This window comes from Acinetobacter sp. ANC_7635 (genome assembly GCF_056779945.1).
In genome coordinates, this window is sequence record NZ_JBWYIS010000011.1 from 1 (window position 1) to 57,671 (window position 57,671).

Annotated in this window: 54 protein-coding genes and 2 tRNA genes (1 of these 56 running past the window's edge); 14 read left to right on the plus strand and 42 right to left on the minus strand. The window is 38.9% G+C overall.

Going from position 1 to position 57,671, the window contains the following annotated elements; all coding sequences use genetic code 11:
* Both AC1M89_RS11540 and AC1M89_RS11545 read right to left on the minus strand, forming a co-directional pair.
* On the minus strand, nucleotides 1-568 hold a 568-nt coding region (locus tag AC1M89_RS11540; protein ID WP_481614242.1), incomplete at its 3' end, for a phage late control D family protein.
* A gap of 156 nt (nucleotides 569-724) precedes the next feature.
* Complete coding sequence (locus tag AC1M89_RS11545) at nucleotides 725-2,425, minus strand: NAD-dependent malic enzyme (RefSeq protein ID WP_481592185.1); 1,701 nt, start codon at nucleotides 2,423-2,425, stop codon at nucleotides 725-727.
* Nucleotides 2,426-2,722: 297 nt separating this feature from the next.
* On the opposite strand from AC1M89_RS11545, the gene AC1M89_RS11550 reads away from it, so the two are divergent.
* The 3 genes from AC1M89_RS11550 (at nucleotide 2,723) to AC1M89_RS11560 (ending at nucleotide 6,126) form a co-directional block, all read left to right on the plus strand.
* Entirely contained in the window at nucleotides 2,723-3,325 is a 603-nt protein-coding gene (locus AC1M89_RS11550; protein WP_481587717.1) for a hypothetical protein, read from the plus strand.
* Between the two features lie 269 nt (nucleotides 3,326-3,594).
* Nucleotides 3,595-5,385 carry an arginine--tRNA ligase gene (argS, locus tag AC1M89_RS11555; protein ID WP_481596435.1) on the plus strand — a complete coding sequence of 597 codons (1,791 nt, stop codon included), beginning with the start codon at nucleotides 3,595-3,597 and terminating at the stop codon, nucleotides 5,383-5,385.
* Between the two features lie 132 nt (nucleotides 5,386-5,517).
* Nucleotides 5,518-6,126, plus strand: coding sequence for an SPOR domain-containing protein (locus AC1M89_RS11560; RefSeq protein WP_035268975.1), 609 nt, complete (start codon nucleotides 5,518-5,520; stop codon nucleotides 6,124-6,126).
* Nucleotides 6,127-6,173: 47 nt separating this feature from the next.
* On the opposite strand, the gene AC1M89_RS11565 is transcribed toward AC1M89_RS11560, so the two are convergent.
* The 6 genes from AC1M89_RS11565 to AC1M89_RS11590 form a co-directional block, all read right to left on the minus strand.
* Nucleotides 6,174-6,785, minus strand: a complete 612-nt coding sequence (locus AC1M89_RS11565) for an alpha/beta fold hydrolase (RefSeq protein WP_481596436.1) — start codon at nucleotides 6,783-6,785, stop codon at nucleotides 6,174-6,176.
* Nucleotide 6,786: 1 nt separating this feature from the next.
* On the minus strand, nucleotides 6,787-7,428 hold the full coding sequence (locus tag AC1M89_RS11570; RefSeq protein WP_481592182.1) for a glutathione S-transferase family protein: 642 nt from the start codon (nucleotides 7,426-7,428) through the stop codon (nucleotides 6,787-6,789).
* A gap of 136 nt (nucleotides 7,429-7,564) precedes the next feature.
* The gene (locus AC1M89_RS11575) at nucleotides 7,565-7,963 is read right to left on the minus strand and encodes an OsmC family protein (protein WP_481592181.1); all 399 of its coding nucleotides are present in this window, start codon (nucleotides 7,961-7,963) and stop codon (nucleotides 7,565-7,567) included.
* Nucleotides 7,964-7,985: 22 nt separating this feature from the next.
* On the minus strand, nucleotides 7,986-8,936 hold the full coding sequence (locus AC1M89_RS11580; protein ID WP_481614243.1) for a pirin family protein: 951 nt from the start codon (nucleotides 8,934-8,936) through the stop codon (nucleotides 7,986-7,988).
* A gap of 670 nt (nucleotides 8,937-9,606) precedes the next feature.
* Complete coding sequence (guaA, locus tag AC1M89_RS11585; RefSeq protein WP_481589363.1) at nucleotides 9,607-11,175, minus strand: glutamine-hydrolyzing GMP synthase; 1,569 nt, start codon at nucleotides 11,173-11,175, stop codon at nucleotides 9,607-9,609.
* Nucleotides 11,176-11,408: 233 nt separating this feature from the next.
* Nucleotides 11,409-11,825: a DoxX family protein gene (locus AC1M89_RS11590; protein WP_481596438.1), complete on the minus strand. Its 417-nt coding sequence runs from the start codon at nucleotides 11,823-11,825 to the stop codon at nucleotides 11,409-11,411.
* A 198-nt stretch (nucleotides 11,826-12,023) separates the two neighbouring features.
* Here AC1M89_RS11590 and AC1M89_RS11595 point away from each other — a divergent pair, with 198 nt between their 5' ends.
* Nucleotides 12,024-12,671: a DedA family protein gene (locus tag AC1M89_RS11595; RefSeq protein ID WP_481596439.1), complete on the plus strand. Its 648-nt coding sequence runs from the start codon at nucleotides 12,024-12,026 to the stop codon at nucleotides 12,669-12,671.
* 75 nt (nucleotides 12,672-12,746) lie between these two features.
* Here AC1M89_RS11595 and AC1M89_RS11600 read toward each other — a convergent pair whose 3' ends face one another.
* The 5 genes from AC1M89_RS11600 to AC1M89_RS11620 all read right to left on the minus strand — a co-directional run bounded on the left by AC1M89_RS11600 (nucleotide 12,747) and on the right by AC1M89_RS11620 (nucleotide 15,605).
* A complete protein-coding gene (locus tag AC1M89_RS11600) occupies nucleotides 12,747-13,337 on the minus strand; it encodes a LysE family translocator (protein WP_481596440.1) in 591 nt (196 codons plus the stop codon).
* 199 nt (nucleotides 13,338-13,536) lie between these two features.
* Entirely contained in the window at nucleotides 13,537-13,926 is a 390-nt protein-coding gene (locus AC1M89_RS11605) for a hypothetical protein (protein ID WP_481590714.1), read from the minus strand.
* 35 nt (nucleotides 13,927-13,961) lie between these two features.
* Nucleotides 13,962-14,798: a ParA family protein gene (locus tag AC1M89_RS11610; RefSeq protein ID WP_481590713.1), complete on the minus strand. Its 837-nt coding sequence runs from the start codon at nucleotides 14,796-14,798 to the stop codon at nucleotides 13,962-13,964.
* Nucleotides 14,799-14,877: 79 nt separating this feature from the next.
* Nucleotides 14,878-15,270: a SirB2 family protein gene (locus AC1M89_RS11615; RefSeq protein WP_180028969.1), complete on the minus strand. Its 393-nt coding sequence runs from the start codon at nucleotides 15,268-15,270 to the stop codon at nucleotides 14,878-14,880.
* 26 nt (nucleotides 15,271-15,296) lie between these two features.
* Complete coding sequence (locus AC1M89_RS11620) at nucleotides 15,297-15,605, minus strand: BolA family protein (RefSeq protein ID WP_481590688.1); 309 nt, start codon at nucleotides 15,603-15,605, stop codon at nucleotides 15,297-15,299.
* Between the two features lie 227 nt (nucleotides 15,606-15,832).
* Between AC1M89_RS11620 and AC1M89_RS11625 the strand changes: the two genes are divergently transcribed.
* The 3 genes from AC1M89_RS11625 to AC1M89_RS11635 all read left to right on the plus strand — a co-directional run bounded on the left by AC1M89_RS11625 (nucleotide 15,833) and on the right by AC1M89_RS11635 (nucleotide 17,670).
* A tRNA-Gly gene (locus AC1M89_RS11625) sits at nucleotides 15,833-15,905 on the plus strand.
* Between the two features lie 47 nt (nucleotides 15,906-15,952).
* A tRNA-Gly gene (locus AC1M89_RS11630) sits at nucleotides 15,953-16,028 on the plus strand.
* Between the two features lie 271 nt (nucleotides 16,029-16,299).
* Entirely contained in the window at nucleotides 16,300-17,670 is a 1,371-nt protein-coding gene (locus AC1M89_RS11635; RefSeq protein WP_481596441.1) for a phosphohexomutase domain-containing protein, read from the plus strand.
* Nucleotides 17,671-17,709: 39 nt separating this feature from the next.
* On the opposite strand, the gene galE is transcribed toward AC1M89_RS11635, so the two are convergent.
* The 26 genes from galE to tviB all read right to left on the minus strand — a co-directional run bounded on the left by galE (nucleotide 17,710) and on the right by tviB (nucleotide 45,312).
* Nucleotides 17,710-18,729 (minus strand): UDP-glucose 4-epimerase GalE, encoded by a 1,020-nt coding sequence (gene galE, locus AC1M89_RS11640; protein WP_481596442.1) that lies wholly within the window; start codon nucleotides 18,727-18,729, stop codon nucleotides 17,710-17,712.
* The gene (pgi, locus tag AC1M89_RS11645) at nucleotides 18,722-20,395 is read right to left on the minus strand and encodes a glucose-6-phosphate isomerase (protein ID WP_481614244.1); all 1,674 of its coding nucleotides are present in this window, start codon (nucleotides 20,393-20,395) and stop codon (nucleotides 18,722-18,724) included. Before pgi ends, galE begins: the two co-directional genes overlap by 8 nt.
* Nucleotides 20,395-21,651 carry a nucleotide sugar dehydrogenase gene (locus AC1M89_RS11650; RefSeq protein ID WP_481614245.1) on the minus strand — a complete coding sequence of 419 codons (1,257 nt, stop codon included), beginning with the start codon at nucleotides 21,649-21,651 and terminating at the stop codon, nucleotides 20,395-20,397. The genes pgi and AC1M89_RS11650 overlap by 1 nt, the downstream gene beginning before the upstream one ends.
* A 13-nt stretch (nucleotides 21,652-21,664) precedes the next feature.
* Complete coding sequence (galU, locus tag AC1M89_RS11655) at nucleotides 21,665-22,540, minus strand: UTP--glucose-1-phosphate uridylyltransferase GalU (RefSeq protein WP_481596445.1); 876 nt, start codon at nucleotides 22,538-22,540, stop codon at nucleotides 21,665-21,667.
* A 29-nt stretch (nucleotides 22,541-22,569) separates the two neighbouring features.
* Nucleotides 22,570-23,187 carry a sugar transferase gene (locus AC1M89_RS11660; RefSeq protein ID WP_481596446.1) on the minus strand — a complete coding sequence of 206 codons (618 nt, stop codon included), beginning with the start codon at nucleotides 23,185-23,187 and terminating at the stop codon, nucleotides 22,570-22,572.
* Nucleotides 23,188-23,241: 54 nt separating this feature from the next.
* Nucleotides 23,242-24,021, minus strand: coding sequence for a glycosyltransferase family 2 protein (locus AC1M89_RS11665; protein WP_481596447.1), 780 nt, complete (start codon nucleotides 24,019-24,021; stop codon nucleotides 23,242-23,244).
* A 2-nt stretch (nucleotides 24,022-24,023) separates the two neighbouring features.
* Entirely contained in the window at nucleotides 24,024-25,112 is a 1,089-nt protein-coding gene (locus AC1M89_RS11670) for a glycosyltransferase (RefSeq protein ID WP_481596448.1), read from the minus strand.
* Complete coding sequence (locus AC1M89_RS11675; RefSeq protein ID WP_481596449.1) at nucleotides 25,105-26,289, minus strand: hypothetical protein; 1,185 nt, start codon at nucleotides 26,287-26,289, stop codon at nucleotides 25,105-25,107. The genes AC1M89_RS11670 and AC1M89_RS11675 overlap by 8 nt, the downstream gene beginning before the upstream one ends.
* Nucleotides 26,282-27,145, minus strand: coding sequence for a glycosyltransferase family 2 protein (locus tag AC1M89_RS11680; RefSeq protein ID WP_481596450.1), 864 nt, complete (start codon nucleotides 27,143-27,145; stop codon nucleotides 26,282-26,284). The genes AC1M89_RS11675 and AC1M89_RS11680 overlap by 8 nt, the downstream gene beginning before the upstream one ends.
* Before the next feature lie 24 nt (nucleotides 27,146-27,169).
* Entirely contained in the window at nucleotides 27,170-28,309 is a 1,140-nt protein-coding gene (locus AC1M89_RS11685) for a polysaccharide pyruvyl transferase family protein (protein WP_481596451.1), read from the minus strand.
* Nucleotides 28,309-29,385, minus strand: a complete 1,077-nt coding sequence (locus AC1M89_RS11690) for a nitroreductase family protein (protein ID WP_481596452.1) — start codon at nucleotides 29,383-29,385, stop codon at nucleotides 28,309-28,311. Before AC1M89_RS11690 ends, AC1M89_RS11685 begins: the two co-directional genes overlap by 1 nt.
* Entirely contained in the window at nucleotides 29,382-30,854 is a 1,473-nt protein-coding gene (locus AC1M89_RS11695) for a lipopolysaccharide biosynthesis protein (RefSeq protein ID WP_481596453.1), read from the minus strand. The genes AC1M89_RS11690 and AC1M89_RS11695 overlap by 4 nt, the downstream gene beginning before the upstream one ends.
* Before the next feature lie 5 nt (nucleotides 30,855-30,859).
* On the minus strand, nucleotides 30,860-32,029 hold the full coding sequence (locus AC1M89_RS11700; RefSeq protein ID WP_481596454.1) for a nucleotide sugar dehydrogenase: 1,170 nt from the start codon (nucleotides 32,027-32,029) through the stop codon (nucleotides 30,860-30,862).
* 220 nt (nucleotides 32,030-32,249) lie between these two features.
* Nucleotides 32,250-34,103, minus strand: a complete 1,854-nt coding sequence (locus tag AC1M89_RS11705) for a polysaccharide biosynthesis protein (protein WP_481596455.1) — start codon at nucleotides 34,101-34,103, stop codon at nucleotides 32,250-32,252.
* Between the two features lie 50 nt (nucleotides 34,104-34,153).
* A complete protein-coding gene (locus tag AC1M89_RS11710) occupies nucleotides 34,154-35,329 on the minus strand; it encodes a DegT/DnrJ/EryC1/StrS family aminotransferase (protein ID WP_481596456.1) in 1,176 nt (391 codons plus the stop codon).
* Nucleotides 35,310-36,008, minus strand: coding sequence for an acetyltransferase (locus AC1M89_RS11715; RefSeq protein ID WP_481596457.1), 699 nt, complete (start codon nucleotides 36,006-36,008; stop codon nucleotides 35,310-35,312). Before AC1M89_RS11715 ends, AC1M89_RS11710 begins: the two co-directional genes overlap by 20 nt.
* Nucleotides 36,008-36,610 carry a sugar transferase gene (locus tag AC1M89_RS11720; protein WP_481596458.1) on the minus strand — a complete coding sequence of 201 codons (603 nt, stop codon included), beginning with the start codon at nucleotides 36,608-36,610 and terminating at the stop codon, nucleotides 36,008-36,010. Before AC1M89_RS11720 ends, AC1M89_RS11715 begins: the two co-directional genes overlap by 1 nt.
* Nucleotides 36,611-36,626: 16 nt before the next feature.
* Entirely contained in the window at nucleotides 36,627-37,169 is a 543-nt protein-coding gene (locus AC1M89_RS11725) for a serine O-acetyltransferase (RefSeq protein WP_104498391.1), read from the minus strand.
* Nucleotides 37,163-38,329: a glycosyltransferase family 4 protein gene (locus AC1M89_RS11730; RefSeq protein ID WP_481614246.1), complete on the minus strand. Its 1,167-nt coding sequence runs from the start codon at nucleotides 38,327-38,329 to the stop codon at nucleotides 37,163-37,165. Before AC1M89_RS11730 ends, AC1M89_RS11725 begins: the two co-directional genes overlap by 7 nt.
* Entirely contained in the window at nucleotides 38,326-39,420 is a 1,095-nt protein-coding gene (locus AC1M89_RS11735) for a glycosyltransferase (protein ID WP_481614247.1), read from the minus strand. The genes AC1M89_RS11730 and AC1M89_RS11735 overlap by 4 nt, the downstream gene beginning before the upstream one ends.
* Complete coding sequence (locus tag AC1M89_RS11740) at nucleotides 39,417-40,535, minus strand: glycosyltransferase (RefSeq protein ID WP_481596461.1); 1,119 nt, start codon at nucleotides 40,533-40,535, stop codon at nucleotides 39,417-39,419. The genes AC1M89_RS11735 and AC1M89_RS11740 overlap by 4 nt, the downstream gene beginning before the upstream one ends.
* 33 nt (nucleotides 40,536-40,568) lie before the next feature.
* Nucleotides 40,569-41,117: an acyltransferase gene (locus AC1M89_RS11745; RefSeq protein ID WP_481596462.1), complete on the minus strand. Its 549-nt coding sequence runs from the start codon at nucleotides 41,115-41,117 to the stop codon at nucleotides 40,569-40,571.
* Nucleotides 41,118-41,220: 103 nt separating this feature from the next.
* On the minus strand, nucleotides 41,221-41,814 hold the full coding sequence (locus tag AC1M89_RS11750; protein WP_481596463.1) for an acyltransferase: 594 nt from the start codon (nucleotides 41,812-41,814) through the stop codon (nucleotides 41,221-41,223).
* Entirely contained in the window at nucleotides 41,814-42,986 is a 1,173-nt protein-coding gene (locus AC1M89_RS11755; RefSeq protein WP_481596464.1) for a lipopolysaccharide biosynthesis protein, read from the minus strand. Before AC1M89_RS11755 ends, AC1M89_RS11750 begins: the two co-directional genes overlap by 1 nt.
* A gap of 10 nt (nucleotides 42,987-42,996) precedes the next feature.
* Nucleotides 42,997-44,019 carry an NAD-dependent epimerase/dehydratase family protein gene (locus AC1M89_RS11760; protein ID WP_481596465.1) on the minus strand — a complete coding sequence of 341 codons (1,023 nt, stop codon included), beginning with the start codon at nucleotides 44,017-44,019 and terminating at the stop codon, nucleotides 42,997-42,999.
* 15 nt (nucleotides 44,020-44,034) lie between these two features.
* Complete coding sequence (gene tviB / locus AC1M89_RS11765; protein ID WP_481596466.1) at nucleotides 44,035-45,312, minus strand: Vi polysaccharide biosynthesis UDP-N-acetylglucosamine C-6 dehydrogenase TviB; 1,278 nt, start codon at nucleotides 45,310-45,312, stop codon at nucleotides 44,035-44,037.
* A gap of 240 nt (nucleotides 45,313-45,552) precedes the next feature.
* Here tviB and AC1M89_RS11770 point away from each other — a divergent pair, with 240 nt between their 5' ends.
* The 5 genes from AC1M89_RS11770 (at nucleotide 45,553) to bamJ (AC1M89_RS11790) (ending at nucleotide 50,915) form a co-directional block, all read left to right on the plus strand.
* Nucleotides 45,553-46,656, plus strand: coding sequence for a polysaccharide biosynthesis/export family protein (locus AC1M89_RS11770; RefSeq protein WP_481590662.1), 1,104 nt, complete (start codon nucleotides 45,553-45,555; stop codon nucleotides 46,654-46,656).
* Nucleotides 46,656-47,084 (plus strand): low molecular weight protein-tyrosine-phosphatase, encoded by a 429-nt coding sequence (locus AC1M89_RS11775; protein WP_481596467.1) that lies wholly within the window; start codon nucleotides 46,656-46,658, stop codon nucleotides 47,082-47,084. The genes AC1M89_RS11770 and AC1M89_RS11775 overlap by 1 nt, the downstream gene beginning before the upstream one ends.
* 17 nt (nucleotides 47,085-47,101) lie before the next feature.
* Nucleotides 47,102-49,288 carry a polysaccharide biosynthesis tyrosine autokinase gene (locus AC1M89_RS11780; protein ID WP_481596468.1) on the plus strand — a complete coding sequence of 729 codons (2,187 nt, stop codon included), beginning with the start codon at nucleotides 47,102-47,104 and terminating at the stop codon, nucleotides 49,286-49,288.
* A gap of 182 nt (nucleotides 49,289-49,470) precedes the next feature.
* On the plus strand, nucleotides 49,471-50,178 hold the full coding sequence (gene bamJ / locus AC1M89_RS11785) for a BamJ family beta-barrel-assembly machinery protein (RefSeq protein WP_035267750.1): 708 nt from the start codon (nucleotides 49,471-49,473) through the stop codon (nucleotides 50,176-50,178).
* Between the two features lie 47 nt (nucleotides 50,179-50,225).
* Nucleotides 50,226-50,915 carry a BamJ family beta-barrel-assembly machinery protein gene (gene bamJ, locus AC1M89_RS11790; protein WP_481596469.1) on the plus strand — a complete coding sequence of 230 codons (690 nt, stop codon included), beginning with the start codon at nucleotides 50,226-50,228 and terminating at the stop codon, nucleotides 50,913-50,915.
* Nucleotides 50,916-50,986: 71 nt separating this feature from the next.
* Here bamJ (AC1M89_RS11790) and murJ read toward each other — a convergent pair whose 3' ends face one another.
* Both murJ and ampD read right to left on the minus strand, forming a co-directional pair.
* Complete coding sequence (gene murJ, locus AC1M89_RS11795) at nucleotides 50,987-52,540, minus strand: murein biosynthesis integral membrane protein MurJ (protein WP_481614254.1); 1,554 nt, start codon at nucleotides 52,538-52,540, stop codon at nucleotides 50,987-50,989.
* Between the two features lie 68 nt (nucleotides 52,541-52,608).
* Nucleotides 52,609-53,178: a 1,6-anhydro-N-acetylmuramyl-L-alanine amidase AmpD gene (gene ampD, locus AC1M89_RS11800; protein ID WP_481596470.1), complete on the minus strand. Its 570-nt coding sequence runs from the start codon at nucleotides 53,176-53,178 to the stop codon at nucleotides 52,609-52,611.
* A 145-nt stretch (nucleotides 53,179-53,323) separates the two neighbouring features.
* On the opposite strand from ampD, the gene nadC reads away from it, so the two are divergent.
* Nucleotides 53,324-54,169, plus strand: coding sequence for a carboxylating nicotinate-nucleotide diphosphorylase (gene nadC, locus AC1M89_RS11805; protein ID WP_481592142.1), 846 nt, complete (start codon nucleotides 53,324-53,326; stop codon nucleotides 54,167-54,169).
* 433 nt (nucleotides 54,170-54,602) lie between these two features.
* A complete protein-coding gene (locus AC1M89_RS11810; RefSeq protein WP_481613477.1) occupies nucleotides 54,603-56,933 on the plus strand; it encodes a DUF6351 family protein in 2,331 nt (776 codons plus the stop codon).
* A 60-nt stretch (nucleotides 56,934-56,993) separates the two neighbouring features.
* Here AC1M89_RS11810 and AC1M89_RS11815 read toward each other — a convergent pair whose 3' ends face one another.
* Nucleotides 56,994-57,671: the 3' end of a phosphocholine-specific phospholipase C gene (locus AC1M89_RS11815; protein WP_481614248.1), read on the minus strand. Its footprint extends 1,554 nt past the window's final position; the window shows 678 of its 2,232 coding nt (coding positions 1,555-2,232); the start codon falls outside the window, past its right edge — the gene reads right to left on this strand; the stop codon is at nucleotides 56,994-56,996.

Sequence of the window (57,671 nt, forward strand, 5' to 3'; positions counted from 1 at the left end):
TAATGCCTTCACTGCGTAGTAAGCGAGTCAGAAAGTCGTAGTCGCTTTCGTTGCTTTGCATGATGAAGGGTCGGATGTCGTATTGTTGTTGTAATCCACTGTGGTCTAGGCTGAGGCTAGAGGCAAAGAGTGGGCTTTTGTTTTGCCATTCTTCAAAGAGGATTTCCATCACTTCGACCACGGATTTATTCATAAATACGCGGCTGTTGCGGCGTTTGTGCCAAAGTGAGGTTGCATCCTCAACGGTCAGCTTATATAAGGTCAACGCTCCATCACTTTGACCTTGGCTCACCCCTGTCACGATCCCAGTAGTCCGAGCTAATTTTCCAAGATCCGTAACTTGATCGACAGCCACCAAACAACCAATGAATTGCTTAAGTTGTAAATGCGCATTCGTCGATAAGCATAATACTTCAGCTTTTAAGCCTTGATTAATAAAGTGTTGACCCTGAATTCGTTGAATGAAAACTTGGCTATCTAATATAGGATTAGAAAATTTAATATGTAACGCGCGCTTTTGCGGGCTAAGACCCAAGCCTTCTATAATTGAATTGATATTATTGAGCATAGAATGATTAAAGCTATTATTATGATTTTTGAAAATTGTAGCGTATTCCGCTCAATCTTGCTTTTAAATATTGTAATTATTCTAAACAAAAAATAGGAACCAACGCATTGATTCCTATTTATTTCCAATGAATTTATATTGAAAATTCAAGTTTTTTTAAAATGGAATTCGCTTATAACGGCGATATTCAGGCTTCCAGAAATTATCTTCAATACTTTTTTCGATCAGCTCATCACTCAATGGCAAAGCAACACCATCCTCAATTGCCGCTTTTGCAACCTTAAACGCGATGATTCGGGAGACTTTCTGCAAATCATTAAGATCAGGAAGTAAGTCGTCGTCAGGGTTTTGCAATTTTGGAGAGCAATCTGCTAACGCCATACTTGATGCCATCAGCATATTGTCTGTAACACGCGTTGCCTGCACAGCAATCACCCCTAAGCCAATCCCTGGGAAAATATAAGAGTTATTACACTGAGAAATATTGTGTAGCTTATCTTGATAATTAACAGGCATAAATGGACTACCAGTTGCAATCAAAGCGCGACCGTCCGTCCACTGAATAATATCTGCTGGTACAGCTTCTACACGCGACGTTGGATTCGACAATGGTAATACAATAGGATGCTCGCAATTGGATGCCATAGTTCGAATAATTTCTTCAGTGAATAAACCCGGTTGTCCAGAGACACCAATTAACACAGTCGGGTGTGCATTTTTTACAACATCTAGCAATGAAATGATGCCTTCCGCATCAGCCCACGCGGATACATTTTCTGAACTTTGAACCAGTTTACGCTGAAAATCTAAAAGGTTTGGTTGATTATCGGTCAATAACCCAAAACGATCGACCATATAAATTCGTGATCTTGCCTCAGCATCACTCAAACCTTCAGCCACCATTTGCGCAATGATTTGCTCAGCGATACCACAGCCCGCTGAACCAGCACCCAAGAATGCCACTTTCTGGTCACGTAATTGTTTTCCTGCAGCTCGACTTGCTGCGATTAAGCTACCGACTGCAACAGCAGCAGTGCCTTGAATATCATCATTAAAACAACAATATTGATCACGATATTTTTCCAGCAATGGCATTGCATTTTTTTGAGCAAAATCTTCAAATTGAATCAAAGCTTTTGGCCAACGGCGTTTAATAGCACGAAGTACGTCATCCACAAAGTCATAGTATTCATCGCCACTAATACGAGGCTGATTCCAACCTAAATAAATTGGATCATTTAGCAACTGTGCATTATTAGTTCCTACATCCAATGTAATGGGTAATGTATAAGCTGGGCTAATACCACCACATGCGGTATAGAGAGATAATTTTCCGATTGGAATTCCCATCCCACCAATCCCTTGGTCACCTAAACCAAGAATGCGTTCACCATCTGTGATTACAATGACTTTGACGTTATTCTTATTCACATTTTGTAAAATATCGTCAATGTTGGCACGATCAGGATATGAAATAAATACACCACGATGACGGCGGTAAATATCAGAAAATCGTTGACAAGCCTCACCTACCGTTGGGGTATAAATAATCGGCATCATTTCTGATAAATGATTTTCTATGAGATGATAAAACAAAGTCTCATTGGTGTCTTGTATATTTCTCAGATAAATATGCTTATTAATGTCGTCATGAAATGACGTAAATTGTTGATATGAACGTTGGTGTTGCTCTTCAATCGTTTCAATCACATGAGGCAGCAAACCATTGAGATTAAAACTTGCTCGCTCCTCCTCAGTGAACGCAGAGCCTTTATTAAGAAGAGGTAGTTCAAGCAAAGTAAAGCCAGCATAAGGGGTATAAAGAGGGTGTTTTACTTCAGTGTGTTCAGTTGTCATCTCTAATCTCATGGATCAGGCCTAAATTCAGACCCTTTTCATTTCATTTTTACCATTTATTTAAGAAATAGCTTAAGCCGAAATGAAGACAAATGTATATTTATAAAATTGATAATAATATTGGCAGTATTTTTAAATTTTATAACTTCAATCCATCATTCTATTGATAGAAAAATAGATAAAACTGTCACATTTCAAATGTATTATTCATGTTTATTAACTTTTTTTTGCAAACTAATCTGAACGATTCAGCTAATATCGGATTCAATCGTATTTTTACTTCATTATTAGATCCACATGAAAATTACAGCTAAAATTGCCATTTTGCCATTAACTATTATTTCACTGCTAAATGTAACGGGTTGCCAAACTATCACTGAAACGACTTCAAAGGTCGGTGATAAAGCACTTTCAATGGTGGGTTTAGCACGCGCTGATAAAACCCCTGAAATTGATAAAAAAGGCATTGTCGATATTAGTAAAACCACACTCGAGCAAATTGAGAAACTTAAACAAAATATGCCGATTGGTCAGTGGGTATATATCGAAAATGACCTTCAAGGAATTTATGACTTACAAAACAAAGCTGTTGATGGTCACATGCTGTTCCTGCGTTTAAATTGTAAGAATAGTGTCCAAAAACCAAGTCTCAGCATACAAAATGCGGAAGGATCAGAAATTTTAAATAGTCTTCAGCCTGAAGTTGGAACGATCCAAGTACTACTCGACAATAAGAATTACGGAAATCCTTTTAGTTTGACGAATCAAAAAAAATTAGCGACATTTCAAACTGCTGCTCAAAAGGCCAAAACCATTAAAATCTTCCATGCATCTAAGTTATACACTTTCCAAAATGGTAAAGCAGAATTACTAAATAAGCCTGTCACGTGTATGGCTTAATTTCGAGTCATAAAATTGCCTGATTTCTATTTAAATTCACATTAAATGAGATAAAGACAATCAGGCTCAATTCAATCATCGATATGCATTAGATGTAAAAGATTAATTTCATCATCGTTAATTCTGCAAATAGCGCATAGTGATTAAAAAAACTTATTTTATTATTTTTTATGTCGGATAAGTTTTATTCAACGCAAATCTGCTTCGCTAATGAGCGCTAAATTTGCTATATTTGTCGTTTTTCTGCGACATTAATTTTTCGATAAATTATGAATACGGCAATACAAGCAGCTCTCGATCATGCAGTGCAATCTCTTCAAGCTGAAGGGGTCCTCCCATCTGACTTTAACAACAGCGGAAACTTAACGCGAACCAAAGACCGAAGCCATGGTGACTTCGCTTCCAATATCGCAATGATCGCGTCTAAAGCTGCAGGTATGAAGCCTCGTGATTTAGCAGAAAAAATTCTTGCTGCACTGCCAGAAGTTGCGGATATCAGTAAAGCGGAAATCGCTGGTCCTGGTTTTATCAACTTTTTCTTGAATGCAGACCAACGTTTTGCTGTTCTTGATGCTATTCAGGCACAAGCTAATGATTTTGGTCGTACGCAAGTTAATGCTACGAAAAAAATCCAAGTTGAGTTTGTCTCTGCGAACCCGACATCAAGCTTACATGTGGGTCACGGTCGTGGCGCAGCATATGGCATGACGGTTGCGAATTTACTTGAAGCAACTGGTGCTACAGTGGATCGTGAATACTATGTGAATGACGCTGGTCGTCAAATGGACATTTTAGCGACGTCTACTTATCTACGTTACCTTGAGTTAACTGGTCAAACATTAGTATTCCCTAAAAATGCTTACCAAGGCGATTACGTTAAAGAAATTGCACAAAGCATTATTGATCAAGACGGCGATGCATATGTTCGCCCTGTAGCTGATGTTTATAAAGATGTGCCAGAAGATGTGCAGTATGCTGAAGAACTTGATGCCGAAGGCAACAAGGTTGTAATTTCTGGCGATAAAGAAAAACACATTGATGGTCTAATTTTTAACTCGCAGACGTTAATAGGTGAAGGTTATCGCGTTTTTCATCAAGCTGCGTTAAAAGCAATTCTTGATGATATTAAAGATGATCTTGGTGAGTTTGGTGTGACTTTCAACCAATGGTTTAGTGAAGCATCATTGACTGAAAAAATTGAAGAAGCATTACAAACACTTGATCAACGCGGCTTCCTCTATGAGAAAAATGGCAACATTTGGTTCAAATCAACAGAATTTGGTGATGAAAAAGACCGTGTTGTAAAACGTCGTAATGGTCAAACCACTTACTTCGCTTCTGACATTGCTTACCATCTGAATAAACTTCAGCGTGGTTATACTGACATTATTGATATTTGGGGTTCAGACCACCACGGTTATATCGCACGTGTAAAAGCAGCGATTGATGCGATGGGATATGACTCAAAAAAACTGACTGTGTTATTAGTACAATTCGTCAGCCTATGGCGCGGTGGTGAGATGGTTCAAATGTCATCTCGTTCAGGTCAATTCGTCACATTGCGTGATCTACGTAAAGAAGTCGGCAACGACGCTGCTCGCTTCTACTATGTCATGCGTAAGTCTGAACAGCACATCGACTTTGATCTAGATCTCGCGGTTTCTCAAAGTAAAGACAATGCGGTGTATTACATTCAATATGCTCATGCACGTATTTGTCGTATGCTAGAAAAAGCAAGCAGCTTGAACATCAACTTCGATGCGACCACTGCGCGTGGTTTTGCCGCAAAGCTTGAATTAGAAGCTGAAACTGAAATCTTAGCAAAACTTGCAGCATACCCTGAAATTATTGCACGTGCTGCAAACAGCCATGAACCGCATCAAGTAGGTAACTACTTAAAAGAACTTGCAGCATTGTTCCATGGTTGGTACAACGAAAATAAAGTACTCGGTGATGATGCTGATCTGACCCAAGCACGTTTGTTGTTATCGGTAAATGTTCGTCAAGTCTTGAAAAATGGTTTAGAGCTTTTAGGCGTTTCTGCACCTGAAAGCATGTAAGTCATCGAAGGTGAATCTTTTTAAAAGATTCACCTCTTTAGACTTTTATTATTGAAAAAAATGAGATAAAAACTCCATGTGATGGTAATCCAATTTTCCATTGCATGATCTTAAAATAAGAGAGGTTTCCAAGTGTTTGGAAAAACGCAGCGTGGTGTATCAGAAAGACCTAACAAACCTAAACAACCATTAATACCAAAATGGTTAGGTATGCTTGTTCTGATTTTAATTGTACTGAGTTTTGCCGTAGCCTTAATGCTATGGAAACCGTGGGCGCCAGTCCAACCAAAAAGCAATGATATTCAATCTGAACATTATCAAGAAGATACGAATAAAGATTATCGCTTCTACGATTTATTGCCTCAACAACAAGTGACTCCAATCCCCGATCAAGCTGTACCTGAAAATCAGCAAGTGAACACCGCACCTGTCATCGTGGAAGCACCTGTGGTTGCTGATGCTACAACGACAGAGGGTGAGCTGATTGAAAATGCAGAACCTCAACCCGTAGCGAGTAGCTACCTTTTACAAGTCAGAAGTTATCCAGATCCAGATAGTGCTGATGCACGTCGTGCTGAAATTATTCTCAACGGCTTATCTGCAGATGTCATTAAAACCACGGAAGGCGGTCAAACCTGGTATCGGGTTGTCTCTGGACCTTATGACTCTCAAGAAGCAGCTGTTATCGCTCAGCAAACCCTACAACACAGCGGTATTGATTCAATCGTTGTAAAACGATAATCATAAAAAAGGATGCGATTAGCATCCTTTTTTAGTCTAGAGCAAACCTAAAATTTTGCTAAGTAGCGTTGGATAAAAGAAATACACTCTGACGCATAAACTTTAGCTAAATCATGTTGTCCGTTCGGGATCACATTCAGCTCTGAATACTTAAAAGCGTGATTTAAATACTCACCTACTGCGACAGGACTAATGTCATCATCTCCGCCCCAGATTAATAGTACAGGACATTCAATTTCAGCAAGCCGTTCATCTAATTTGGTTTCATCATCAATAAACCAGTGCGGCACTTCATATTCATTTTGATATTCTGCACGCCAATCTTTAACATGAAATGGTGTTAAATCTATGCCACCTGACGTAGCGACCAGCACTAAACCTTGAATCAATTTTGGATACTTCAATGCTGCTTGAACAGCAATGACCCCACCCATAGATTGAGCGATCAGAATACTTGGGTGTTGAAGATGATCAAATACATAATCTTGTAAATCTGACATTGAATTTACATGTGGATGATCAGGATATTCACCAAAACTGGGATAAGCAATGATATGCGTGTCGTACTCAGATTCAAAATGTGATTGAACAGGTTTCCAAAATGCAGTACTGCCAGATGCTCCGGGCAGGAAGATTAATTTCACTGCTTGATCCGCCATCTTAATCACCACCCTTGATAACCGCTCGCTGATAAGCAGGTCTTTGTTTTATGCGTTTTACATAGGCATGAATGTTCGGATATTTTCCATTTAAGCGTTCATCCATCGCGATCAAGGGAAAACTCATTTGGATATCTGCAAATGAAAACTGAGATGTAAAAAATTCATGTTGCGCCAAATGCTGTTCTAAAAATTCAATATGTTCAGCGAGACGCGGTTGTATAAATCCATCACTCACCCCATCAATAATTTTATTGGCAATTGGTCGAATCACAAAAGGTACTTTAGGAGGTACAAACGAGAGAACTAAGGTCATCACTAAAAGTGGCATTAATGAACCTTCAGCATAATGCATCCAATACTGATATTGTGTTAAATCAGGCTGTGACTGGGGTTTAAATTGATGCTGTGTATCATAGCGATCAGCCAGATAGTCTAAAATCACCGCAGATTCTGCGATCACTAAATTATCATCAGTAATCACTGGTGATTTCCCCAAAGGATGAACCTTCTTCAATTCTGGTGGAGCGGCGTAAGTTGGCAATCTTTTATAATGTTGAATTTGGTATTCAGTACCTAATTCTTCTAGCGCCCAAATAATTCTTGAAGAACGTGATTTTTCTAAATGATGTAATGTCAGCATAAGACCACCTAATTTTATTTCTCTCTATATAGCCATTTTGAATAAAAAAAAGACATCCTGCTTTACACAAAATGTCTTCTTTTTAGCTGTAAATTACAAAAATACAGAATGTTGATGCCTATTAAGTTGTCTATATTTAAACAATTGTTGTTTTAATTTCGACACTTCTGAGCAATGTTTTAGTGACGGGTGTTTTTTGGCACACATTTAAAATTTTTTCTTGTAGCGCTTCATCCAAGTTAGTTTTAAAACTTAAACGACGCTCAATCCATTCCTGCCCTTCTTTATTGGCTTTAAAATCTGCCTCGACACTGAATTCGCCCAAATCCAGTCCTTTATGCTCTGCATACATTCGTAATGTAATCATTGTGCAGGAAATTAATCCTGAACAAATAAAATCATACGGTGCAGGCCCACGATCTAAACCTTGGAATGATTCAGGTTTATCGGTGAGAAATGTGTGCTGACCAGATTGAATTTCACCACCCCATTTTTCAGGTAGTGTGGTGACCTTTGCATTTGCGATCGTTGCCATTTTATTTTCCTTCTGTGTCTTATTATTTAGATGGACGCATGCTATCAGGCAATATCGGAGCTTTCAAACGCTCGCCTTGGTATGATGGAATTGACCCAAAACGTGGATCTTCTGCTATCCATTGATCACGTGCAATTTTGATTTCTTCTTGCGTACGTCCAACGAAATTCCACCATAATAAAATTGGTGACTCAAATGGCTCACCGCCCAAAAGCAGTACACGACTATTGTCATGGATCTCTACTTCCACATATTCTAGCCCTGGCTCTAAAATCACCATATTGTCTTCATCTAAATGATGACCATTAATAGTTGCTGTACCTTCAAGCGCCATGAATCCATATTCATACTTTGGATTTAAAGGTAAACGTGCCTTTGTGGCTGCTTGCGCAAATAAATCAACACCTAAAAGCTCAGTATGTACTTTGACTGGTGATACTGTATTTAGATACTCACCGACCAATACCGTAAATTCGATACCTGACTGATTGACGACGGGTAATTCTGGATAGTGATTAAAAGCTGGATCGATGGTAAGTTTGTCATCAGGCAATGCAATCCAAAGTTGGGCAGCATGCATTTTTGTTTCATTCGCTGGCGCGACTTCAGTATGTGAAATACCTCGACCTGCGGTCATGAGATTGACTTGCTTGGGCTGAATGAGCTGATCTGTTGTCCCTAAGCTGTCGCTATGCAACATAGTCCCTTCAATCATCCAAGTAAAGGTTTGTAGACCAATGTGTGGATGTGGACCAACATCTAGACCTTGTCCAGCTTCAAATGTTACAGGACCTGCATGATCTAAGAAGCACCATGCGCCAATCATACGCTTATGGCGACTTGGTAAAGCGCGTTTGATCACTGTCCCTTGACCAATTTCTGCACGGCGCAGTGGAAATTCCTGAATAAATTGGTTGGCGTGCTTTTCACAGTCTTCTGAATGAGACAATTCGGTATAAGTATTATTGGTCATGTTGTTATCCTAAAAGTTTGGCAAATGGCTATCTTTGTTATAGATATTAACAAGGTCATGCAAATTGAACCACCTTAGACTTAATACGCTGAATACTATAGGTAGGACAATTGGAGTTTTGTATGTATTAAAAATAGAATGCTTGCCCGCCCTTGATTTAATAGTTTTGGAAATAACTGTGATAAAGGATACTCATGCTCTAACGTATAAATAATTTTATCCAATCTAAATTGATCTGCTGTTAGATCAACTATATATATCTACTTCCTACATTTAAAAGCCAAGCAGACTTTCTGTTTCCTTTATATTTTTTCCTAAAATATATTGGAATTCACCATATCCTTTAGATTCTAAGTAAGTAGCAATCAAATTGCTTGAGTTTGGGAAATTTCTTAAAACAACGTTATTTGGGCTAATGACTTCCTATGCTTTACGTATTTTGACTAATTCTTCAAACATAGAATTCTTCTGAATTAAATTTTAGATAATAAATAGAAAGGACGCCTAAGCGTCCTTTTTTATTGGGGTATGTCTTGATTCAGATACTGCCGCTCACGCAGCGCTTGGGGTAATTCAAGCGGACAGCCATGCTGTCCGAAATCCCTCACTGCCGCGAGCATAGCTCTTGGCGTAATTTAGGCAAGAAACGTTGTTTCTTGAAAGCCCTAAATTACTCCCATTCAATCGTAGCTGGTGGTTTAGACGATACGTCATAAACAACACGTGAAACTTCTGCAATCTCGTTCATGATACGAGTAGAGATTTTATCAACAAGATCATAAGGGAGATGTGCGAAACGAGCCGTCATAAAGTCAACCGTTTCAACCGCACGAAGTGCAATCACCCATGCATAACGACGACCATCACCGACTACACCCACAGATTTTACTGGTTGGAATACAGCGAATGCTTGTGCAGTTTTGTCATACCAACCACTTGCACGAAGTTCTTGCATGAAGATGTCATCGGCTAAACGAAGAATGTCAGCATACTCTTTCTTCACTTCACCCAAGATACGAACACCAAGACCTGGCCCTGGGAATGGATGACGATAAAGCATCTCAAATGGAAGACCTAAAGTCGTACCCAAACGGCGTACTTCATCTTTAAATAAATCACGAATTGGCTCAACCAATTCAAAAGCGAGATCTTCCGGTAAACCACCCACATTATGGTGTGATTTAATCACATGTGCTTTACCTTGTTTGCTTGCAGCAGATTCAATCACATCAGGATAAATCGTACCTTGCGCAAGGAAGTTTACGCCATCAAGCTTACGTGCTTCTTCAGCAAATACTTCGATGAACTCACGACCAATGATTTTACGTTTTGCTTCAGGATCAACTTCACCTGCCAAAGCGTCAAGGAAACGTTGTTCAGCATCAGCACGAATCACACGGATACCCATGTTTTTCGCAAACATTTCCATCACTTGATCCCCTTCATTTAAACGAAGAAGACCATTATCAACGAATACACATGTCAACTGGTCGCCAATTGCTTTGTGAAGCAATGCAGCCACAACAGATGAATCTACACCGCCTGAAAGACCAAGAAGAACCTTCTGATCACCAATCTGTTCACGTAATTGTTCAACACGCAAATCAATGATGTTTTCAGAATTCCATAGGCTACGGCAACCACAGATCTTTTGTACAAAGTTCTCAAGTAACTCTTTACCTTTAGCAGTATGGGTTACTTCAGGGTGGAACTGGATACCGTAGAAACGACGAGCTTCGTCAGACACCATTGCCACTGGGCAGCTTGGTGTACTTGCAGTAATTTGGAAACCTTCTGGAATTTGAGTCACTTTATCGCCATGACTCATCCATACTTTCAATTTGTCTGCTGAATCTTCAAGATCGCCAATTAAAGCATCACGTACCTTAATATCGACTTCAGCATAGCCAAACTCATGAACTGTACCCGGTTCAACTTTACCGCCCAACTGAGCAGACATCGTTTGTAAACCGTAACAGATACCCAATACTGGTACGCCTAAGTTAAACACAACTTCTGGCGCACGTGGGCTGCCTTCAACGTGAACACTCTCAGGACCACCTGAAAGAATAATCCCTTTTGGATTAAATGCGCGGATGTCCTCTTCCGACATATCAAAAGCATACATTTCAGAATATACGCCTGATTCACGTACACGACGTGCGATCAATTGGCTATATTGAGAGCCGAAATCCAAAATCAGGATACGATCTTCGGTAATTTGAGTATTGGTAGTCATGATAACAACTATGAAAGGCTAACGAAGGATTAGCGCGCTATTCTATCATTTTTATTAAGCTTACGCACACTATTCAAATCTCTCTATATTTCAATACATTATTATTAAATATTGTCTTTTTATTCAACAATTTCAGTCGATTGCTCTGATCATATAAGCCTTGGAGTTACATTCAGATCACGATGCAGCAGGCGAATAATTCTGTCATTTCACCTGCATTGCCTATTTGTCATTTATTTTTCAAAAAGCTGATCAACACTCCATTGACCTGCACCATGCAATACGAGGAAGACTAGACCACCCGCCATAGCAAAGTTTTTCATGAAATGTATCGAATCTTCAGGCGTACCATGAAAAATAAATGCGGTAACTAAACTGAAACCAGCTAAAGCTGCTGCGAATAATCGTGCTTGCACCCCAAACAACAGTGCTAAGCCTCCACCCAGTTCAACCAAAATGGTTATTGGCAATAATGTACCTGGCACACCCATCGCTTCCATATATCCAACTGTCGCGCTATAACCTGCGAGTTTGCCCCATCCCGCCACAATAAAGATATATGCTAAAAGGACACGTGCGACGAGGGTTAAAGTTGCATGCACTGTGGGTTGAGCAACAATTTTTTGAATCACTTGATTTGGATTAAACATTGGGCTGACCTATCTATGTTTTGTTTTTGGTAATGACTCTAGATTAGTAGCTTTTATTTTTAGGATATATAATCAATATAAAGAATCAGCGTTGCATAATCAGAACAATCATTCACCTATAATTTAAATCAATTGACTACTGACATCAGCGCCGTTGGCTGTTAGCATTTGAACACATTTTTGCTCAGTTCACCCCTCATGGATTTAATCGATTTTATTCTGCATGTAGATGATCATCTACTTGAATTTATTACCAATTATGGCATTTGGATTTACGGAATTTTATTCCTGATTATTTTCGTAGAAACGGGCTTAGTGGTCATGCCTTTTCTACCCGGGGACAGTTTACTGTTTGCAGCAGGTGCTTTAGCAGCCTCAACAGGTGTAATGGATCCGTGGCTTTTGGGCGTGTTGTTATTCACGGCAGCAGTATTGGGTGATACCTTAAATTATCATATTGGAAAATATATCGGACCACGTGTTTTTGAGATTGAATCTCGATTTATCAATAAAAAACATTTGGTTTATACGCAAAAATTCTTCGAAAAACACGGCGGTAAAACCATTATTTTTGCGCGTTTTGTCCCATTCGCGCGTACATTTGCACCCTTCGTCGCTGGTGCAGGAAGCATGAACTACAAATACTTCATTACTTACAATGTCGTTGGTGCTTTCTTGTGGATTTCTTCGTTTATCACCTTGGGTTACTTGTTCGGTAATATGCCGATCGTGAAAGACAATTTCACCCATTTAATTTTCGGAATCATTATTCTAAGCGTATTGCCGGGGATCATTGGCTTTATTCGCCACAAGTTTTTCCCAAAGAAAAATCCCGAAATGATGTAATCATCTTAGACGTCAAAAAAAGCAGATTCCCCACCAAGAATCTGCTTTTTTTATCACTACAAAATATTGAATGGCTTAGAAAAATCCAATAATGACAGGTAACATACTGAGCATAAGTAACATGGCAGAACCTTTGTATAAGCGATCTGCGCTGACCACCGTCTGATTCCCTGCCAAGACTTTACGACCAAAATACATCCAAAATAAAGCACATGGAATTAAACATAAGGTGAATACACCCAAAACTAAAAAATAGTTTTGAAAAGAATCCCAAGTCCATGCTGGAAAAATACCAACTGCAAACAAAATAGATTTTGGATTTTTCAGAGTCGATTTAAAAAGATGACTGCGACTCATTCGAATGTTTTTTTGGCTCAATTGCTTAAGGTGTGAAGCTTTCCATAAATGAAAAGCCATCCAAATCACATAAACTGCACTCACCAAATGTAAGATATGAATCAGCATTGGCCAAATTGGTAGGGTTAAATGCACCAACAGTGCCCAAATGCTAATGCCGTAGATATAACCCAGTAATTCAAGAGGTACGAAATAGAATGCTTTTAATACGCTATGGTGATGTGCTGCGCTAGCCAATAATGCATTGGTTGGACCGGGAATAAGTAATACCGCGAACACTGCAAAAATATAAAGCCAACTTTCTACCATAGATTAAAATCAGAGATTTAGAGGAGGCACACCTTAAACGAAAAACGAATTTAAAGACAAGTTTTTAAAGTGAAGGAATGATGAATGTCGCGTCTATTTTCAGTTAATAATTTTATAAAATATTGATTTTAATAAATTTACATTGAAACATTTTGCTAAAAAAAAGCTGCTCAAGCTCAGTTTGAACAGCCCTTTTAAATTACTGAGCTTGCTGTTGACGCTTAGGAACATAAGGACAATTTTTAAATGTTGCCGCTTGTGAGATCGCATCTTGCTCACCATATAATCGCGACAATTCAGTATTTTTGGTATTCGATGACTGTCCCATATTGACGGAAACTGAAGGACCAAAGCCCCAACCGCCACGGCCCCAGCCACCACCAACACCTAGACCAACGCCAACACCTGTACGTTTAGGCGGTTGTACACCATTATTGATATACTGCTGAATACGATTGAATTCAGCACCAAGTTGTACACAGTTCAATGCTTGATATTGCGTCGGAGAAACATAACTCGGTTTTACCGTCGTCGCACAAGCAGTCATCAATACAGCAACCGAACCGACTGCACTAAGTTGCATGACCATTTTCATCGCGCGTGAGTTCATACTCTTCTCAAATCTTATTTATTCTCGATTTCATTGAACAATGATTGGTAGGCCTGCGTCAATTTATGATCTGTATTTAAATAGATTAACGGCATATTTTTATGATGAGACTCTTTCATCAATACCGACGGTGGCAACATCGCATTGAGCACAGGTAGTTGTTCATCTCTGAGCTGCTGTACCACTTCACGAGGAAGTTTTGCTTGCGCTTGAAACTGGTTAACAATGATACCTTCAATTTCCAATCGATCATTATGATCATCTTGGGTTTCTATAATGTTTTCGATCAACGTGTTTAATGCCCGCTTAGAAAAGACATCACAATCGAATGGAATCAACACTCGGTCTGCTGCAATTAATGCCGACAAAGTAAAAAAATTAAATGCAGGCGGTGTATCGATATAGATCCGATCATAAGTCCCTGCTAGATGCTGAATCGCGTCACGTAGCTTATAGATTTTATGTTTGGATTCGAGGCTATGCTCTAAAGCACCAAGCGAGGGACTTGCAGGCAAAACATCGAGAGATGGGAATGGTGACTGATGTATATAGGCTTCTAAGCCTTTATTTTTATTTTTGAGTAAATTTCCAATGGCTTGACCAATCAAACCTTTGCTGGACTGATTCGCCAATACATCTTCGAAAAAATTTTCAATATTGGGTTCTAGTGCAGGTTTGTCGGCATTATAAGTCGCATCATCCCCCAATAGATACTGACTAGAATTGGCCTGAGGATCGAGGTCAATGACAAGCGTCTTAAAACCCTGATGTGCACTCAGTGCAGCCAAGTTTACTGTAATACTGGATTTACCAACGCCACCTTTTTGATTAAACACCACACGTGTACGCATCATTCCCTCTAGGCTCAATTCATTCTATGAATCAAGTTTAACCTAGAGGGGTGAGAGCCTAAGCGATTGTGTCTAACAATTAACCGAAAGTTGGCTTAATCATCACAATGCCGATAATGGCCATAAATGCGACACAACTAATCAATACCCCCGCACGACGTTGAATTAACAGTACAGACGCATCTTGGCGATATGCTTTAATTAATGAAGATAACATCACGATCACCAAGACCACTTTGGCATAGAACCAAGGTTGAACTTGAAAATTATTCAAAAACAATAAAATCAAGCCTGTCCCAATGACCAAAGTAAATGCCAAATGTTGAAGCGCAACATAAGCCTTACGTCCTTTCGGATTGGGTTGTTGATTTTCGACGCCAAAATATAAAGTTGTCGCACGTGCTAATACAGCAATGATCAACAAGAGCAAACTCGACATATGCACGATTTTAATGACTAAGTGTGTATCCATTGCAGCCACTCTCCTACTTTTAAAATTTAAGCTTTCGGTGCATGTGCACATTCAGGACTATTTGGCGCTTGACCAGTCCATTCAGTTGGCACATAAGCATGAATTGCCAAAGCATGAATCTTTCCTGGACTCAATAAGTCACCCGCCAGCGCATATACTTTTTGATGGCGTTGAACTAAACGTAAGCCTTGAAACACTTCACTCACAACAGTGACTTTAAAATGCGATTCTTTACCAGGGAAATAGCCACCATGACCTGATGACTCATTCACCACTTCTAAGTGCACAGGAGACAATTGCTGTAAACGCTCAATTAATTGTTGCTCTAAAGTCATGCTTAAATTCCACTCGCATTCATTGGTTGCCAGCAGTATACCGTGAAGTTATAGAATAAAAAGTAAATAAACCACACCGCCATTGGAGAGTTGCGCTTTAATCTTGAGCTTAAGACCTATCAAAAATTAAGCGAAATACATTGAAATGCTTTAATTTTATTCAATCACACAATATTTTTTTATAAAGTTGTTGACCCTGATTTTTCATGCTGTATTATACACGGCATGCGGGAATAGCTCAGTTGGTAGAGCATAACCTTGCCAAGGTTGGGGTCGGGAGTTCGAGTCTCCTTTCCCGCTCAAAATTTTTTCATTCAGTTTTTTCACTTAAAAAATTGATAGACTCCGCGGGAATAGCTCAGTTGGTAGAGCATAACCTTGCCAAGGTTGGGGTCGGGAGTTCGAGTCTCCTTTCCCGCTCCAGATTCAAAAAAGCCCTGATCAATATCAGGGCTTTTTTATTATTAAATTTTTGTAAATTCAATTTTTTACATCCAATAAAGTTTCACTACATTTTTTCCAAAAAAATTCATTCACTTATGAGCGCTGCTTGATTTACAACCAACAATAAGCATCATAACGTAAATTAATTTACTGAATTTAAATGTAATTTTTCATCTCAACCCATGCCGTACTTAGATCAAAATCGCTATAATTTTCGTATTCAATTTGCTCAATAGATTAGAACCTTAACATGGAAAAATTAACCTGTTTCAAAGCCTATGATATCCGCGGAAAATTGGGCACAGAACTCAATGAAGATATCGCATACCGTGTTGGACGTGCTTATGGCGAAATTTATCAACCTCAAAAAGTGGTAGTCGGTTGCGATGTTCGCTTAACCAGTGAAGCACTTAAACAAGCTACCATCAATGGCCTGAATGATGCAGGTGTTGATGTTTTAGATTTAGGCATGACTGGGACTGAGGAAGTTTATTTCGGTGCATTCAATCTTGATGTGCAAGGCGGGATCGAAATAACAGCCAGCCATAACCCGATGGACTATAACGGCATGAAGCTTGTACGTGAAAATGCTCGTCCGATTGGTGCAGACTCGGGTTTAAAAGATATCCAACTTCTTGCTGAAAAAAATCAGTTCAAAGCAGTCGAAATTAAAGGCACAACTCAGCATTATAATATCTTGCCTGAATTTATTGATCATTTGATGACCTATATTGACCCTGCTAAAATCAAACCACTAAAACTCGTAGTCAATGCGGGTAATGGTGCAGCAGGTCATGTGATCGATGCGATCGAAGAGAAATTTAAAACCTTGAATATTCCAGTCGAATTTATCAAAATTCATCATGAAGCGGATGGCAACTTCCCAAATGGTATTCCCAACCCTATCTTAGTTGAAAACCGTGCAAGCACCTCCGATGCTGTACTTCAACATCATGCTGACATGGGCATCGCTTGGGATGGTGACTTTGATCGTTGTTTCCTTTTTGATGAAAAAGGTCAATTTATTGAAGGGTATTACATCGTCGGTCTCTTGGCACAAGCCTTTTTACTGAAACAAAAAGGTGAAAAAATTGTGCATGATCCGCGCTTGGTGTGGAATACCTTCGATATCGTTGAACAATATCAAGGCGAAGCTGTGCAATCGAAATCAGGCCACTCTTTCATTAAAGATAAAATGCGTGAACACAATGCAGTGTATGGCGGTGAAATGTCAGCACACCACTACTTCCGTGATTTTGCCTATTGTGACAGTGGCATGATTCCATGGTTATTAGCAATCTCAGTTGTCTCTGAAACAGCAAAACCACTCTCTGCTCTAGTTGAGGAAATGATTGAAAAATTCCCATGTTCTGGCGAGATTAACTTTAAAGTTGCGGATACAAAAGAAACCATTCAGAAAATCTTTAATCATTTCGCAAATCAAAATCCAGCCATTGATGAAACGGATGGCGTCAGTTTGGATTTTGGTGCATGGCGTTTAAACGTTCGTGCATCGAATACTGAGCCTTTACTCCGTTTAAATATTGAAAGCCGTAAAGACAAAAATCCAAAGCCGATGCAAGCTTATATCGATGAGCTCACTCAACTCATTCAGGCTTAAAACCGCATAAAAAATGGAGCGTTGTAACGCTCCATTTTTTTATTCACGATAGCCATTTGGATTTTGTTTTTGCCAATTCCAACTATCTGCCAACATATCTTCCAAATTCAATTTTGGCGTCCAACCCAATTCAGCAACTGCACGCGCATTATCTGCAAATGATGTTGCGACATCCCCTGCACGACGCGGTGAAAATTCGAAAGGTATCTCAATACCATTGACTTTCTCAAAGGTATTTTTAATTTCTAGCACCGAACAGCCATTGCCTGTCCCAATATTCCAAGCGCGACAACCTTGTGCATTTAAACGATTTTCCAGTGCGCATAAATGGGCATTGGCCAAATCCACCACATGGATATAATCACGTACCCCCGTGCCATCAACTGTGTCGTAATCATTACCAAAAATCGACAATTTTTCACGACGACCCACAGCCACTTGGGTCACATAAGGCATTAAGTTGTTTGGAATCCCCTGAGGATCTTCACCAATTTGACCACTTTTGTGCGCACCAACAGGGTTAAAGTAACGCAGTAATGCAATTGACCAACGTACATCGGCTTGTGCAAGTTTTTGCAATAACTGTTCAACAATCAGCTTGGTATAGCCATAGTTATTGCTTGGCATCCCTGTCGGCATCTCTTCATTCAGTGGCGATACATTGGCTTCATCATAAACGGTTGCAGACGAGCTAAATACCAAATTAAAGACTTGGGCACGCTCCATCGCTTTAACTAAGCTAATCGAACCTGCAATGTTATTTTCAAAGTATTTCAGCGGGATTTGCTGACTTTCACCTACTGCTTTTAAGCCTGCGAAATGAATCACAGCATCAATCTGATGATCTTGAAAAATTTGATCCAAAATGGCTTGATCGAGAATATCACCTTCGACAAAGTCTAAAGATTTTGCAGTGAGTTGCTGTACTCGATTTAAGGATTCTTTTGAGCTATTGGATAAATTATCCAGTACGACAACTTCATGTCCTGCATCAAGGAGTTCCACACAGGTATGCGAACCGATATAACCTGCACCACCCGTCACTAAAACTTTAGACATTGTCTTTTCCCATTAATATCTGAATTAAACCTTGTGTCGACGCATCAAGCTTGGATAAATCTGTTTGTTCGCCACTTAAAATTGGCAACAGTTGATTGGCAATCTCTTTGCCTTTTTCAACGCCCCACTGATCAAATGGGTTGATATTCCAAAGCACCGATTGTACAAAGACTTTGTGCTCATACATCGCGATCAGCATGCCCAAACTATAGGGATTCAATTCTTGCATTAAAATGGTGGTACTCGGTTGATTGCCTGTATATTGTTTATATTCAGGTAAATCTGCAACTTCATGTTGATCCAATGCCTGATTACCAAATGCCAATAAACGTGATTGTGCTAAACAATTTGATAATGCCAAATGATGTTGTTCGATTAAAGCATCTGCATTGTCGATATAGGTAAATTGTTGCCCGTTATAACGTTTGACCGGTGCAATAAAATCACAACTGACGGACTGCGTACCTTGATGCAATAGCTGATAAAAAGCATGCTGTGCATTGGGTCCTACTTCCCCCCACACAATCGGACATGTATCTAAATCTACTTTCTTGCCATCGCGTTGAATCGACTTACCATTCGATTCCATTTCTAATTGCTGCAGATAAGAGGCAAAATATTTCAAACGGCCGTCATAAGGCAATACCGCATGGGTTTGAATATCTAGAAAATTCGTGTTCCAAGCACCCAGTAAACCCATCAGTACAGGAATATTTTTAGCAAAAGGGGCTGTTTGGAAATGCTGATCTATGGCATAAGCACCAGCTAGTAACTGTTTAAAGCCATCCACACCGACCGTTAAAGCAATCGGCAAACCAATACATGACCACAATGAATAACGACCGCCGACCCATTCCCAAAGGAGCAGTTGATTTTCAGGTGCAAGTCCCCAAGCGGTCATTTTTTCAGGTTTGGTTGACACCCCAATAAAATGGTGTTTTAAAATTTTCGCTTCCTGACCTAAAGCTTTTTCCAACCATAGACGCACGGTTTGTGCATTGGATAAGGTATCAATCGTCCCAAACGATTTCGATGAAATAATAAAAAGTGTCGTTTCAGGACGGAGCTTATGTAATAAATCTGAGAGCTGACTACCATCCATCGTGGATACAAAATGCACATTGAGTGGTTTTGCCGTGGAAGTTTTAAAATCAGACAGTGCATGACTAACCATAAGTGGCCCTAAGTCTGATCCACCTACACCAATGTTGACCACATCCTGAATTACTTCACCGGTGGCACCGCGGTATTGACCTGCATGAATTTTATTGACCAAGGCATACATCCGATCAAGCTGTGCATGCACTTGTTTGGCCAATTCAGGATGCGACTGATCATGCTTCGGTAAACGCAGTGCCCAATGCATGGCTGCTCGGTTTTCTGTATAGTTGATCTGTTCTGTGGAGAATAAACGTTTGATCCAAGGCGTGAGCTCTTGTGCATTTGCCCATGCGACCAAACGATTTAAAGCGTCTTGATTAATACGATGTTTACTAAAATCAAATACAATTGGTGAAACAGTCACAGAAAATTTTTCAAAACGTGTAGCATCTTTGGCAAATAACTCAGTTAGATGTAATTGCGCAAATTCAGCTTTCAATGTGTTTAATTGTTGTATGACTGTCGCACGATCTTCAACCGCATAAGGTTTTGCATGACTGCTCATTAGCGACCTACCCCCATATAAGCAAATCCTTGTGCTTTCACATAACTTGGATCGTAAATATTTCGCCCATCCAAAATCAGTGGATGGCGCATGGTTTTTAATAATTCAGGATAGTCAGGACTCCAATATTGCTTCCAAGCGGTCAGCAAACACAGCGCATGTGCGTCTTTGACTGCATCATATTGGTCTGTACAGTAGATTAAGTCGGGACGATGGCCATAAACTTTTTCAATTTCAGGCAAAGCTTGTGGATCATGTAACTTCACTCTGATCCCTTGCGCCCAAAGTGCGTTCAACATGGTGTGAATCGGAGATTGCTGAATACGTGATGTATTTTCTTTAAATGCAGCACCCCAAATCGCAACAGTTTTACCGTTTAAATCACCATGATAATAATTCCATAATTTACGGAATAGAATTTCTTTTTGTTGTTCGTTAATATCCCAAACTTGTGCCAATAGTTTGCTCTTTGCACCCGCACCTGACACCGTTTGAGTCAGTGTCAAAATATCATGTGAAAAGTTTTCCCCACCAAAACCTGCACCTGGATATAAATAAGATGAACCGATACGACTATCCGCTGCCATGCCTTGACGCACTTGTTCAATATCAATCCCCAATTTTTCAGCTACTACCGCCAAGTCATTAATATAACTAATACGTGTCGCCAACATGCCAGAAATACTCAGTTTGGTAAATTCCGCATCCAGTACAGGCATAAATAAATATTGCTGTGTACGTGGGAATAATGGTCTAAGTAACTCTTTAATTTTGGTTTGTGCGCGTTCAGATGAAGTGCCTACAATGAGCTGCTTGGTCTGTATCAAACTTGGTAAAGCATTACCTTCTTGGATGATGTCAGGCAAATATACCCAATCATCTTCTGATAAAATTTGTGCAAATTTTTCAGTACCATGCAGTCCTAAAGTAGATGCATTCATCATCAGTTTAGGATGGATGATGGTTCGATGCTTTAATTCTTTTAAAATCTCAATCGCTTCAGTTTCTTCCGTTGGACTAAAACTAAAGAAATAAGCATCAATATCTAAAGGAATATGGGAAAAGTTGCAGTATTTTAAAAAACCATTAGCTTTCTGTTGCTCAAGCAAACGCTTAACCGCTTCATCTTGGGTATAAGCTTGCTCCGATGTTGTTTTTTTTAAAACATCACACCAAAAGACCTGATGACCACTTTCAGCCATTAACCCTGCAAAAACACCTGCATACAGCGTCTGTCCAAATACTGCAACTTTCATATCTGTCTCTTTTTTATAATTTTAGATCTTTAATCAGCGCTTTAAATTCCTCACCTAATTTTGGATGATCTACTCCATAATGCAGCACAGCTTTTAAATAACCTAACTTGCTACCACAGTCAAAAGTTTGACCTTTCATACGATAGGCTTCAACTGTATCGGTTTGTTGTAACATCCCGATAGCATCAGTTAATTGGATTTCATTGCCCGCACCTTTTGGTGTTTGCTCAAGCAATTGCATGATTTTTGCAGGCAAAATATAACGACCCACCACAGACAAATTTGATGGTGCAGTACCAATCGCTGGTTTTTCTACAATACCTTGCATTTGGATGCTTTGACCTTCCGCAGGTGTAGATGCAACATCGACAATCCCATATTGATCGACCATATGATCAGGCACAGCTTCAACCATAATTTGAGATGTTTTGGTTTCATCAAAGCGTTGAATCATCAAACTTAAATCATTCGTTTCTGATGAATCTTTCACAAGTACATCAGGTAAAAGTACAGCAAAATCATCTTCACCCACGACAGCTTTTGCACAAAGTACTGCATGCCCTAAACCCAAAGGTTGTGGCTGACGTACACTAATCACACTGACATGAGATGGTAAGATTTGAGTAATTTCTTTAAGTAAATCATATTTTTTCTTAGATTCTAAAGTAGTTTCTAACTCAAAATTACGATCAAAATAATTTTCAATAGATGCTTTGGAAGAATGCGTCACTAAAATAATTTGTTCAATCCCAGCCGCTACCGCTTCTTTCACCACATATTCAATTGCAGGACGGTCAACGACAGTGACCATTTCTTTAGGAATAGACTTACTCGCAGGTAAAAAACGGGTACCTAAGCCTGCCACTGGGAGAATTGCTTTTTTGATCATGATAACTTTCACTGAGATGATGTAATAAATTAAGGATTTTTTGAGTTAGCTTCTTGAGAAGATCCTGAAAAACGTTCTGCACCTACTGTTTGATCAGGCGCATTAATACCCTCTTTATTGAGCATAACCTTTACAGTCTTTAACATAATTTTAAAATCTAGCAAAATGCTCTGCTGCTCCACATATTGTACATCTAGCGCAAATTTTTCTTCCCAAGATAAATTATTACGCCCGCTGACTTGTGCTAAACCTGTCATACCTGGTTTAACCTCATGTCGGCGCATTTGTTCAGGTGTATAATGATCTAAGAATTCTTTCATTTGTGGTCGTGGACCTACAATACTCATATCACCATTCAATACATTAATAAGTTGCGGCATTTCATCTAAACTAGTAGCACGTAATTTTTGACCAAATGGTGTAATGCGTTTTTCATCAGGTAAAGGATTTCCATTCTTGTCAAAAGCATCTTTCATTGAACGAAATTTAATCATTTTAAATATTTTGGCATCTTTACCTGGTCTTTCTTGAAGAAAGAAAATCGGAGAACCTAAATTCTGACGAACCTTGTAAGCAACGATTAAAAAGATAGGAGATAGAATAATTAATGCTATTAAAGCGATCACAATATCGACTAAACGTTTCATTTTATGTATCTCCCTTATTTAATCCTTAATCTAAAAATCAAATTACCTTATTCACTAAATATTAAGTAATTTAGCAATATTTTTAAATTTAGATCTTATAATACCTCTTAAAGCATAATGACTAAAATAATAAATGCTAGATATAAGATTTAATTTTTCAATTTCACGATAAAGCTTCCAGTTAAATTGTGCTGCTTTCCACTTGTTTGCAGAAATAGAATCTGATCGTACTGTATAACTTGCAAGGTCTTCAGGTAAACAGTACGCATAATCTACCTGCTTTAAAATTTTTAACCATAGAGCAAAATCTTGGCGTTTCCGTATTAGAGGAAAGTAAACTTTGCCTATTTTTTTTGTATCATACATTGCTGTTAAGCAACCAATAACACAAGTTTTCAAAAGATTATAATAATTAACTTTTATGGGAAAGCTTAGATCGCCAATTTTTTTTCCATTCTCATCTACCTGATGATAATGGGTAAATGTAAAATTATAATCATTTTTAAGCATAAAGTTAATTTGTTTTTCTAATTTTTCAGGGTGCCATGTATCATCACTATCTAAAAATGCAATAAAACGGCCATTTGCAGCTTCAATACCTATATTACGTGCTACGGCAGCACCAGAATTTTCTTCTAGTTTTATTAATTTTATCCGCGGATCTATCTGAACAAAATTATTAATAATCAAACAAGAATCATCAGTTGAACAATCATCAACAATAATTAGTTCCCAATTTTTATAGGATTGTTTAGTAATAGATTGAATAGTATTAAAAATATACTTTGATGAATTATAGGATGGAGTAATAATAGACACTAAAAATTGATTCATTATTAATCTCCTTTATAGATCATAAGCAACTGCTCAGATGAATTAATAACATTGAAATTTGTTTGTTGTAAAATTTTGTTATATTTCGGTCGATCATTCAATAAAACAGGTTGTGTAGCAATAATAGCATCAACCCAAGTCTGAACATTTAGGTCTAAATAAACTATTAAATCTGTTACATTTGTTTCTTGAGGGATATTAATAGATGCAAAACATTTGACACCTAAGGCTTGAGCTTCAATTAAACCGATACCTAAACCTTCAAATAAAGAAGGAAATAAAAAATAATCAAAAATATTTAATAATTTTTCAACGTCATTTCTTTGTCCTAAAAAGAGTACTTTTCCTTCTAGGCCATAGTCTTTCACTTTTGTTTCAATATTATGCCGAAGCTCTCCATCTCCAACAAGAATAAGATAATATCTGTCGTTCAATAAACATAATTTTCGAAATACTTCAACAATAAAGACATGATTCTTAATTGAAATAAATGCTCCCACATGACCTATGATAATTTTATCATTCAGATTTAAATTTGATTTAAAATCCATTCTTTCCTGCTCTGAAAACCTATATTTTTCCAAATCTATTCCATTTAATAAGATATCGAAACTATCTTGCCTTTTGAATTTAGCCAATCCAGCATTTTGACTGCAAGCTAATCTATTTGTAGAAAAAAAAATTAACAAATTATTTACAAACTTATTTAGCAATGAATTAAAATATTTTCGAGAAAACTTATCACTATGACTATGTAAAACCCTATTTTTAATTTTAAAAATTCTTGCAAAAATTAAATCAAACAAGCCAATATTAGGATTATGTACATGCACTACGTCTATATTTTTACAATTTTTTTTATAGAACATGTATAAGAAAATCATATAAGATAAAAAATTTCTAAAATTTGGCAATATAACAACTTCCCCACCATTCCTTTCTATTTCTGCAACAATATCTTTGTTTAAATTATCTTTCATTACCATATAAACAAAACAAACTTCTTTACCGAGTGGCTTATTGAAATTAAAAACCATGTTAAACACTCCACCTTGAAGTGTCCCACCTAATGCATGAACTACTTTAATCACGATATTTACTCTTTTTAAAAAACAACAAAAATAGAATTATAAAATAATAAATATTTGCAACACCCTTAAAGTTCAATACAAAAAAAAGTAGAATAAAAATCAAACATATTAATTTATTATTCTTAAAAATCCCTGATGATAAAATAAAATAAATATTGCTTAAAATATAAAAAAATAAACCCAGCATCCCAACTGAAAATATTATACGCATGAAACCAACATCAGTTCCCATATAATAGCTTCCAGTTCCTGTAATAGACCTATAATAAACATCCCCGAATATCCATGTTTTCAAATTATTTGGATATATCTCAAACATAGATTTTAAAGTGTCTAATGAGCGAGCAGCTTGAGAATTTTCTGGGTCATAAAAAATAGAAAAACCAAAATCCTTCAATACTAAAAATTTTTCATTATTAACCATATAACTATATAATGGGAATATTAATATTAACATCAATATTAAAAATGATGATGATTTAAAGACCAATTTCAGATCTTTTATAAAGAAGATACTACTCAAAAGTATACCAACAATTGTTGTTCGAGATGAAAACATCCCAAAAACAGCAACACCCAAATATAATAAAATATTTAAATAGCGATAATTTTTATTTCTGGAAATTTGAAATGCCAATAAAACTAATGTTAAACAGTTGAGCACACCAGAACCAAAGAAAGCTTTACCAACCCCAATCATCCTAGCATCATTAAAGTTTTCTAATCTAGACCACTCTAAATTATCAATAACAAATACAGAAAATATTAGATTAAAAAAAACAGGATTAATAAAAGCAATAAAAGATATAACTAATTGAAAAAATACAACTCCACCTACAAAGCTTATCATTGTATCAGTATTTATTTTACTAAAACCTACATATAAGCAGTAACTAGATAATAGATAAATTAAATTTAAAACAAAAATTTCTTTTATATAACTAAAATCCCAATACCCATTAACTATACAACTAATAGCCCATGACAATGGTATAAATGCTAAAATTAATAAATTCTTTGCATAAAAAAGGTTAATTTTATTCTTCTTTATTAAATCAATTAATAAAAAAGCCCCCCCCATGAAACCAATAACAAGAATTAAATTTTTTGGGAAAAAACCTACTTCTAGATTAAAAAGATAGATAAATAAATAAATAAATAAATAAATATTAATCACTTTTTTTTCCAATCAATGCTTTTGTAAGCATTTTAAAAAATAATGATAAATTACCTAAACTTTTAAAGTTTATAAATTTAAGAAAATATACAGATAATGATAAATCAAGTTCACAATAATTGGTCATATGAGTCTTTAAATGTTTTTTCTGTACATTATTAAGAGAATGCTTATGTACGAAATACTCAAAAGAACGTAATACTCTGTCTCCCTTTTTATTTGAGATTCTTTCATGAGGATGACTCATGTCCACAACATATAAATCTTTTTTAATTCTTTTTCCTGGACCTAAACTCAAAATACGGTACCAAAACTCTAAGTCCTGCCACACTTGCATTTGAGGATCAAAACCACCTAACTTTCTCATATATTCAGTTTTGGTGAAAATTTGATTACCAATATAATTTGCCTTGAGTAAATGTTCAGAATTTACAATATTTTTCATTGCAAATCGCTTATTTGATCTCATGCTATCTTTTTTTAAAATATTAAAGCTGAATAAACAAGAATATTGATTATCCCAATTTTTTACAAAGAGCTCTATTCTATCTTTTAAAAAATAATCATCATCATCTAATCCTGTAATAAATTCCCCATTTGCAATGTCAATTGCAATATTTCGACTTACACACGCACCACTATTTTTTTCTTTCAAGGAATATCTAACACGTTCATCATCTCTAGAAATTTGCTCTAAATACTCATGGGTACCATCAGTCGAACAATCATCTACAATGATGATTTCTAAATTTTGATATGTTTGATTTTGCACAGACTTAATAGCTCTTTGTAAAAGCTCAATACGATTATAAGTTGGTATATAGACTGTAACTAGTGGTTCAATATTAGCTTTCATTTCAATGTTTTGACCTAGACTATATTAATAAAAGTTATCTATTTGCTTAAAAACTAATTCCCACATTTGATTCACTTCAGTCTTAATTCTGTTTGCAGCACTATTGATGTCTCTTGATTTATCCTCTCTATATTTATTTTGAGATAACTTCTCTATCAGAAACTCTAATTTATCTATATCCTTAAGATCATCAATTAATCCTTCGCTATTATCAAAATCTTTAAATAATTCAGGATACTTATGGGACCAACCTGCACCAATACAAGGCACGCCTTGTGATAGTGAGCTCACTAAAGCATGAAATCTCGAACCAATAACAAATTTTGATTGCCCTAAAATCCACTTCAAAACTCGCGGATCTTGGTCTTGAATAATAGCGACATTTTCATATTTACTACCTAATAATTTTATTACTTCAATATCTTCATAACCATCATGTAATATAAAAACTGGTGTTATATTATTTAAATTTATCAAATCAATTGATTTTTTCAAAAAATCAATATACTCATTTTTATCTACTATTTTATCCAACATCCTTACATTAGGAACTATTGCCACAAAATTTTCTGGTAACTTAATATCAGGCTTAGCTATAGGTTTAACATTTATGGTGAAATCTGGGCATTGTTTAAGCTTATCTGTGTTATGAATTAACTCTTTAGTCAATTCATACGATCTATTATCGCGCGCGAACACTAAGGAAGCACGTTCAAATAGTTTTAGTGCCCATTTATTGACAGCTGGTTTCTCGTACGTACCTAATGCCTGTGGCAATAAGATTAATTTTTGGTGTAGTCTACTTTCACTATTCATCTTATTTGTAAGTTTTCTTGCCGCCCAATCACTCCATTGATCTGAAAATGCAAAGCCTGAAGCATCCAATACAATATCAATTTTTTTAGGTCCAATCGTATTACCACTTAAAATGGACATAATATATGAAATAATTGTCTTTTGTTTCTTAGACTCTAATACTGTAGTAGTTAAAAAACCATAACGCTTAATATCGGCTAGGCTACCAAAAGTTGATGCAACTGCAATTTTTGCTTCAGGATACTTCGATCGAACTTTTTCAGAAATTGCGATAGCCATTAACTCTGCGCCACGGTTATGGACTCCTGTACCATGAATTTCAAAAATCGGAGCTTTGACTTGTTTCATTACTTTTCACCTAAATTATTATATGTACGAATTTGATTTAATGGTTTTTTTGTGGAATTGGCTACCATACCATCTGGATCTGGATGACCAAAAGCAATCAGCATGACAGGACGCTCATCTGTAGCTAGATTCAATAAATTTGCCATTTTAGATTCTAGTTTAGGAACATCTGGCCAGTTTAGACAGCATGATCCTATTCCTTGCACTTCTAATGCATTTATAAATGACATAATTGCCAACGAACCATCAATATAAATTAAATGACGGTCACGCTCATGAGAATAATTACGTAATTTCCCAACTACTACTGCAATGCAAGGTATTTGCTTACCAAAGCCTGCTGTTCCCATTGGAAGTTTGGCTAATTCTGATACCAGTTGCTTATCATCAAATATACGGAACTCATAAGGTTGTCGATTACATGCAGTTGGTGAATAAGCGGCAACGTCAATAGCTTTATCTATGATTTCACGAGATACTGGCTTATCCTCAAACCAACGTACTGAACGGCGGTATTTGGCTAAAGTTAATAATTGATCGTAGCTAATATCTGGTTTGGTCGTCGTTGAGCGTAAATAAGGAATTTTTGAACATTCGTTATCATCTTGTGGCACAGATAATGATGCTTGGGCAACGGGTTCACGCAGAGGATCAACCACAGGATGACTTGGAGTGATTGCCATATATTCCTGCAACACATCCCGTGCCCATGCTAATTCACGAGCCTCAACCACATTAGATGCAACAGCTCGTATATATGCATCTACCGTTTCTTCTATATAGTTCAAACCAAATGGGACACGTCGCGGACGCATCAATAATCCTTTTTCAAGCCTGTGTGTATTACGGCGTAGTAAACTAGTATTAAAAATTGGATTTTTGAGCGATTGAGCATAAATTTTTTTGCCACTCAATACCGCACGATGCTCCCAGCCAAATCGCCATTGAAATGCATAATACAAATTGGACAAAAAGATACTATTTGCTGCAACATTTGTAGCAATATCATCAAGCTTTTCTAATATTGCTTTAATGATTTTTTTGAGAGATTGGAACAATTTTTTAGGTAGACTCATTTGACTATCGTCCCTATTATTTTCAAATATTGCCGTAAAATATTTCTGCCTTTTGGCAAAACTAAAACTGCTATAATAAATAAAATCAGATACATAAAACCACTAACAAGCAGATGTATTAACGGCTTGCTAATCTCTGCCATCCATTGCAATTGAACAAAATACATCATAATTGCAGATGCAAGCGAGGCAATCGCGGGAACAGCAATAGATGAAAAAAAGTCACGCGGCTTGATCGGAGTATCTTTAAAAAAGAAATACAGTGATGGATAAATTAATAAGTAATTAGCAATAGCATAAGCTGCTGCGACACCCTCAGCACTCCAACGCACACCAACAACAAAAGCAATGCTCACTATAATGGCATTGACCACACCCCATAGTACATATAATCGTGATTTCCCTAGGCTTAGAAGAACTAGACCGCGTAATGTACCAACAGGCTGTATAAAGCCACTGATTCCCAACAATACAAAAATAGGAATCAGTTTCTCCCAACCTTTGCCCATAGCAACAGCTACAACATTTGTAGCATTCACGACTAAAAATGCCATTAATGGCATAGATAAGAATGCCAACAAAGTTGCTATTTTTTGGTAGTATGCTTTAAAAGCGATAGGATCGTGCTGTAATTTACTAAGTACGGGATATGCCACAGAATTAATTGGCTGTTTAAGACTTGCTATTGGCAACATCATCATTTGGTAAGCGCGGCTATAAAACCCCAAGGTCACAGCCCCCCAGACCTTGCCAATGAGGATATTATCCAAGTTCCGATGAAAATAATTTACTAATTCAAAAATAGTAACATTCGCACCAAAGCCAACGAGCTCACGCATTCCTGCTGTTTTTTTAGGACGACTGGGGCGAAATTTAGAGCCAAGAAAATACATCACAGTAGTAATTATTGCCCCAATGACCGTACCCCAAGCCAATGCCCAAAAGCCGTAGCCATAGAAAGCCATGACAATTGATACCACTAAAGTAGCTACTGCCCCTGCAATGTCAGCGATGACTTTAGGCCTAAATCGCATTTCTCGTTGCATTAAAGCTGAATGCTGTGCCCCCGCACTGGAAATCAAAAAAGTGCTGGACAACACCATAAGTACAGCCTGCAATTCTGGGCGTTCATAGAACCAGCTGATCAATGGAGCGCATAACATCGTTAATACTGTTAATAGCGCACCAATAGCTATATTTAACCAAAATAATGCGTTGGTTTGATCATAGGTTAAATCACCTTTTTGAATAGATGCAGTTGATAATCCCATATCACGAAACAATTGCATAAATGAGGTGATCGCCACCACCATGGCGATCAGACCAAAATCATCTGGCGATAGCAAACGAGAAAGAATGATGATAGAAGCAAGTTGCAGCACAATTTTAATCAATTGCGCCATCATCGTTAAGGCACCACTCTTAACCGCTTTCTTTCCTAAGTCTGACTTAGAAATTTTTTCCGCCATAGAAATCAGTCTGCACCAAACAAATCACGAGTAAAGACTTTTTCAAGAACATCTTCTAGATCAGTAACCATACGGTTTGTGACAATGATATCTGCTTGCTGTTTAAATTCAGATAGATCATTGACAACTTGGGAATGAAAGAATGTACTTTCTTTTAAGTTTGGCTCATAAACAATAACCTGAATGCCTTTTGCTTTTAATCGCTTCATTACACCCTGAATCGCGGACTGTCTAAAATTATCGCTTCCAGCTTTCATCACCAACCGATAAATACCCACAGTTTTAGGCTGTCTAGTTATAATTTGTTCAGCAATAAAGTCCTTGCGTGTTGTATTTGACTGAATAATTGCAGAGATTAAACTTTGCGGCACATCTTGATAATTCGCCAACAACTGCTTGGTATCTTTAGGCAAGCAATAACCACCATAACCGAACGACGGATTATTATAATGCGTGCCAATACGAGGATCTAATCCAACTGCCTGAATAATATCTTTGGCATTTAAATTCCGAAGTGCGCAATAGCTATCTAATTCATTAAAATAAGCCACACGCATAGCCAAATATGTATTTGAAAATAGTTTAACAGCTTCAGCTTCTGTCGCATCCATAAGCAGAACAGCAACATCATCTTTCAGACAAGCTGACTGAAATAATTGACCTATTTTAGTACCAATTTCCGACTTATCACCAACCACAATGCGTGAAGGGTATAAGTTGTCAAATAAAGCTTTACCTTCACGTAAAAATTCAGGAGAGAATACAATTTTTAAATTTGGAAATAAGTTCTGCATTTTTGCAGTAAAACCAACAGGAATCGTCGATTTGATTATTACAATTGCATTACTATTAATTTCATTTAGATCATTTAAAACTTGTTCAATTGAACTTGTATCAAAATAATTGGTTTTTTCATCGTAATTGGTTGGTGTCGCAATAATAATATATTCAGCACCTAAATAAGCTTCAGCCTTATCCAATGTCACATTAAAGTGAATTTCTTTTTTTAATAGATATTGCTCAATTATTTCATCCTGAATAGGTGACTCTAATTTTCTCAATAATCTAACGCGGTTTTCATCTATATCCAGTGCCGTTACCTGATGCTTTACTGCAAAAAGCATCGCATTTGAAAGACCAACATAGCCAGTACCTACAACTGTTATTTTAGACATCTATTGTCACCGCTCTTATTCCAAAATAGATACACAATTAGAAATCAATCCATGTATAACTATTTATATAATGCTTTATACTGAAAATTAGTAAAATACCAATAATCATCAAAGAATGATTATTAAGTTTAGAGTTTAACGGACAAGATTATACATATTTTTTTATTAAAAATTCTAAGTTAATTTATATAAATATACAATTTAATATAAAAGTCACAATTTATTTCCTCTTATTTATGTATCCATCTACATGTTTTTCAAGAATACTACCAATATTATCAAAACTTTCAGCCATATATTCCAACTCAAAATTCTGATAAATATTACGCATTTCATTTATTCCATAAAACTTCTCAAAAGACTTTAAAATTCTTTCATGTCCAGTCTTTTCTACATTTTCAGCATCAATCAACAATTCTTCATAGAGTTTTTCACCCGGACGTAAACCTGTAAACTGAATCTCAATATCCCCTACCCCATTTTCATCGATAGGACGGAAACCACTTAAACGAATCATTTGTCGAGCTAGGTCAACAATCTTTACTGATTCACCCATATCTAATAAAAATATATCTCCGCCCATCCCCATTGCACCTGCTTGAATCACGAGCTGTGCAGCTTCAGGAATGGTCATAAAGTAGCGAGTGACCTCAGGATGAGTCACCGTCACAGGACCACCTTGTGCAATTTGCTTCTTAAACAGTGGTACAACTGAACCCGATGAACCCAACACATTACCAAAACGAACAATACTGATTTGTGTCTTTGGATTGGTCGATGCTAAACCTTGGCAATACAACTCCGCCATACGTTTTGAAGCACCCATCACATTGGTTGGACGTACCGCTTTATCCGTTGAAATCAGCACAAAAGTTTCTACACCTTGTGCCACTGCAGCCTCAACACTGCGCTGCGTGCCAATCGAAGTGTTATAAATTCCTTCAAATGGATTGGCTTCAACCAAAGGTACATGTTTATAAGCAGCTGCGTGGTAAACTGTTTGAATGCTATATTCCTTCAAAATACGCTCTAATTTTGCTTGATTAGTCACAGAACCTAGAACTGGAATGATTTGAATACCTGAAGTCTGTAATTCACGATCAATCGTATATAACGCAAACTCAGACATTTCAAAGAGCACGAGCATTTTAGGCTGATGCTTGACAATCTGACGACACAGCTCAGAACCGATCGACCCCCCCGCCCCAGTCACCATCACGACTTTATCTTTAATATTTTTTTCTAATAGCTCAGGCTTCGGTGGTACAGGATCACGACCGAGTAAATCAATAATATCCACTTCACGGATATCAGACACTTTGACATTACCATCAACAAGTTGTGTTACACCCGGCAATTCCATGATTTTGACGTCGGTGGATTCAAAGGATTCAATAATTTCCTTCTTACGCGCACGCCCAACTGATGGCATGGCCAGTAACACTTCTTCAATGCCAAATTTTCCGAGTTTTTTCTGTGCCTTTTTGGGTGAATAAATCTTTAAACCACTTAAAGACTGCCCTTTCAGTGATTTTTTATCATCAATAAAACACACTGGCAGATAGTCATCTGAACGGTTTAGGGCGGCCGCGATTTGTTGTCCTGCCAATCCTGCTCCATAAATTGCCACGCGTTTACGAGTCTGCTTTTTGGCAAAGGTTTTAAGCGTCGCATAACGAATCACCGCACGACTCCACCACATGTATGAAAACAGCATAAAGCCGTACATGAGTGGAATACTCATCGGAATAAAAGCAACATCTAATTTTTTAATAGCATACAACGCCACAATTTGAATAAATGTCCCAATTGAAATGCGCAGTAAATAATCTTCGTTAAATGACCGTACAATGGCACGGTAAATCCCGAGCAAAGCGAAAATCAGTACACCTGCAATCGCAACGTAAATATACCAAGCCTCAAGCCCTTGCATCACGGTGACATTTGGACGTGCTAAACGAATAGCATAAGCAAGCCACATCATCAGTGGCAACATGCACATGTCCATGGTCACCAAAACCACTTGTTTTTGGCGACGCGGTAAAGATGCAATGGAACGAATAAAATCTTTCATTGAAGCTCAGTTATCTTGGCTGAAAAAGCACGCTGTGATTATACGCTGTTTTAGGCGTGAATCTTGGCAATCACGCTTTGAATCGCATCTACCGTTTTTTGCAGACTTTGCTCAGACAAAGTTGGATGCACCAAGAACATCAGACTGTTTTCACCTAAAGCTTTTGCATTGGCTAAACGTGTTTCTGGACGCCACGGCGTTCCATCAAAGGCTTTTTCTAAATACACCTCTGAACATGAACCACTAAAACATGGCACAGCTTGCGCGCTGATTTCCGCCATAATGCGATCACGTGACCAGCCTTCAGGCAAAGCATCGATATTGACTTGGACGTAGCATTTATAACTTGCATGCACATAATCTGACGATGGTTTAGCGACTGTGAAATAAGGACTATGTTCAAATGCCGCTTGGATGCGTGCCATATGGGCATTACGTTTTTCTGTCCATGCCGGCATTTGTTGCAGTTGCAAACGACCAATCACCGCTTGCATTTCCATCATGCGCCAGTTGGTGCCAAAGGAGTCGTGCAACCAACGGAAACCCGGTGGATGTTGTTTGTTATACACGCTATCAAAATTTTTGCCGTGGTCTTTGTACGACCACATTGTTTTCCAAAGATGTTCATCATGGGTGGTGACCATACCACCTTCACCGCCAGTGGTCATAATCTTGTCTTGGCAAAACGACCACGCGCCAATATGACCGATTGAACCTGCGGATTTGCCTTTATACATCGCACCATGCGCTTGGGCACAGTCTTCAATCACGAAGATGCCTTTTTCCTCAGCGAGTTGCATGATCGGATCCATATCACACATCCAACCTGCCAAATGCACACAAATGATAGCTTTCGTGTTTGGGGTAATCACTGCTTCAATAGTACGACGTGAGATGTTTTGTGAATCGAGTTCCACATCAGCAAAAATCGGATTAGCACCTGCAGTGACAATCGAGCTTGCAGAAGCCAAGAAGGTACGTGAAGTGACAATCACATCATCCCCTGCACCGATGCCGAGTGCTTTTAGGGCTAAATCCAGTGCCACTGTACCATTGGCTACCGCAACGGCATGTTGGGTTCCGACAAACTGTGCAAATTCCTTTTCAAATTCACGGCATTCCTGCCCTGTCCAATAATTCACTTTATTGGACAAAAGAACCTTAGACACCGCATCGGCTTCTGCTTGGGTAAAGCTTGGCCAAGGCTCAAATGCACTGTTTAACATGGAATTTTCCTAAAACGTAGTACTGTGAAGTGGTGACAATCCGCGCAGGATTACCTACCACTGTTGCGCCCGCAGGGACACTTTTGGTGACTACGGCCCCCATACCGACAGTCGCACCTTTACCAATCACCAAAGGCTGATCGGGGGTACCCTGCTTAATCATGGCACCTGCGCCGATATAGGCATGGTCATGAATATGAATATTGCCGTTGCATTTTACGCCTGGCGCAAAGGTAACGAAATCCCCAATCACACAATCATGCTCCACATAGCTATATAAATTGGCATGGAAGCATTTGCCGATTTTAATATTGGAGGTAATGGTGACAAACGGGCTTAAGGCTGAACCTTCCGCGATTTGCACTTCATCCATGAAAATGACGTTATCGGCAGAGATTGACCAAAGCCCAATGCCATTAGCTTCTAAACGTTGGGCGATTTTTTCACGTACCCGACTATTGGCAATCGCGATTTGTACGTATTTTGTCGATGCTGATTCATTTAAAAAAGCTTGATAGTTCATGGCACGATGACCATTCACGACACCAATCTCTGTCAAAGCATCATCAATAAAGACAATTTCAGATTGATCTTGTTCACGCGCCAATTGCTGCCGAGCGACAGGCATTAAACTACGCCCACAACCTGAAGCGCCATAAATTGCATAGAGTGCTGTCATTATTTTTGTTCCGGTGTGCCGGTAAATTTCGTCATGGTCGCTTCTCCTTCGGCACTGATATCATCCTTGGCAATGACTTTTTTCACGGTTTTCAGCATGATTTTGAAATCGAGCCACAGTGACTGATGTTCAACATACCATGTATCGAGTTCGAATTTTTTTTCCCATGAAATCGCATTACGACCATTCACTTGCGCATAACCGGTGATGCCTGGACGCACGTTATGACGTTTGGCTTGTTCTTCATTATATAAAGGTAAATATTCCATGAGTAAGGGACGTGGACCCACGATACTCATGTCGCCTTTAATCACGTTCCACAGTTCAGGCATTTCATCGAGACTGGTTGCACGCAGCATTTTACCAAATGGGGTAAGACGCTCACTGTCGGGTAATGGATTGCCCTCCGTATCCAGTGCATCTTTCATGGTGCGGAACTTAATCATCTCGAACGGTTTACCATGTAAACCCGGACGCACCTGACGAAATAACACTGGTGAACCTAAATTCTTTTTCACCTTACGTGCCACAATAAAATACACCGGTGACAGCAGAATTAAAGCCGTGGAAGCAATGGTGATATCAATAATACGTTTTAACATTGAATTCCTCTGCCCCTTAGTCAAGATCTGTCCAACGTCTATTTACAGATTGACCTGCATTATTCATGTGAATCACTTTGGCATAATTTCCTACAGCCGTAGCATTTTCAGGAATATCTTTCGTCACCACACTACCCGCGCCAATCGTTGAATTATCACCAATCGTAATTGATTCCACGATACAAACATGAGGTCCAATATAAACATTATTACCAATTTTGGCTGCTCGACGACCACCATTGGCACCAATCGTTGTGAATTGAGATAAATTGACGTTATGCCCAAGCTCTGCAGTGGGATTAATAACTAAAGGTCCACCATGTCCAATATATAAGCCATAGCCAATTTTAGTCGTGGTATGAATATCGATCCCATATTGCTTTCTTTTATAATAATAAATGGGATAAGCAAGTTTTGCTAAAAACGTTTTTGAACTGGCAATACGTAACCAAAATGAAAAATTAAAGCCGCGATTAAATAGGTAGTTTTTAATAAACAATTTAAAACTGACTTTTCCCGTATAACGATATAAATCGCTTTTGATGTATTTAATCAACATGCGCCAGACTCTAAATTGATATCGATGATTCCCATTGCAGCAAGCATATGTTTATTCACCTGATGCACATCATATTTATTGACAGCAATTTCACGTGAACGTTGTCCCATAAACTCAATGAGTTTTGGATCTTCAATAAAATATTGCATGCTCTGCACCAAATCATCGACTGACTTTACCCCGACCAAATAACCGTTGATACCATGCGCTACCGTTTCACGGCAACCTGGGGCATCGGTGGTAATGATCGCTCGACCCATCGCCATCGCCTCCAAAACCGTACGTGGCGTACCTTCACGATACGATGGCAACACATAGACAGAGCTTTCCCCAATCGCAGGACGTACATCGCTGAGTTTACCCCAATATTTTAAGCGTCCATCGGCAATCCATTCATCGAGTTCAGTTTGCAAAATGGCTGAGGGATTATCATCAATCCAACCGACCAAATGAAACTCTGCTTCGGGATATTGCGCTTTGATGATGCGTGCCGATTCCGCATATTCACGTACACCTTTATCACCGAGCAGGCGTGCAATCAGCAAGAAAGATGCTTTGACCTGTCCTTGTGCATTTTTCGGTAAGGGCATCACATCAAAATCTTGTACATTCACCCCTGACCCATTCACCACCACATTCGGCTTGTTGGCATCGAGCAACTGCATGTCTTGAAACAGCTTTAAATCATCCGGATTTTGGAAAAAGACTTTATCGCTATGTTTTAAAGCTTGGGCATACAAACCATGCACCATTTTTTGGAAAAGACTGCGCTTGCCTGATTCGACATTTTGAAAGGCATAGCCCAAACCCGTAATGAGTGCAAAACGATGCGGTACTTTTGCCAACCATGATGCGAGCGTGCCGTAGATGACCGGTTTAATAGTATAAGACAACACATAATCCGGCTGAATTTGACGGATTTGTTGATACAAGTTTTTTAATAGTTTGAGATCAGCAAGCGGATTCGTACCCGTACGTTGCATTGGAATTTCATGCAAGTAATACCTCAAAGCCTGTAATTTTTGCTGTTCTTCCGGAAAGTTGGCAAACTCAGGTGCCATGATATGAATCTCATAGCCTTGGGCAGAAAGCGCTTCCAATAATTTGCCACGAAAATTCAGCACCGACGGCAAAAAACTACTGATCATTAAAAATTTCATGCCTGTTGGCTCCACACCTGCATATATTGACGGCTGACGGTCGCAATACTGAAATTCTGTTCAACACGTTCACGGGTTGCTTGTTTTAAAGCTTGTTTTTCTACTTCAGTTTTTTGTGCATATTGTAAAATCGCCTCTGCCAACGCTTGGGCATTACGTGGCGGAACAATACTGCCTAAATCCTGTACAATGTATTTAGCATCGCCGACATCTGTACTGATACACGGCAAACCTGATGCCATCGCTTCGACCAACACATTCGGGAAACCTTCAGTAATTGAGGTCATCAGGAATGCATCAATCGATTGATAAAAGGCAGGCATATCGGAGATTTGATCAAGCAGATGAACCTTTTTAGCATCTAACTGATATTGTTCAAATAAAGCTTTAACGTCAGGATTCTCTAAACTTGCCCCACCACCCGCAATTTTAAAGATGATGTTTTCATCTTTTAGCAAGCCCATAGTTTCAAACAAATACGGATAACCTTTGGCATGTCGATAATTACCAGCAAACCCAATCACCGTTGGCTGATTGAGCTGTAAATTCGGCTGAAATTTATCAAGAAATACGCCATTTGCAATCACATGCTGTTGAGCATTTTTAAAACCAAAACCAGTATGTTGCTGTTTCGATGAATGTGCACAGTAAATAATGGCACTTGGCTGTTTCGATAAAATTTGACTTAAACCGAGTGCAATTTTGGTGCTGATCGATTCATCTTTCGGTGATGCAAGCGAGTGATGAATACCCCACACGACATTCGGTTTGTGGGCTAAACCGATGACACTTAAACTCGTCAACGCATTGGCATGGTACATCCAACATTGTACGGTTTTAGGTTGTAGTTGTTTGAGTAGTCCACGCAGTTTTTTGATGATTCCAAGTGTATTTATGCCATTCCAACTGAGCGCATAATATGAATGGCAACGATCAAGGGTGCTTTGATACACCTCCGATGTTTTCATCAAAGCAATAATGACATGCTGATAATGATCTTCCGTATATTGAATCAAGCGTGCCAACATCATTTCAGCACCACCCACCCCTGCAAAGTTGGTAATCACATGCACCATTAAAGGTTTACTCATGATGCAGACTCCATCATGTGCATATACTGTTTCAGCACGGTTTGTTTATGGAACTGCTGAATATGCGTGCCAAAATCGGCATCTGAGTAATGTACATAGTCGGCAAAAATCGCTTTTTGCATCGCTTGGGTTAGACCTGTTTGATCATTACATTCGACCAATAAGCCAAACTTGGCGTGGTCTAAAATTTCCATCGGACCACTTGGACAATCCGTACTGACCACTTTGACTTTGGATGCCAAGGCTTGAATCAAAACGCCCGGCAAACCTTCCCAATTTGAACTCAAAACAAACAACGATGAATATTTAAAATAAGCATAGGGATTGGCATCAAAACCGGGTAAATCTACGACATCATTTAAGCCTAACTCAGCCACCAAGGCTTCAAACTCGCCACGTAGCCCACCTTCACCTAAAATAATCAGACGTGTATCGGCATGCTGATCATGTAAAGCTTTAAAGGAACGAATCAGGAAGCCAAAGTTCTTAGCTTCAGTCAAACGCCCAACGGCCAGAATGACTTGATTACTGTTATTAAAAAAATGATGTGTCACAGGTGCTTTGAGCTTTTCGAAATAAGCATCATCTAAAACAGGATTATAAATGGTGTTGATGTTATTTTTCTTATAGCTGTAATATTCACGAAAATCAGTTTCGACACCTTTAGAGACACAGACCACTTGCTGTGCCATCGGATACGTCCAATTCACCAAGGTTTTCAGTACAAATTTGGCGATGCCTTGCAACTTTATATTTTTTGACGGCGTCGACACTTCACGAAAGATCAACCGTGTCTTGACGCCTCCTAACTTCTTGGCAATGCCGGCGACAATATTGGTATGGGTTTGGGTGGCCACTAAGCAATCGTAATGCTCGGTTTTCATTTTGATTTTTAATGCAGTGATGCTATTTATCACCCGACCACAATTGAAATTCACCAATTCAATTTTAGGGCTCACTTCAGGCAACAGCTTCCCTTTTTCACCATTTAGATCACACACACCCAAATGGATCCTCAGCCCTTGTTCAGCAAAACTATTGGCGAGTTGAATGACTGTACGTTCTGCACCGCCACCACCTAAGCTTGGCAAAAAGAACATGACTTTATTCAACATAATATGACCTAAATAACATGAAATGGGAACGTATTAATCTGAGAGTTTTGAGGCTTGAATCACCATGGCACGTTCAACACGTGCGCGGTAATCAATAATGCCAACGAGTTCACTGTCACTGGCACAAGTGCTTTGAATTCTGGCTTGATAATCAGCAAAGCTCGACACCACTTTGGCCGGCACGCCAATGGCGACGCTATTGTCAGGAATATCTTTGGTCACCACCGAACCTGCGCCAATCACCACATTGGAGCCAATGCTCACGCCCGGCATAATAATACTATTCACGCCAATAAACACGTGTGAGCCGACCTGAATCGGAGCAAAACGTTGATAGCGTTTACCTTGAGCATCTTTGACCAAACAGGTACTGCCATCATGGGTAATAAACTTCACGCCTGAAGTGACCGTGACATGATCACCGATGGAGACTAAAAACGGTTCTGAGCCCCAATTTTTAATATAAATTCGGCAGTTTTCACCCACTTTGACCCCTTTTTTACGTGCATATGCCACACTGCCTTTGGCCATAAAATAAGCCAAATCAAACAGCTGTCGAAAAGCAGAAACAATGAATGCCATATACATGACCTATGTCAGGTTTCACAAGAGGGAAAAATCTCTGAATATTTTACGCTGAAAATGCACTTGAAGATATGCGTGTCAAAGACACATGAAGCTTGCCTTAAAGCGCTTTGATTTTCTTGACGGGGCTACCGACATAAACCCCAGCATCATCCAATGGTTTAGACACTAAACTACAGGCACCAATGACGCTGTTGCTTGGAATGGTGACACCATCTAAAACGGTCACGCGCGCGCCTAGCCAAATATTTTCACCAAGGCTGACACCGAGTTTGGTAATCGCATCTTTGACCAAAAGATCAGGCTCACCAAATTTATGATTACTGGCAATTATAATACTTTGCGTGCCAATACGGGTGTTATCGCCAATGGTCACACCGCCACAGCCATTGATATAGGACTTAGAATTGATGCTGACATCTTTGCCAATCATGACTTTGCCACCAAAGCATTTGATATAGCAGTTTTCACCAATAAAGCTATTGTCGGCAATCTCAAGCACTGCACCATTTTCAACAATGAGACTGACATGATCGCCAATATAAACATTGTTGCCGATCTTCACTGTTCCACTGATATCAACCGTACAGCCCTTGCCGAAATAGCGAAACTTCGTGCCAAACGCCACGTTATAAAATTGCTGACGACATTGTGCAGTGAACCAATTCATCAGTTTTAAGAATTTAAAAAACATCAGTTTTTGCTTCTCCACACCACATATAAAATGGCAAAGTTATAGATAATCAGTGCCACAGGCACCGCTAACAGCATATAAATTTTATCGTCAAATAAAACATATAAGCCTACAAATAATGCGAACTTGATAATCAGTTCAACGATTTGCAGTTTAAATAAAACTTGGCTGTTGCGCTTAGCAATTAAAAAAGCCGAGCTAGGTGGATTACAGAAAATCGCCCAATAGCCCAAGGCTAAAATTTGGAAATAGCTTGAGATCCCGACCCATGCACTGCCAAAAACCCATAAATATAGAGATTCAGGCAAGATAAAGAAAATGGCAAATAAAGGTAGTGAAACCAGACTGAGCAGTACACTCGCCTTTAAAGCACTTTGATTGGATTCTGTGGTTTTAAATTTGCGAATAAAGAACTGACGCAAGGTTTGCGAAATCAGATTGATCGGCACACGTAAAGTCCGCTCGACAATGGCATAAAAACCCATCGCCTGCACACCGACAAAATGCGACAACACATAGTAGGGTAAATTATGCGAGAAACTATTCAGCAAGGCATGTGGGGTATTGCTATAAATGAAATCTTTGTAATGTTTAAATGCCTGCCAACTGACTTGATACAGTTGATACTTCAGCAAATAAACCAACACCGCCACAATCATGAGAATCGAGCTGATGTTATAACTGTTCACCAAACTGATTTGCATGACAAGCGGTAAAGACAGTTGCACCGCCACCACAATCGCACTGCGGAAAATATTTAAACCTGCACAGAAATATTCTTTGTGTGCGGAAAATTGATAGTTATACATACTTTGAATCAGGGTATTGGCAAGCACACCAGTCGCGACAGCCCCGGCCATTTCAACATTTAAAATAAAACTAATGACAATGCCACTGATAATGGCAATGACCGTTGAGAACACCGCCCCTTCAAAAATCAGGCTTTTTTTATCCTGTTCCTCAGCGACCAATAAAGCTTGATCCAGACGTAAATTCGCCACCGTGGATAAAACACTAACAATCGCTAAAGCAATGCCGTATGCACCAAAGTCCGCAACAGAATATAGGCGCGTTAAAAGAGGAAGTGCGATAAATGTCATTATCGCACCTGCCAATAAACTTAAGGTGATCAGCCCAATCGACTGATACTTTGCGAATAGTTTCGCAATCATCTGCTCAAGATCATTTTAAGTTATTGACGTACCAACGCATCGCCAGTTGAATGCCTTCGGCAATTTTAAATTCAGGTGCATAGCCCAAATATTGCTGAATTTTGGCAATACTCGCTTGTGAATGACGGACATCACCAGCACGGAAATCACGGTACACCGGATCACGTTCAAAATGCACATCATTTTCCGCAAGTGCTAATTGAATCGCACGGTACAAGTCATTGAGCGTAGTACGATCACCCACAGCCACGTTATAGACCTGATTTTTCGCCTCATCGGATGCAGTTGCTGCCAAAATATTGGCTTGTACTGTATTGTCGATAAAACAGAAATCACGACTGGTTTCACCATCGCCATTGATGAAGACATCTTCACCATCAATCATCGATGCCGTCCATTTTGGAATCACTGCCGCATAAGCACCGTTTGGATCTTGGCGTTTACCAAACACGTTGAAGTAACGTAAACCAATGGCTTTAAAGCCGTAGCTCCGAGCAAATACATCGGCATACAGCTCATTCACATATTTAGTCACCGCATAAGGTGACAATGGATTGCCAATATTTTCTTCGACTTTTGGCAATGCAGGATGATCGCCATAGGTTGAGCTACTTGCCGCATAAGTAAAGCTTGCAACAGCGGCATCACGTGCCGCAGTCAGCATATTGAGGAAACCACTGATATTGGTTTCATTGGTGGTGATCGGGTCTGCAATTGAACGTGGTACTGAACCCAGAGCCGCTTGATGCAAAACATAATCCACACCGGCACAGGCTTTTTGACAATCGGCAAATTGACGGATGTCACCTTCAATAAAGCTGAATTTCGCCCACTGCTCTGTGGTCACAGATGCTTGCACTTCATCTAAATTATACTGATGACCTGTAGCAAAGTTATCTAAACCCACCACAGTTTGATCAAGCTTGAGTAAAGTTTCTAAAAGGTTTGAGCCGATAAAACCTGCAACGCCTGTCACCAGCCATGTTTTTGGCTGTACTTTCAGTTGCTCACATACCTGTTGATATTGATTCATGAAAAATATGTCCTCTTACAAACGCAAATCAGATTCGGCTTGAGATAACACATATTTCAAGTCATACAATACATGTTCAGATTTACCCAAAGCACGGATAGCATCTGCACCCATCGCTTTAAACTGATCATGTGCCACCGCTAAAATCACGGCATCATATTTGCCATTTTCTAAAGTCGAAATTGGCTGAATGCCATATTCATGCTTAGCTTCTTGAGCATCAATCCATGGGTCATAGACATCGGCATCAATATGATATTCTTTGAGTTCATTCACGATATCAATGATGCGGGTATTGCGAATATCGGGGCAGTTTTCTTTAAAGCTGAGACCCAAAATCAGGACTTTGGCATCTTCCACCTGAATGCGTTTTTTTAGCATGGCTTTCACAAGCTGAGTCACCACATACGCACCCATGCCATCATTGAGACGACGACCTGCCAAAATAATTTCAGGATGATAGCCAATCGCTTGGGCTTTATGGGTTAAATAGTACGGATCCACACCGATACAGTGACCACCCACTAGACCCGGACGGAAAGGTAAGAAATTCCATTTCGTGCCAGCCGCTTGCAGCACCGCTTCGGTATCAATGCCCATTTTATTAAAGATCACTGCAAGCTCATTGATCAGCGCGATGTTCACGTCACGTTGGGTGTTTTCAATCACTTTAGCTGCTTCAGCGACTTTGATACTCGCTGCTTTATGGGTACCAGCTTCAATAATCAAGTTATAAACTTCATCGACAAATTCAGCGACTTCTGGCGTTGAACCTGAAGTGATTTTTAAAATATTGGTGACACGGTGCAATTTATCACCTGGGTTAATACGCTCAGGACTATAACCTGCAAAGAAGTCTTGGTTAAATTTAAGACCTGATGCTTTTTCTAGTTCAGGAATACAGATTTCTTCTGTCGCACCTGGGTATACCGTAGATTCATAGACCACCACATCGCCTTTTTTCAGAACTTGCCCAATACTTTGCGATGCTTTAACAAGTGGGATAAGATCTGGCTGTTTATATTCATCAATTGGTGTGGGCACTGTGACAATATATAAATTACAGTCTTTTAGATCTTCTAAATTCGCACTATAAATCAACTGCGTAGACTGCGCTAACTCTTCTGATGAAACCTCTAATGTATAGTCATGCCCCTTACGCAACTCATCAATGCGTTTTTGATGGATATCAAAGCCCACGACAGGAACTTTTTTACCAAACTCAACAGCGAGCGGTAAACCGACGTAACCCAATCCGATAATGGCAATTTTTAGATTATAGAGATCATACATCTCTGAAGCCTTATATATGCTCTAAAATGGATATTCTACATCATTAATAGTTTGATAAAAATTACTCTTATTAAACTCCTTTAAGTCAGAGAAGTTATACTTTCTGCATTTAAAACATAAAGATAGCTTGGGTAAGATATATTTATTGTTTTAATTGGTATAAAATGTCGCTTAACTTTATATAGTTAAGTTAAGATTAATTTTTGAATAATCATAAATGTATACAATATAGGAATACGAGTGAGTCACTATCGTTATAGTTTGCTGTTGGCATTAAGTTTAAGCTTTACAGGATGTGCTGTTACCTCAGGTCTTCAAACCTATGACTTACCTGAAGAAGGTGTTTTTCAGACGGATTTGGGCACTCAAGTCAATGTCATCAAACTCACTCAAGAGTCCCTTTTTGCTGTTCAACCTGCACAAGTCAATGTTCACCAAGATTTGGGACATTTGTTTCTACAAAATCAAAAACAATATCTACTCAGTGCTGGTGACGTATTATCCATTTATCTATGGGCATATCCAGAAATTACACCGCCCACCAATACCATTAATAATGAAGAAGCCATTAAATCCAATGGCTATCAAATCGACTCTCGTGGGTATATTCAATTTCCGATTATTGGACGTTATAAAGCGGCTGGCAAAAGTTTAGATCAAGTGAATCAAGAACTTCGTCAGTTACTTGCCCGTTATTTAAAAACACCTGATGTCATCGCTCGAGTTTTGTCTTACCAAGGTCAACGTTATTCAGTACAGGGCAATGTCATGAAAGGTGGTCAATATACACTAAATGATCAACCCACCAGTATCTATACGGCGCTTGGCTTAGCTGGTGGCGTCAACACACAATTTGGTGCGAATACATCGATTAGCCTCGTTCGAAATGGTCAAACTTATAATTTAAATTCGATTGAACTTGAGAAAGCAGGGTTTTCGCTACACAATCTTTTGGTGCAAGCTAACGATACGATTTATGTCAACTCTCGCGAAAACCAAAAAATCTATGTCATGGGTGAGTCAGGTAAAAACCAGTCCCTGCCGATGCGTGATCAAGGCATGACTTTGAGTGATGTGATTGGGGAGAGCTTAGGCCTGAATCCATTGTCAGCAAGCAGCAGTAAAATTTACGTCGTTAGAAGTCAAAGTGACTCACCTATGACTGAAATCTTTCATATGGATCTGTCTAGCATTGCTAATTTTGGTCTCGCTAATCAGTTTAAAATGCAAAGTAATGATATTGTTTATGTCGATGCAACGGGTCTAACGCGCTGGCAACGTGTGGTCAACCAGGTTATTCCTTTCTCCAATGCTTTATATAATTTAGATCGTTTGGGGAATTGATGAATTTTCAAAATATTTTAGTGGTATGTATTGGAAATATCTGTCGAAGCCCCATGGCAGAATATTTCCTAAAAGATGTGTACCCTGATCGAAACATACACTCTGCTGGGATTTCTGGTCTAGTTGGTCATCCTGCAGATGATAAAGCATTACAATGTATGCAAAATTTCGGTATAAATATGCAAGATCATGTGGCGCGCAAACTGAATGCTGAATTGGTCAAAAATGCGGATTTGATTCTTGTCATGAGCCAGAACCAACAGAAGCATATCGAACAAACATGGCCATACGCAAAAGGAAAAACCTTTCGCTTGGGGCACTGGCGTGAAAAAAATATTGCGGATCCTTACCAACACGATCAAGCATTCTTTAATGACACCTGTCAGTTGATTCAGGATTGTATCGCTGATTGGAAAAAACACCTTTAATATTTTGAATAAAGATTATGAGTCAAACCGCGAATACCGAAGATACAATTGATTTAAAAGAATTATTTTTTTCATTAATCGCACAATGGAAACTGATTGCCTTGTGTGTGATTTTGAGTCTGGTCTGTGCCCTACTCTACTTGCGTACAACACCAGATACCTACTCTGTTGATGCTTTGGTCCAAGTTGAAGAAAGTAAAGGTACATCAGCTGCACTTTTGGGTGATCTCTCAAGTATGATTGAGCAGAAACAACCCGCTCAAGCAGAAATTGAAATCTTGAAATCTCGATTAGTCCTCGGTTCAGTAATCAATCAATTGAATCTTGATTTAAAAATTGAAGGTACTCAAAACTCATTTTTCGATCGGTTGTTTGCACCACATGACTATTCGACCAATTATTCACGTCAATCTGTGATTTTTAACGATGACGAACAATCTTTTGCGATTCCCCATTTCCATGTTCCTCAGAAATTTCGTGACCGTGCATTGGCACTTAATTTTACTGAGAAACAATTTACCCTGACGGATATAAAAACCGAAGAAGTGGTGCTAAAAGGTTCAGTAAACCAACTCAATCAAAGCTCTACCCGTGATGGCGTATGGAAAGTTGAGATTCGTACACAAGATCAATTGAATGACCGGTATCTCATCACCAAACAGTCTTTGCCTGCTGCGATGAAATCACTTTTGGCTAACTATTCAGTGGCTGAAAAAGGGAAAATGACTGGTGTTTTAGGATTAAACTATCAAGGTCAAGATAAAGAGCATATTACAAAAGTCCTGAATACGATTTTAAATGCGTATAGTCAGCAAAATGTAGAGCGACGTTCTGCCGAAACTGCGCAAACGCTCAAATTCTTGGATGAACAACTCCCAGAACTAAAACAACAACTGGATGTCGCCGAACGTGAATTTAACAAATTCCGTCAAGGCTTTAATACGGTTGATGTCACCAAAGAATCTGAATTGTATCTTACGCAAAGTGTTGCCTTAGAAACACAAAAAGCAGAACTTGAGCAAAAAGTCGCTGAAGCGGGTGCGAAATACACCAATGAACATCCAATCATGCAACAAATGAACGCTCAACTTGGCGCGATCAATAAAAAAATTAATGAATTGGATGGCACATTAAAACAACTCCCTGACTTGCAACGTCGCTATCTACAGTTATTCCGCGAAGTTGAAGTCAAACAACAGTTATATACAGCTTTACTTAATTCGTACCAACAACTTCGAATTGCGAAAGCGGGTGAAATTGGTAATGTTCGAATTGTTGATACTGCCGTAGAACCGATTGAACCGATTAAACCTAAGAAACTTATTGTTTTAGTTTTATCAATATTTGTCGGCGGTTTCCTCGGGACACTTCTGGCGCTGTTACGTAATATGATGCGTTCAGGCATCAAAGATTCTAGTCAAATTGAAAATGAATTAGATCTGCCGGTTTATGCAACGGTACCGCGTTCTCCAGTGCAAGAAAGCCGAATTAAGATGCTGAAAAAGCATAAGAAAATCCCAATTCTTGCCATTAAGAATAGCGATGATATTGCGATTGAAAGTTTACGCAGTATGCGCACGGCGATTCATTTTGCGCTGAGTTCAGCTCGAAATAATGTGATTATGATTTCTGGTCCTGCACCTGAAGTGGGTAAATCATTTATTTCAACCAATTTAGCAACAATATTAGCGCAAGCCGACAAACGTGTTTTGATTATTGATGCTGACTTACGTCGTGGTTATCTACACAAATATTTCAATATTGAAACACAGCCAGGTTTGACTGATTACATGACTGATCAGCACTCTCTACAAAATATTATTCGAGACACTGAAGTCGCTGGTTTAAGTGTGATCACTCGTGGTAAGAGTCCGACTAATCCGTCTGAAATGCTGAGTTCTGAAAAATTCAAACAGTTGCTTGAACAGCTTTCAACACAGTTTGATCATGTGATCATTGACACACCACCTATACTTGCGGTGACTGATGGTATTATCATTTCGCAATATGCAGGTGTGAATATTGTCATTGCTCGCTATGCGAAGACACAAATGAAAGAACTCGAAATCACAGTCAATCGTTTCGAACAAGCCGGTGTTAAAGTAAATGGCTTTATTCTAAATGACATTCAACGTAATGCAGCGGGTTATGGCTATGGTTATAACTATGCGTATGCATATAAAGCTTCAAAGGACAATGATTAATTATTGTTGAATAAAAGCCTGATCTATTCAGGCTTTTTTTATGCCGATCAAGCACTGTATATTTGTGAAATTTTGTTGATTTCATTGAAATTCTATATCGCTGAAAGTGAATTGACGCTATGCTGTTTTGGTTCCGCGATTTTAGAATGTCGCACATAGAATTGAAAATAATTGGAAATCTCATGAGTAAAGCTTTACCCATCGCTGTTGCTGTCGTTTTAGGCGGTGCTGCGCTCGTCCCTGTTTATTATGCAAGTCAACATCCAACATCTGCGACAGTTTCTAGCATGACTGCAGATGCAAAACCGATTGATAAAATCAGTTATGCACTCGGTTATGAAGTTGCCAGCCAAACTCCTCCTGAAGTTGCCATTGATCCGTTTATTGTCGGTGTCCGTGAAGCGCATGCTAAAAAAGAACGTGCCTATACCGATGAAGAACTGCAAACTGCCTATGTGGCTTTACAAAAAGAATTAGAAGAAAAGAAAGTCGAAGACTCTAAAGCTGCCAATGCACAAAGCAATAGCTTCCTTGCTGAAAATGCAAAAAAACCGAATGTTAAAACAACTGCTTCTGGTTTGCAGTATCTCGTCAGCAAAGAAGGTACAGGCAAACAACCTGCTGCAAACTCCGTGGTTAAAGTGCATTACACCGGTAAATTACTTGATGGCAAAGTCTTCGATAGCTCGGTTGAACGTGGTGAACCGATTGAATTTCCGTTGAATCAGGTCATCCCTGGTTGGACCGAAGGCCTACAATTGATGAAGGAAGGCGGTAAAGCAACCTTATACATTCCATCGAATCTGGCTTATGGTGAACAGGGCGTTCCTGGTACGATTCCACCAAACAGCACACTCATTTTTGATGTTGAATTAATCGAAGTCAAATAAATTAATCAAAAGGAGAGCCTTCAGCTCTCCTTTTTTGGATTTGAATGATGAAAAAAATCTCTATATTAAGCAGTCTGCTGATCCTCAGCTCTGGCTCATTTGCGGCAAACATTAGCAATAAAAGTACTGAAAAAGATCAGCTCGGATATAGCTATGGCTACGTAATGGGACGTACTAATGCGGATACATTAAAAGATATTAATTTGGATGCTTTTATTGAAGGATTGAAACAAGGCTCAACCGGTCAAAAATCGAGTTTAACCGATCAAGAAATGGCGCAGGCTTTAACCAAATACAAAAAGCAAAGCGAATCTAAACAGCTGATTGAATTTCAAAAATTAGCTGCAGAAAATTTAAAATCTGGGCAACAATTTTTACAAGAGAATGCCAAAAAAGCAGGTATCGTCACACGACCAACAGGTCTGCAATATCAAGTGATTCAGCAAGGTCAAGGCAAAACGCCTAAAGCGACGTCAAAAGTGAAAGTTCATTATGAAGGGCGTTTAATCGATGGCACGGTATTCGATAGTTCGATCGCGCGTAGTCAAGCGGTGGAATTCCAAGTGAGTCAAGTCATTCCGGGTTGGACTGAAGGCTTACAACTCATGAAGGAAGGTGCTAAATACCGCTTCTTTATTCCTGCTGATTTGGCCTATGGTGAGATCGGTTCGGGCGATGCGATTGAGCCGAACAGCACCTTAATCTTTGATGTCGAACTTTTAAAAGTTTTGCCTTAATGTTCACATGACTTATAAAAAACATCGCGTAAGCGATGTTTTTTTGTTTTATTTAGGGTCTGTTTAAAGCACTAGCCATGTTTTAATTGTCTTGGTCTAAAGCCAGTCGCAAATAAACCCAATACATAGGCAACCACACCTAATACACAAAGAGCAAGCACTTCAAATACACGAATCCACGGCGCTACATCTGGGTTATACCAGCTTAGGCCATACCATAGGGCTGCGATCATCACGGCGTTACCCACCATAAATTGGAAAAATAACTTTTTCCAGTGCGGACCAAATCGGAATATTTCACGTTTGTGTAAATAGAAATATAGCATCCCGGCATTGACTAAAGCAGAACCTGTAGATGACAACGCCAATGCCATATGGAGTTCTTCCCAGCCCATCCATTTGAAGATGCCAATAAAAACCACATTGAGAATGGCATTGGCTGCAACTGCCATTAGGCCAACATGTACTGGGGTTTTGGTATCTTGAATCGCATAAAATCCAGGAGCAAAGACTTTAATCAACATAAATGCCAAGACACCACCACTCATACATTGTAATGCCAAAGCGGTCATTTCTGTCGCTCGTGCATCAAAAGCACCGTGTTGGAACAGCGCTTGAATAATCGGTGTAGACAACATAAATAAAGCGATACTGGCTGGGATACCAGCAAATACGATGACACGTGCAGCCCAATCTAACATAGCCTTAAATTTAGTTTGATCCTGTTCAGCTTTACGCGCAGAGAGTGCAGGCAGAATCACCGTTCCGATGGCTACACCAATTAAGCCTAAAGGCAATTCGGTCATCCGTTCTGCTGTATAAAGCCATGACACAGAACCATTTTGCATAAAAGACGCCCAAATGGTATTGAGCAGCAAATTAATTTGTGTGACTGAAACCCCAAACAGTGCAGGCAACATTAATTTTAAAATGCGCTCGACACCTTCGTGCTTAAAATCAACTTTGGGTGGGATCAGGAGTTTTTTGCGCCACAGTTCCGGAATTTGTAGGGCTAATTGCAAAATGCCAGCAAACACCACTGCCCAACCCAATGCCATAATGGGTGTTTCCATATGTGGAGACAGCCACAAAGCCCCTGCAATCATTGCAATATTCAACAATACTGGCGCAAATGCGGGTGTGGTAAATGAGCCATAGCTGTTTAAGATACTGCTGGCAAATGCCGTCAGCGACATAAACATCAGGTAGGGAATGGTGAGACGGAATAAGTCGACTGATAAATCAAATTTGGCTGCATCGGCATGAAATCCTGGCGCATAAACATACAATATCGCAGGTGCAACAATCATACACAGCAAAGTTAATGCAGTCATCACGGTAAGCAAACATCCAAATACCCGACTAATTAGGATCTGAACTTCAGCATGGAGTTTGGTGGTTTTATATTCTGTGAGAACAGGAATAAATGCTTGGGAAAATGCACCTTCGGCAAAAAGACGCCTAAAAAAGTTGGGAATACGAAACGCTACGACAAAAGTATCGAAGTCTTTCCCTGCCCCGAACACATTTAACAGCACCATGTCTCGAATAAGCCCCATGACACGAGACAACATGGTCATTGCACTAACAATAAAGGTGGATCGCCAAAGCGCCATCATATTCACCACTTAAAAAGATTGACGATATTGTAATAAAACTTCGCTTTTAAATTGTTATTTCATTCGACAAAGCATCATATTTTTCGTTGTTTTAATTGATCTCTAAAATAACACCATTGAAAATGCGGTCCTGGATCGGTCTTTCGTCCAGGTGCAATATCTGAATGCCCTGCGATATGACTTTTAATTTTAGGATAAGCGTGTTGAAGTGTTGCCACGACCTCAACTAAAGCTTGGTATTGTTGTTCCGTAAAATCTTGATCATCACAGCCCTCTAGTTCAATGCCAATCGAATAATCATTGCATTCTGGATATGCCATGTACGTAGAGCGTCCTGCATGCCAAGCACGGTCTTTAAAATTAACAAACTGTAAAATTTCGCCTGACCTTAAAATCAATAAATGTGCTGAGACCTGCATCCCTTCAATGGTTTTAAAATAAGGGTGTGCATTCCAATCTAATTTATTTTGGAAAAACTGCTCAATATAGCCTCCTCCAAACTGTGAGGGCGGTAAGCTAATATTGTGGATGACCACCAGTTGAATGTCAGTATGGTCTGGTCTTTGATTAAAATTTGGTGAAGCAATAAATCTTGCACCTTGTAATACACCATCTACCACTTGAAGCTTGGGTACATTCGACATGTGTGATCTCAATCCGTGTTTGCAACTTATGACAATTCATCCACGCTCATCTTTGGAAAAGACTTGGACGAAAAAAACAGCACCATTACTTGAGGTGCAATGGTAATATATTGCTCATTTTTCTGGTGCCTACAATAGGGATTTTATGAGCATACCGCAATCTTTGCTTGAACAATCAATTCAAATCAATATCCAACAAGCATTGCAAGAAGATATTGGTGAGCGTGATATCACCGCATTGCTGACACCTGAAGATGAACAAGCAACAGCAACCATTATCAGTCGCGAAACGATGATTCTTGCAGGGCAACCGTGGGTGAATGCTTTAATTAAAGCCTATGATCCAAGCGTTGATGTGATTTGGTTAAAGCAAGATGGCGATCAAGTTCAAGCCAATGAGGCATTTTTAAAACTTGCCGGCTCAGCACGCAGTCTGTTAACCGTTGAACGCCCAGCACTTAATTTTGTACAAACCCTTTCTGCTGTTGCTACAAAAACGGCTGAATATGTGAAACATTTGGAAGGTTTAAATACCAAACTGCTTGATACACGTAAAACATTACCAGGCTTACGTATTGCGCAAAAATATGCGGTGGGTGTAGGTGGTGGTCAAAACCATCGTTTAGGTTTATTCGATGCTTTTTTAATTAAAGAAAACCATATTATGGCTGCAGGTGGTATTCAGCAAGCAATCGAAAAAGCGCATGCCATTGCACCAGGTAAACCTGTGGAAGTCGAAGTTGAAACTTGGGATGAGTTAAACCAAGCTTTAGATGCTGGTGCCGATATCGTCATGTTGGACAATTTCAGCCAACAACAAATGATTGATGCAGTCAAGCATGTGGCTGGTCGTTGTAAATTAGAAGCTTCAGGTAATATTACCATCGAGAACTTACGTGAAGTTGCTACTTCAGGCGTCGACTTTATTTCCATGGGTGTACTGACTAAAGATGTCAAAGCCATCGATTTATCTATGCGCTTTAACGCTTAATTGATTCAATCCTATCTCTCAATAAAAAAGGGGCTTTGCTCCTTTTTTTAATTGCTTAAAACTGTGATGCTACATTAACTTTATCGCAAGAATACAAAAAAATTTGAATTTATATGGTCCTAGTTGATACCTTCCACGCTTTAAGATTATTTTTTAATCAAAATCATGCTAAATCCATATAATGCAAAGTAAATCATTAAATTTCAACTATTTATTCGCCTTAATTTTACAATTATTCAATTTTCTGTCATGGAATGCTGCTCAATTTTCATTCATAGTGAAGCCAATAAATACAATTAAACCATGAGTTCGCATTGTCTAAATAATAGGAGGGTGTCAACGCATAGACCATGCTGAATGTCAGTGAATAAATAAAAAGAAATGCAGTCATCGGATCGATTGCATCCACCATGTTGTACATTAGGGAAATCACATGAAAACGCAAATGATCTATACGCTTTTAAGCGTCGCGATTAGTAGCAGCTTACTCGTCGGTTGTAAAAGCTCCAGCGAATCTGGGGGGAATTCAGGCGGTGGTAATGGATCACAGCCAACTCCGACCAATCCAACTGATCCTGACAATCCAACGAATAAACTTGAAAAAGAATTCGTGACTGTTTTATCAACTCGCCCCGATCTTGTGACAGATAATGATGTATTGATCGAATTAGACCCATCGATTAATTTTAATGACGCAAATATAAGCATTCATTTAAATGGACAGGACATCAAATCTCGCTTTTCTAATGCTCAGAATAGAGTGCTATTAGATGGATTACAGTTAGGGGAAAATCTACTTAAAATTGAAACACCAAATGAAATTCAAAATTTATATTTAAAAAATTTCAGTACCACAGGCCCTCTTTTATCTGGACCTCAAATTAATCCATGGACCTGTACCAACGGCTCGACTGATTTATTTTGTCGTAAACCTGTTCAATATAATTACTACTATCGGAATTTGGTCGGAACTTTACAAACCTATAATCCTGAGAAACCACCTTCGGCGGGCCTGATTTCCAAAATTAAGACCGATACAGGCGTAGAAGTACCATTTATCATTCGAGAAGAAGTCGGCTATCAAAATCGTGATGAATATCGGTTTGCTGTATTGTTTAATCCTAATCAGCCTTGGACTGCGCTGAATCCACAACCCCAATTTAATAATAAGCTGTTAGTAACCCATGGGCAAAGTTGCGGAAATGATTATCAGTCTGCAACTGCACCTACCGTGGTTGCGACATCAACTTCTATTTTGCCAGATATTACCATCAAGGCTTTGGGCAAAGGTTATGGCGTCATGTCTACGGCGCTATCCAACAGTGGACATAACTGTAATTTGGCGGTTCAAGCTGAATCAATCATTATGGCCAAAGAACGTTTTATCGAACAATACGGCACTTTAGACTACACGATTGGACAAGGCTGTTCAGGTGGCGCGCTCGCATCTCAATGGGTAGCTAATGCTTATCCAGGTGTATACCAAGGTTTGTTAGTAACGTGCTCCTTCCCTGATGCATGGAGTACAGCGTCTCAGTTTGCTGATTATCATATTATGATCAATTATTTTAAAACAGCAGAAGGCCGCTCTTTCCTCCCTCATCAAATTAACCATATTCAAGGTCATATTTCTGAGATTAATGGTTATGTCAGTGAACTTGCGCAATTCGATGTTGCTCGACCAAATACAATTTGTAGCGGAATATCAGAAACACAACTGTACAATGCCACCTCAAATCCGAATGGGACACGCTGTTCAATTCAAGAGGCTGCTGTAAATTTGTTGGGTCTCAGAAATCCAACTGAAGTTGATCCAAATACACAACAGCTTAGACAAATTTGGAGTCCTGTCGAAAACCAGCGAAATATTGGGTTTGCTAACCTACCAATTGATAATGTCGGTGTGCAATACGGGCTTCAAACCTTATTTGATGGTGTGATCAATGCTGAAAAATTTGTTTTATTAAATGAACGCCTCGGTGGAGTTGATATTGATATTAATCCAATTCCCGAACGGTTATATGCCACGGAGCAAGGTTTAAAAAATGCTTATCGAACTGGTTTAATCAATGTTGCCAATAATTTAGATCAAGTGGCGATTATTGATTGTCGTGGTCCAGATCCAGCAATATTCCATGATGCTTACCGAGCATTCGCGATTAGAGCACGTTTAGACAAAGCACATGGACATCATAACAATCAGCTTCTGTATGGAGGTGATACCATTATGATTGGCGATCTTAAATGTTTAGAAATCAGTTTCGATGATATGAACCAATGGTTGGATCGCGTAAAAAATGATACAAGCAATTTACCTCTGCCACAGAAACTCACTCGCAATAAAGTAAATCTTAACGACTCATGTATCACATTAGGAACGATTCGAAGATCTGGGTTCTGCAATAACCTTCGTGTACCAGTCTATAAAACACCGCGAATGGTAGCAGGTGATCAAATTAGTACCTACGCCAATAAATGTAAACTACAACCACTCACACGTCGTCTTTACCCCAATATTAACTTTACAGATGAGCAATGGGCTCGATTACAAAAAGTTTTTCCAGATGGTGTTTGTGATTACACCCAAGATCCTGTTGGGTTTGGTAAAACCTATCCTTGGTTAACCTATCAAAATCAAAATGGACAGATCAATGATGTCATTTATGGTGGTAAGCAACTGGATGAAGATCCAAATCGCCCTGAGGAGCTTATAATGCCTCAACTTCCGAAAGGTTGGATCTCTAATTCATTTCGACTGTCTTAATACCTGAATTTTTCAATTGTGAAAAAAGCCGTGAACATTCACGGCTTTTTTACTTCGTGTTTAAGATTTAGGTTGCAATAATCCCATCATAGGATCGGTACATGTATGCTGCCCTGTTTCAATACGTCCAGCAAATCGACGTTCATAAGCCTGCTCTCCCTGCTGTTGGGCGATCACAACATTAAAATCATACCATCCCCAAGACTCCGTTAAATCGAGATGAAGTTCAGCCTCATTCGATTGAGTTTTGACAGTCCACATTTTTTGATTGTAGTATGCATTGTCCTTGACCATCATCTCCACGACTTCAGCACCATCATGCCGTATTTTTAAAATTATTTTAGGTTGACAGGCTTCATAGCAAATTCGAATTTCTGGCAAATGATCTCTTTCAATTTGATGGTGAAGATTTCCCTTGAATGCTCGATGATAACCATTTGGTCCAAGTACCCAAAGATCATATTGATCATCTACTAGCTCCCAAACATCCTCAAGCTGTTTCCCTGCCTCCACCATAAAACGTCGAGGAATAGCATTTAAATCTAGTTTGTCATAGACATGGAAAACCGCACCTTGTTCTCCACCATTTGCAAAAATCAATTGTATGTTTCGGGTTGCAACCTGTACGCGCGCGCTGGTATGTAATAAATAAGGTAATGCTCGAGAATGACGTATTCCAGATTCTTGCACAGGAAATTGTTGATTTGATGGGACTGGAACCTTGCTCAGTTGCTCTTG

What these genes read in the sequence shown, in the direction of transcription:
- AC1M89_RS11545 (WP_481592185.1), bottom strand. Translation starts at nt 2,425, where the DNA reads ATGACAACTGAACACACTGAAGTAAAACACCCTCTTTATACCCCTTAT.
- AC1M89_RS11550 (WP_481587717.1), top strand. Translation starts at nt 2,723, where the DNA reads ATGAAAATTACAGCTAAAATTGCCATTTTGCCATTAACTATTATTTCA.
- argS (WP_481596435.1), top strand. Translation starts at nt 3,595, where the DNA reads ATGAATACGGCAATACAAGCAGCTCTCGATCATGCAGTGCAATCTCTT.
- AC1M89_RS11565 (WP_481596436.1), bottom strand. Translation starts at nt 6,785, where the DNA reads ATGGCGGATCAAGCAGTGAAATTAATCTTCCTGCCCGGAGCATCTGGC.
- AC1M89_RS11570 (WP_481592182.1), bottom strand. Translation starts at nt 7,428, where the DNA reads ATGCTGACATTACATCATTTAGAAAAATCACGTTCTTCAAGAATTATT.
- AC1M89_RS11575 (WP_481592181.1), bottom strand. Translation starts at nt 7,963, where the DNA reads ATGGCAACGATCGCAAATGCAAAGGTCACCACACTACCTGAAAAATGG.
- AC1M89_RS11580 (WP_481614243.1), bottom strand. Translation starts at nt 8,936, where the DNA reads ATGACCAATAATACTTATACCGAATTGTCTCATTCAGAAGACTGTGAA.
- guaA (WP_481589363.1), bottom strand. Translation starts at nt 11,175, where the DNA reads ATGACTACCAATACTCAAATTACCGAAGATCGTATCCTGATTTTGGAT.
- AC1M89_RS11590 (WP_481596438.1), bottom strand. Translation starts at nt 11,825, where the DNA reads ATGTTTAATCCAAATCAAGTGATTCAAAAAATTGTTGCTCAACCCACA.
- AC1M89_RS11595 (WP_481596439.1), top strand. Translation starts at nt 12,024, where the DNA reads ATGGATTTAATCGATTTTATTCTGCATGTAGATGATCATCTACTTGAA.
- AC1M89_RS11600 (WP_481596440.1), bottom strand. Translation starts at nt 13,337, where the DNA reads ATGGTAGAAAGTTGGCTTTATATTTTTGCAGTGTTCGCGGTATTACTT.
- AC1M89_RS11605 (WP_481590714.1), bottom strand. Translation starts at nt 13,926, where the DNA reads ATGGTCATGCAACTTAGTGCAGTCGGTTCGGTTGCTGTATTGATGACT.
- AC1M89_RS11610 (WP_481590713.1), bottom strand. Translation starts at nt 14,798, where the DNA reads ATGCGTACACGTGTGGTGTTTAATCAAAAAGGTGGCGTTGGTAAATCC.
- AC1M89_RS11615 (WP_180028969.1), bottom strand. Translation starts at nt 15,270, where the DNA reads ATGGATACACACTTAGTCATTAAAATCGTGCATATGTCGAGTTTGCTC.
- AC1M89_RS11620 (WP_481590688.1), bottom strand. Translation starts at nt 15,605, where the DNA reads ATGACTTTAGAGCAACAATTAATTGAGCGTTTACAGCAATTGTCTCCT.
- AC1M89_RS11635 (WP_481596441.1), top strand. Translation starts at nt 16,300, where the DNA reads ATGGAAAAATTAACCTGTTTCAAAGCCTATGATATCCGCGGAAAATTG.
- galE (WP_481596442.1), bottom strand. Translation starts at nt 18,729, where the DNA reads ATGTCTAAAGTTTTAGTGACGGGTGGTGCAGGTTATATCGGTTCGCAT.
- pgi (WP_481614244.1), bottom strand. Translation starts at nt 20,395, where the DNA reads ATGAGCAGTCATGCAAAACCTTATGCGGTTGAAGATCGTGCGACAGTC.
- AC1M89_RS11650 (WP_481614245.1), bottom strand. Translation starts at nt 21,651, where the DNA reads ATGAAAGTTGCAGTATTTGGACAGACGCTGTATGCAGGTGTTTTTGCA.
- galU (WP_481596445.1), bottom strand. Translation starts at nt 22,540, where the DNA reads ATGATCAAAAAAGCAATTCTCCCAGTGGCAGGCTTAGGTACCCGTTTT.
- AC1M89_RS11660 (WP_481596446.1), bottom strand. Translation starts at nt 23,187, where the DNA reads ATGAAACGTTTAGTCGATATTGTGATCGCTTTAATAGCATTAATTATT.
- AC1M89_RS11665 (WP_481596447.1), bottom strand. Translation starts at nt 24,021, where the DNA reads ATGAATCAATTTTTAGTGTCTATTATTACTCCATCCTATAATTCATCA.
- AC1M89_RS11680 (WP_481596450.1), bottom strand. Translation starts at nt 27,145, where the DNA reads ATGAAAGCTAATATTGAACCACTAGTTACAGTCTATATACCAACTTAT.
- AC1M89_RS11685 (WP_481596451.1), bottom strand. Translation starts at nt 28,309, where the DNA reads ATGAAACAAGTCAAAGCTCCGATTTTTGAAATTCATGGTACAGGAGTC.
- AC1M89_RS11690 (WP_481596452.1), bottom strand. Translation starts at nt 29,385, where the DNA reads ATGAGTCTACCTAAAAAATTGTTCCAATCTCTCAAAAAAATCATTAAA.
- AC1M89_RS11695 (WP_481596453.1), bottom strand. Translation starts at nt 30,854, where the DNA reads ATGGCGGAAAAAATTTCTAAGTCAGACTTAGGAAAGAAAGCGGTTAAG.
- AC1M89_RS11700 (WP_481596454.1), bottom strand. Translation starts at nt 32,029, where the DNA reads ATGTCTAAAATAACAGTTGTAGGTACTGGCTATGTTGGTCTTTCAAAT.
- AC1M89_RS11705 (WP_481596455.1), bottom strand. Translation starts at nt 34,103, where the DNA reads ATGAAAGATTTTATTCGTTCCATTGCATCTTTACCGCGTCGCCAAAAA.
- AC1M89_RS11710 (WP_481596456.1), bottom strand. Translation starts at nt 35,329, where the DNA reads ATGTTAAACAGTGCATTTGAGCCTTGGCCAAGCTTTACCCAAGCAGAA.
- AC1M89_RS11715 (WP_481596457.1), bottom strand. Translation starts at nt 36,008, where the DNA reads ATGACAGCACTCTATGCAATTTATGGCGCTTCAGGTTGTGGGCGTAGT.
- AC1M89_RS11720 (WP_481596458.1), bottom strand. Translation starts at nt 36,610, where the DNA reads ATGTTAAAACGTATTATTGATATCACCATTGCTTCCACGGCTTTAATT.
- AC1M89_RS11725 (WP_104498391.1), bottom strand. Translation starts at nt 37,169, where the DNA reads ATGTTGATTAAATACATCAAAAGCGATTTATATCGTTATACGGGAAAA.
- AC1M89_RS11730 (WP_481614246.1), bottom strand. Translation starts at nt 38,329, where the DNA reads ATGAAATTTTTAATGATCAGTAGTTTTTTGCCGTCGGTGCTGAATTTT.
- AC1M89_RS11735 (WP_481614247.1), bottom strand. Translation starts at nt 39,420, where the DNA reads ATGAGTAAACCTTTAATGGTGCATGTGATTACCAACTTTGCAGGGGTG.
- AC1M89_RS11740 (WP_481596461.1), bottom strand. Translation starts at nt 40,535, where the DNA reads ATGTTGAATAAAGTCATGTTCTTTTTGCCAAGCTTAGGTGGTGGCGGT.
- AC1M89_RS11745 (WP_481596462.1), bottom strand. Translation starts at nt 41,117, where the DNA reads ATGGCATTCATTGTTTCTGCTTTTCGACAGCTGTTTGATTTGGCTTAT.
- AC1M89_RS11750 (WP_481596463.1), bottom strand. Translation starts at nt 41,814, where the DNA reads ATGTTTTTTAAATTCTTAAAACTGATGAATTGGTTCACTGCACAATGT.
- AC1M89_RS11755 (WP_481596464.1), bottom strand. Translation starts at nt 42,986, where the DNA reads ATGATTGCGAAACTATTCGCAAAGTATCAGTCGATTGGGCTGATCACC.
- AC1M89_RS11760 (WP_481596465.1), bottom strand. Translation starts at nt 44,019, where the DNA reads ATGAATCAATATCAACAGGTATGTGAGCAACTGAAAGTACAGCCAAAA.
- tviB (WP_481596466.1), bottom strand. Translation starts at nt 45,312, where the DNA reads ATGTATGATCTCTATAATCTAAAAATTGCCATTATCGGATTGGGTTAC.
- AC1M89_RS11775 (WP_481596467.1), top strand. Translation starts at nt 46,656, where the DNA reads ATGAATTTTCAAAATATTTTAGTGGTATGTATTGGAAATATCTGTCGA.
- AC1M89_RS11780 (WP_481596468.1), top strand. Translation starts at nt 47,102, where the DNA reads ATGAGTCAAACCGCGAATACCGAAGATACAATTGATTTAAAAGAATTA.
- bamJ (WP_035267750.1), top strand. Translation starts at nt 49,471, where the DNA reads ATGAGTAAAGCTTTACCCATCGCTGTTGCTGTCGTTTTAGGCGGTGCT.
- bamJ (WP_481596469.1), top strand. Translation starts at nt 50,226, where the DNA reads ATGAAAAAAATCTCTATATTAAGCAGTCTGCTGATCCTCAGCTCTGGC.
- ampD (WP_481596470.1), bottom strand. Translation starts at nt 53,178, where the DNA reads ATGTCGAATGTACCCAAGCTTCAAGTGGTAGATGGTGTATTACAAGGT.
- nadC (WP_481592142.1), top strand. Translation starts at nt 53,324, where the DNA reads ATGAGCATACCGCAATCTTTGCTTGAACAATCAATTCAAATCAATATC.
- AC1M89_RS11810 (WP_481613477.1), top strand. Translation starts at nt 54,603, where the DNA reads ATGAAAACGCAAATGATCTATACGCTTTTAAGCGTCGCGATTAGTAGC.